The 54,780-nt window shown below is 72.3% G+C and carries 51 protein-coding genes (2 of these 51 cut by a window edge); 27 read left to right on the top strand and 24 right to left on the bottom strand.

Features of this window, described 5'->3' with window-relative positions; all coding sequences use genetic code 11:
- Nucleotides 1–47: 47 nt before the first annotated feature.
- Nucleotides 48–320: a hypothetical protein gene (locus ACFV9D_RS29380; protein WP_385152659.1), complete on the bottom strand. Its 273-nt coding sequence runs from the start codon at nucleotides 318–320 to the stop codon at nucleotides 48–50.
- A 182-nt stretch (nucleotides 321–502) separates the two neighbouring features.
- Nucleotides 503–1,285: a hypothetical protein gene (locus ACFV9D_RS29375; RefSeq protein ID WP_385152656.1), complete on the bottom strand. Its 783-nt coding sequence runs from the start codon at nucleotides 1,283–1,285 to the stop codon at nucleotides 503–505.
- Nucleotides 1,286–1,479: 194 nt separating this feature from the next.
- On the opposite strand from ACFV9D_RS29375, the gene ACFV9D_RS29370 reads away from it, so the two are divergent.
- The gene (locus ACFV9D_RS29370) at nucleotides 1,480–2,067 is read left to right on the top strand and encodes a transglycosylase family protein (protein WP_385152653.1); all 588 of its coding nucleotides are present in this window, start codon (nucleotides 1,480–1,482) and stop codon (nucleotides 2,065–2,067) included.
- Here the strand turns inward: ACFV9D_RS29370 and ACFV9D_RS29365 are convergent.
- From ACFV9D_RS29365 to ACFV9D_RS29355, 3 genes are read right to left on the bottom strand one after another with little or no spacing between them, the layout of a single operon-like run.
- Nucleotides 2,051–2,710, bottom strand: coding sequence for an ATP-binding cassette domain-containing protein (locus ACFV9D_RS29365; protein WP_385152650.1), 660 nt, complete (start codon nucleotides 2,708–2,710; stop codon nucleotides 2,051–2,053). The genes ACFV9D_RS29370 and ACFV9D_RS29365 overlap by 17 nt on opposite strands.
- The gene (locus tag ACFV9D_RS29360; protein WP_385152647.1) at nucleotides 2,707–5,301 is read right to left on the bottom strand and encodes an ATP-binding cassette domain-containing protein; all 2,595 of its coding nucleotides are present in this window, start codon (nucleotides 5,299–5,301) and stop codon (nucleotides 2,707–2,709) included. Before ACFV9D_RS29360 ends, ACFV9D_RS29365 begins: the two co-directional genes overlap by 4 nt.
- Complete coding sequence (locus ACFV9D_RS29355) at nucleotides 5,289–5,687, bottom strand: hypothetical protein (protein ID WP_385152644.1); 399 nt, start codon at nucleotides 5,685–5,687, stop codon at nucleotides 5,289–5,291. The genes ACFV9D_RS29360 and ACFV9D_RS29355 overlap by 13 nt, the downstream gene beginning before the upstream one ends.
- A gap of 185 nt (nucleotides 5,688–5,872) precedes the next feature.
- On the opposite strand from ACFV9D_RS29355, the gene ACFV9D_RS29350 reads away from it, so the two are divergent.
- The 4 genes from ACFV9D_RS29350 (at nucleotide 5,873) to ACFV9D_RS29335 (ending at nucleotide 10,008) form a co-directional block, all read left to right on the top strand.
- Nucleotides 5,873–6,337, top strand: coding sequence for a hypothetical protein (locus ACFV9D_RS29350; RefSeq protein WP_385152641.1), 465 nt, complete (start codon nucleotides 5,873–5,875; stop codon nucleotides 6,335–6,337).
- Nucleotides 6,315–7,604: an ABC transporter substrate-binding protein gene (locus ACFV9D_RS29345; protein ID WP_385152638.1), complete on the top strand. Its 1,290-nt coding sequence runs from the start codon at nucleotides 6,315–6,317 to the stop codon at nucleotides 7,602–7,604. The genes ACFV9D_RS29350 and ACFV9D_RS29345 overlap by 23 nt, the downstream gene beginning before the upstream one ends.
- A gap of 67 nt (nucleotides 7,605–7,671) precedes the next feature.
- On the top strand, nucleotides 7,672–8,943 hold the full coding sequence (locus ACFV9D_RS29340; protein ID WP_385152636.1) for a glycosyltransferase family 4 protein: 1,272 nt from the start codon (nucleotides 7,672–7,674) through the stop codon (nucleotides 8,941–8,943).
- 96 nt (nucleotides 8,944–9,039) lie between these two features.
- Nucleotides 9,040–10,008: a helix-turn-helix transcriptional regulator gene (locus tag ACFV9D_RS29335; RefSeq protein ID WP_385152633.1), complete on the top strand. Its 969-nt coding sequence runs from the start codon at nucleotides 9,040–9,042 to the stop codon at nucleotides 10,006–10,008.
- On the opposite strand, the gene ctaD is transcribed toward ACFV9D_RS29335, so the two are convergent.
- Entirely contained in the window at nucleotides 9,965–11,668 is a 1,704-nt protein-coding gene (gene ctaD, locus ACFV9D_RS29330; protein ID WP_385152630.1) for a cytochrome c oxidase subunit I, read from the bottom strand. The genes ACFV9D_RS29335 and ctaD overlap by 44 nt on opposite strands.
- 332 nt (nucleotides 11,669–12,000) lie before the next feature.
- On the opposite strand from ctaD, the gene ACFV9D_RS29325 reads away from it, so the two are divergent.
- On the top strand, nucleotides 12,001–12,204 hold the full coding sequence (locus tag ACFV9D_RS29325; protein WP_385152627.1) for a proteinase inhibitor I78: 204 nt from the start codon (nucleotides 12,001–12,003) through the stop codon (nucleotides 12,202–12,204).
- 77 nt (nucleotides 12,205–12,281) lie between these two features.
- Here ACFV9D_RS29325 and ACFV9D_RS29320 read toward each other — a convergent pair whose 3' ends face one another.
- Nucleotides 12,282–13,298, bottom strand: coding sequence for a phosphatase PAP2 family protein (locus tag ACFV9D_RS29320; RefSeq protein WP_385152624.1), 1,017 nt, complete (start codon nucleotides 13,296–13,298; stop codon nucleotides 12,282–12,284).
- Between the two features lie 406 nt (nucleotides 13,299–13,704).
- On the opposite strand from ACFV9D_RS29320, the gene ACFV9D_RS29315 reads away from it, so the two are divergent.
- Nucleotides 13,705–15,360 (top strand): MFS transporter, encoded by a 1,656-nt coding sequence (locus ACFV9D_RS29315; RefSeq protein ID WP_385152621.1) that lies wholly within the window; start codon nucleotides 13,705–13,707, stop codon nucleotides 15,358–15,360.
- A 102-nt stretch (nucleotides 15,361–15,462) separates the two neighbouring features.
- Here ACFV9D_RS29315 and ACFV9D_RS29310 read toward each other — a convergent pair whose 3' ends face one another.
- Nucleotides 15,463–15,897, bottom strand: a complete 435-nt coding sequence (locus ACFV9D_RS29310) for a cell division protein SepF (protein ID WP_385152618.1) — start codon at nucleotides 15,895–15,897, stop codon at nucleotides 15,463–15,465.
- Nucleotides 15,898–16,218: 321 nt separating this feature from the next.
- On the opposite strand from ACFV9D_RS29310, the gene ACFV9D_RS29305 reads away from it, so the two are divergent.
- The 5 genes from ACFV9D_RS29305 (at nucleotide 16,219) to ACFV9D_RS29285 (ending at nucleotide 22,328) form a co-directional block, all read left to right on the top strand.
- Nucleotides 16,219–17,490 carry a DUF5685 family protein gene (locus tag ACFV9D_RS29305; protein WP_385152615.1) on the top strand — a complete coding sequence of 424 codons (1,272 nt, stop codon included), beginning with the start codon at nucleotides 16,219–16,221 and terminating at the stop codon, nucleotides 17,488–17,490.
- Nucleotides 17,491–17,559: 69 nt separating this feature from the next.
- On the top strand, nucleotides 17,560–19,359 hold the full coding sequence (locus tag ACFV9D_RS29300; RefSeq protein ID WP_385152613.1) for an FAD/NAD(P)-binding protein: 1,800 nt from the start codon (nucleotides 17,560–17,562) through the stop codon (nucleotides 19,357–19,359).
- A gap of 51 nt (nucleotides 19,360–19,410) precedes the next feature.
- Nucleotides 19,411–20,199 carry a DUF1684 domain-containing protein gene (locus ACFV9D_RS29295; RefSeq protein WP_385152610.1) on the top strand — a complete coding sequence of 263 codons (789 nt, stop codon included), beginning with the start codon at nucleotides 19,411–19,413 and terminating at the stop codon, nucleotides 20,197–20,199.
- A 209-nt stretch (nucleotides 20,200–20,408) separates the two neighbouring features.
- The gene (locus ACFV9D_RS29290) at nucleotides 20,409–21,263 is read left to right on the top strand and encodes a S1 family peptidase (RefSeq protein WP_385152674.1); all 855 of its coding nucleotides are present in this window, start codon (nucleotides 20,409–20,411) and stop codon (nucleotides 21,261–21,263) included.
- Between the two features lie 174 nt (nucleotides 21,264–21,437).
- Entirely contained in the window at nucleotides 21,438–22,328 is an 891-nt protein-coding gene (locus ACFV9D_RS29285) for a S1 family peptidase (RefSeq protein ID WP_385152607.1), read from the top strand.
- A 91-nt stretch (nucleotides 22,329–22,419) separates the two neighbouring features.
- On the opposite strand, the gene ACFV9D_RS29280 is transcribed toward ACFV9D_RS29285, so the two are convergent.
- Nucleotides 22,420–23,451: a DUF3533 domain-containing protein gene (locus ACFV9D_RS29280; RefSeq protein ID WP_385152605.1), complete on the bottom strand. Its 1,032-nt coding sequence runs from the start codon at nucleotides 23,449–23,451 to the stop codon at nucleotides 22,420–22,422.
- Between the two features lie 148 nt (nucleotides 23,452–23,599).
- Here ACFV9D_RS29280 and ACFV9D_RS29275 point away from each other — a divergent pair, with 148 nt between their 5' ends.
- The 3 genes from ACFV9D_RS29275 to ACFV9D_RS29265 all read left to right on the top strand — a co-directional run bounded on the left by ACFV9D_RS29275 (nucleotide 23,600) and on the right by ACFV9D_RS29265 (nucleotide 29,305).
- Nucleotides 23,600–27,295, top strand: a complete 3,696-nt coding sequence (locus tag ACFV9D_RS29275) for a DNA polymerase III subunit alpha (RefSeq protein ID WP_385152602.1) — start codon at nucleotides 23,600–23,602, stop codon at nucleotides 27,293–27,295.
- Nucleotides 27,292–28,251 carry a hypothetical protein gene (locus tag ACFV9D_RS29270; protein WP_385152599.1) on the top strand — a complete coding sequence of 320 codons (960 nt, stop codon included), beginning with the start codon at nucleotides 27,292–27,294 and terminating at the stop codon, nucleotides 28,249–28,251. The genes ACFV9D_RS29275 and ACFV9D_RS29270 overlap by 4 nt, the downstream gene beginning before the upstream one ends.
- Before the next feature lie 193 nt (nucleotides 28,252–28,444).
- Entirely contained in the window at nucleotides 28,445–29,305 is an 861-nt protein-coding gene (locus ACFV9D_RS29265) for an esterase/lipase family protein (RefSeq protein ID WP_385152597.1), read from the top strand.
- 18 nt (nucleotides 29,306–29,323) lie between these two features.
- Here the strand turns inward: ACFV9D_RS29265 and ACFV9D_RS29260 are convergent, their stop codons facing one another.
- Nucleotides 29,324–30,331 carry a lytic polysaccharide monooxygenase gene (locus tag ACFV9D_RS29260; RefSeq protein WP_385152595.1) on the bottom strand — a complete coding sequence of 336 codons (1,008 nt, stop codon included), beginning with the start codon at nucleotides 30,329–30,331 and terminating at the stop codon, nucleotides 29,324–29,326.
- A gap of 173 nt (nucleotides 30,332–30,504) precedes the next feature.
- Between ACFV9D_RS29260 and ACFV9D_RS29255 the strand changes: the two genes are divergently transcribed.
- Nucleotides 30,505–31,155 carry a hypothetical protein gene (locus tag ACFV9D_RS29255; RefSeq protein ID WP_385152592.1) on the top strand — a complete coding sequence of 217 codons (651 nt, stop codon included), beginning with the start codon at nucleotides 30,505–30,507 and terminating at the stop codon, nucleotides 31,153–31,155.
- A 22-nt stretch (nucleotides 31,156–31,177) separates the two neighbouring features.
- Here the strand turns inward: ACFV9D_RS29255 and ACFV9D_RS29250 are convergent, their stop codons facing one another.
- Entirely contained in the window at nucleotides 31,178–31,846 is a 669-nt protein-coding gene (locus ACFV9D_RS29250; RefSeq protein ID WP_385152589.1) for a response regulator, read from the bottom strand.
- 121 nt (nucleotides 31,847–31,967) lie between these two features.
- On the opposite strand from ACFV9D_RS29250, the gene ACFV9D_RS29245 reads away from it, so the two are divergent.
- The 5 genes from ACFV9D_RS29245 to ACFV9D_RS29225 all read left to right on the top strand — a co-directional run bounded on the left by ACFV9D_RS29245 (nucleotide 31,968) and on the right by ACFV9D_RS29225 (nucleotide 35,933).
- Nucleotides 31,968–32,951 carry a Bug family tripartite tricarboxylate transporter substrate binding protein gene (locus ACFV9D_RS29245; protein ID WP_385152586.1) on the top strand — a complete coding sequence of 328 codons (984 nt, stop codon included), beginning with the start codon at nucleotides 31,968–31,970 and terminating at the stop codon, nucleotides 32,949–32,951.
- The gene (locus tag ACFV9D_RS29240; protein WP_385152583.1) at nucleotides 32,948–33,487 is read left to right on the top strand and encodes a tripartite tricarboxylate transporter TctB family protein; all 540 of its coding nucleotides are present in this window, start codon (nucleotides 32,948–32,950) and stop codon (nucleotides 33,485–33,487) included. The genes ACFV9D_RS29245 and ACFV9D_RS29240 overlap by 4 nt, the downstream gene beginning before the upstream one ends.
- Before the next feature lie 3 nt (nucleotides 33,488–33,490).
- Nucleotides 33,491–34,987, top strand: coding sequence for a tripartite tricarboxylate transporter permease (locus ACFV9D_RS29235; protein WP_385152579.1), 1,497 nt, complete (start codon nucleotides 33,491–33,493; stop codon nucleotides 34,985–34,987).
- A complete protein-coding gene (locus ACFV9D_RS29230; RefSeq protein ID WP_385152576.1) occupies nucleotides 34,984–35,445 on the top strand; it encodes a GNAT family N-acetyltransferase in 462 nt (153 codons plus the stop codon). The genes ACFV9D_RS29235 and ACFV9D_RS29230 overlap by 4 nt, the downstream gene beginning before the upstream one ends.
- A 74-nt stretch (nucleotides 35,446–35,519) precedes the next feature.
- On the top strand, nucleotides 35,520–35,933 hold the full coding sequence (locus ACFV9D_RS29225) for a DUF6299 family protein (protein ID WP_385152573.1): 414 nt from the start codon (nucleotides 35,520–35,522) through the stop codon (nucleotides 35,931–35,933).
- On the opposite strand, the gene ACFV9D_RS29220 is transcribed toward ACFV9D_RS29225, so the two are convergent.
- On the bottom strand, nucleotides 35,920–36,411 hold the full coding sequence (locus tag ACFV9D_RS29220) for a DUF402 domain-containing protein (protein WP_385152570.1): 492 nt from the start codon (nucleotides 36,409–36,411) through the stop codon (nucleotides 35,920–35,922). The genes ACFV9D_RS29225 and ACFV9D_RS29220 overlap by 14 nt on opposite strands.
- Entirely contained in the window at nucleotides 36,392–37,312 is a 921-nt protein-coding gene (locus ACFV9D_RS29215; protein ID WP_385152567.1) for a GNAT family N-acetyltransferase, read from the bottom strand. Before ACFV9D_RS29215 ends, ACFV9D_RS29220 begins: the two co-directional genes overlap by 20 nt.
- A 74-nt stretch (nucleotides 37,313–37,386) precedes the next feature.
- Here ACFV9D_RS29215 and ACFV9D_RS29210 point away from each other — a divergent pair, with 74 nt between their 5' ends.
- Complete coding sequence (locus ACFV9D_RS29210) at nucleotides 37,387–37,761, top strand: GntR family transcriptional regulator (protein ID WP_385152563.1); 375 nt, start codon at nucleotides 37,387–37,389, stop codon at nucleotides 37,759–37,761.
- Nucleotides 37,762–37,766: 5 nt separating this feature from the next.
- On the opposite strand, the gene ACFV9D_RS29205 is transcribed toward ACFV9D_RS29210, so the two are convergent.
- The 4 genes from ACFV9D_RS29205 to ACFV9D_RS29190 are packed head-to-tail and all read right to left on the bottom strand — an operon-like array spanning nucleotide 37,767 to nucleotide 41,612.
- Nucleotides 37,767–38,912 (bottom strand): DUF5925 domain-containing protein, encoded by a 1,146-nt coding sequence (locus tag ACFV9D_RS29205; protein WP_385152560.1) that lies wholly within the window; start codon nucleotides 38,910–38,912, stop codon nucleotides 37,767–37,769.
- Nucleotides 38,913–38,968: 56 nt separating this feature from the next.
- Complete coding sequence (locus ACFV9D_RS29200; protein ID WP_385152671.1) at nucleotides 38,969–39,742, bottom strand: polysaccharide deacetylase family protein; 774 nt, start codon at nucleotides 39,740–39,742, stop codon at nucleotides 38,969–38,971.
- 20 nt (nucleotides 39,743–39,762) lie between these two features.
- Nucleotides 39,763–40,785, bottom strand: a complete 1,023-nt coding sequence (locus ACFV9D_RS29195) for a glycosyltransferase family 2 protein (RefSeq protein WP_385152557.1) — start codon at nucleotides 40,783–40,785, stop codon at nucleotides 39,763–39,765.
- Nucleotides 40,782–41,612 carry a glycosyltransferase family 2 protein gene (locus ACFV9D_RS29190; protein WP_385152554.1) on the bottom strand — a complete coding sequence of 277 codons (831 nt, stop codon included), beginning with the start codon at nucleotides 41,610–41,612 and terminating at the stop codon, nucleotides 40,782–40,784. The genes ACFV9D_RS29195 and ACFV9D_RS29190 overlap by 4 nt, the downstream gene beginning before the upstream one ends.
- 656 nt (nucleotides 41,613–42,268) lie before the next feature.
- On the opposite strand from ACFV9D_RS29190, the gene ACFV9D_RS29185 reads away from it, so the two are divergent.
- Nucleotides 42,269–43,075, top strand: a complete 807-nt coding sequence (locus ACFV9D_RS29185; RefSeq protein WP_385152551.1) for an SGNH/GDSL hydrolase family protein — start codon at nucleotides 42,269–42,271, stop codon at nucleotides 43,073–43,075.
- Here the strand turns inward: ACFV9D_RS29185 and ACFV9D_RS29180 are convergent.
- Nucleotides 43,059–44,654 carry a serine/threonine-protein kinase gene (locus ACFV9D_RS29180; protein WP_385152548.1) on the bottom strand — a complete coding sequence of 532 codons (1,596 nt, stop codon included), beginning with the start codon at nucleotides 44,652–44,654 and terminating at the stop codon, nucleotides 43,059–43,061. The two genes, ACFV9D_RS29185 and ACFV9D_RS29180, sit on opposite strands and share 17 nt — an antisense overlap.
- Nucleotides 44,655–44,988: 334 nt before the next feature.
- Between ACFV9D_RS29180 and ACFV9D_RS29175 the strand changes: the two genes are divergently transcribed.
- Complete coding sequence (locus tag ACFV9D_RS29175) at nucleotides 44,989–45,252, top strand: hypothetical protein (protein ID WP_361846960.1); 264 nt, start codon at nucleotides 44,989–44,991, stop codon at nucleotides 45,250–45,252.
- Nucleotides 45,253–45,350: 98 nt separating this feature from the next.
- Here ACFV9D_RS29175 and ACFV9D_RS29170 read toward each other — a convergent pair whose 3' ends face one another.
- The 3 genes from ACFV9D_RS29170 to ACFV9D_RS29160 all read right to left on the bottom strand — a co-directional run bounded on the left by ACFV9D_RS29170 (nucleotide 45,351) and on the right by ACFV9D_RS29160 (nucleotide 48,350).
- The gene (locus tag ACFV9D_RS29170; protein ID WP_385152545.1) at nucleotides 45,351–46,547 is read right to left on the bottom strand and encodes a CaiB/BaiF CoA transferase family protein; all 1,197 of its coding nucleotides are present in this window, start codon (nucleotides 46,545–46,547) and stop codon (nucleotides 45,351–45,353) included.
- 91 nt (nucleotides 46,548–46,638) lie between these two features.
- Nucleotides 46,639–47,415 (bottom strand): ABC transporter permease, encoded by a 777-nt coding sequence (locus tag ACFV9D_RS29165; protein WP_385152542.1) that lies wholly within the window; start codon nucleotides 47,413–47,415, stop codon nucleotides 46,639–46,641.
- A complete protein-coding gene (locus ACFV9D_RS29160) occupies nucleotides 47,412–48,350 on the bottom strand; it encodes an ATP-binding cassette domain-containing protein (protein WP_385152539.1) in 939 nt (312 codons plus the stop codon). Before ACFV9D_RS29160 ends, ACFV9D_RS29165 begins: the two co-directional genes overlap by 4 nt.
- Before the next feature lie 62 nt (nucleotides 48,351–48,412).
- Here ACFV9D_RS29160 and ACFV9D_RS29155 point away from each other — a divergent pair, with 62 nt between their 5' ends.
- Nucleotides 48,413–49,126, top strand: a complete 714-nt coding sequence (locus ACFV9D_RS29155; RefSeq protein WP_385152536.1) for a TetR/AcrR family transcriptional regulator — start codon at nucleotides 48,413–48,415, stop codon at nucleotides 49,124–49,126.
- A 6-nt stretch (nucleotides 49,127–49,132) separates the two neighbouring features.
- Here the strand turns inward: ACFV9D_RS29155 and ACFV9D_RS29150 are convergent, their stop codons facing one another.
- The 3 genes from ACFV9D_RS29150 to hmgA all read right to left on the bottom strand — a co-directional run bounded on the left by ACFV9D_RS29150 (nucleotide 49,133) and on the right by hmgA (nucleotide 52,505).
- Nucleotides 49,133–50,344: a type ISP restriction/modification enzyme gene (locus ACFV9D_RS29150; RefSeq protein WP_385152534.1), complete on the bottom strand. Its 1,212-nt coding sequence runs from the start codon at nucleotides 50,342–50,344 to the stop codon at nucleotides 49,133–49,135.
- A gap of 13 nt (nucleotides 50,345–50,357) precedes the next feature.
- Nucleotides 50,358–51,107 carry a GntR family transcriptional regulator gene (locus ACFV9D_RS29145; protein WP_385152531.1) on the bottom strand — a complete coding sequence of 250 codons (750 nt, stop codon included), beginning with the start codon at nucleotides 51,105–51,107 and terminating at the stop codon, nucleotides 50,358–50,360.
- A 78-nt stretch (nucleotides 51,108–51,185) separates the two neighbouring features.
- A complete protein-coding gene (gene hmgA, locus ACFV9D_RS29140) occupies nucleotides 51,186–52,505 on the bottom strand; it encodes a homogentisate 1,2-dioxygenase (RefSeq protein WP_385152668.1) in 1,320 nt (439 codons plus the stop codon).
- Between the two features lie 172 nt (nucleotides 52,506–52,677).
- On the opposite strand from hmgA, the gene ACFV9D_RS29135 reads away from it, so the two are divergent.
- Nucleotides 52,678–54,780, top strand: the 5' portion of a protein-coding gene (locus ACFV9D_RS29135; RefSeq protein WP_385152528.1) for a right-handed parallel beta-helix repeat-containing protein. It continues 3 nt past the right edge of the window; the window shows 2,103 of its 2,106 coding nt (coding positions 1–2,103); it begins with the start codon at nucleotides 52,678–52,680; its stop codon lies beyond the right edge, outside the window.
- A protein-coding gene (locus ACFV9D_RS29130; RefSeq protein ID WP_385152525.1) for a hypothetical protein crosses the window boundary here: on the top strand, nucleotide 54,780 shows a 1-nt sliver of it. Its footprint extends 1,076 nt past the window's final position; just 1 of its 1,077 coding nucleotides falls inside the window; its start codon straddles the right edge of the window (only 1 of its three bases is visible, at nucleotide 54,780); its stop codon lies off the right edge, out of view. The genes ACFV9D_RS29135 and ACFV9D_RS29130 overlap by 4 nt, the downstream gene beginning before the upstream one ends.

Below are 54,780 nucleotides of genomic sequence, written 5' to 3'. Positions count from 1 at the left end.
GGGCCGGGGCATGTGCCCCGGCCCTCCGCCGTACCGTGCTCACGTTCCTACAGCCCCCTGCGGGGCGCCGGTGGCAGCGCCGCGGGCGTGTGGTGCTGCGCCGACCACGCCGTCGGATACGTGCCGTACCGGCTCGCGTGCCCCGACCCGTGCCCGTGGAGCCCCGCGCTCACCGGCGAGCCGAAGGCACGGAAGCCCAGATCGTCCTCGCCGCTGCGGTCGCCCGGGAGAGCCCGGAACGACCGCCGGTACTCCGAGTACAGGGCGTCGTAGATCGGTGTGGCCGACTGGCCCGCCGTGACGTCCTGCGCGGGGCGCATGGAGGGGATCTGACTCGGATACGGCTGGCGGAGTGGGTCGTATGTGTGCATGTATGTGCCAACGACCTCGTGGTCCGTGGGATGCGGGCGGCTCTCGGAAACAGGCGGCCGCCGGGGGCGGGGAACGGTCGGAACCCAGGGGCCGGACCCGAGTGGCCCTATGCCCGCGCGCCCGTGCTCCCTCACGTGCCGGCCAGCGGCATCGCGGCGGCCACCAGCCGACCGTTGGCCGCCGCCTTCTCCAGGGCGTCGCGGAGCAGGTCCTCACGCGGCTGCTGACCGATCGAGCCGACCGGCGCGGCGAAGACCAGGACCGTGTGCGACTTGTTGGCTGCCGCACGCCAGCCCTCGGTGACCTGGAGCGGCTGGTGCGCCTGCCACCAGGCGACCTGGCCGCTGCCGCCCGTACCGGGCTGGAGCACGGAGTGCAGCTGGCCCATGGCGACGAGCACGGACCAGCCGGGCAGGACGCCCGGCTTCTGGTTCACATCGGAGATCGGCTGGAAGCCCTGCTCGATCAGCAGCGGCAGGAACTCGTCGCTCAGTCCGTCCGAGCCCGGGCGGGCCACCGGCGCGGTCGGTTCGACGACCAGCGCCGGGTGCAGCTCGCCCTCGATCAGCACGAGACCGCTGGTCACCCCGAGAACGGCCTGCTCGGGATGGGCCGCGCCGAGCGCGTCCGCCGCGTCGGTCGCGGCGATGGAGCGGACGGCGCCCTGGAGCTGCTCCTCCGCGACCTGGACCACCTGGGACGGAATGCAGCTGGCGTGGGCGAACGCCAGAACGGCCGTCTCCTCGCCGACGAACAGCACCGTGCTCGTGCGCTCCTGCTCGGAGTCGCCCGGCGTGCGGCAGGAGGTGCAGTCGTAGCTGCCCGGGGCATTGTCGCCGGCGAGCAGCCGGTCCGCTTCTTCGTCGCCGATCTCGGCGCGTACGTCCTCGCTGACGTCGAGCATGCGCGGCACGGGGGCTCCCTGGACTCGGTACGTGCGACGCCGGGCGGTTCCCGGCTCGTCTCATGCCGAGTTCAACGGGGAAGGCTCGGCCGGGGTCACGCGTACCGGTCCGGCAAACTTGTGTGACTCCGACCGGGTGGGGGATCGGGGCCGCCCCGCGCGGCACGGCCCCGGACCGCGGGTGCGCTGCCTAGCCTGCCGCGATGTCGAAGATCAGATTGTGGGCAACCGGTGCGTCCGCCGCGGCGCTGATGGCCCTCGTCCCGGCGCCGGCCCAGGCGCAGGACCGGGCCCAGGCGCCGCACCTGTCCTCCGCACGCCTCCACGCCCCCGCCCGCGCGCTCGGCCACCCGCCCGCCTGCGCCAAGGACCAGTGGCCGTGGGGCTGCGTTGCCGAGTGCGAGAGCAGCGGCCGCTGGCACATCAACACCGGCAACGGCTTCTACGGCGGACTCCAGTTCTGGCAGCCGACCTGGGAGGAGCACGGCGGACTGCGCTACGCCAGGCGCGCCGACCTGGCGACCCGTCAGCAGCAGATCACCATCGCGGAGGAGGTCCTGCGCACCCAGGGGTGGGAGGCCTGGCCGGTCTGCTCGAAGCGGTACGGGCTGAGCGGGCGGGCGCATGTGGTGCAGCCGGGCGACACGCTCAGCTCGGTCGCCCGCCGGTTCGGGATCGCGGGCGGCTGGCAGGCGCTGTACGCGGCGAACCGGAGCTTGGTCGGGCCCGACCCGAACCGCCTCCTCGTCGGAACGATGCTGCGGATCTCACCGCTCACCGACCTGCGGTGAACTCGGCGGCCTCCCCGCTGAACGCGAGGGAGCCGCGCCGCAGTTCGTGCAGCAGCGTGCCGGGCGGCAGCCCGGGCGGGGGCCGCTGCTCGGCGAGGACCACCGCGGCGCCGCCCGGCCGGGCGAGGGCGGCGAGCAGCCCGTACGTACGGGAGGCGGCCGCCGGGGACAGGCCGAGGGACGGCTCGTCGACCAGGACCACGCGCGCGGGGGTCAGCAGGGCCCGGGAGAGCGCGAGCATCCGGCGCTCGCCGCCGGAGAGGGTGCCGGCGGTGCGGGGGAGGAGGGGGGCGAGTTCGGGGTACGCCTCCAGAGCCCGATCGGGGTCACCGGGGGCCAGGTCCAGGTTCTCTGCGACGGTGAGCGTCGCGTACACCGCCCGTAGATCCGGTACGAAGCACAGGCCGCGCCGGGCCCGGTCGTGGGCGTGGAGGCGGGTCACGTCCGAGCCGCGCCAGAGGACCGTGCCGGAGGCCAGCGGCACGGTCCCGGCGAGCGCGCGCAGGGCGGTCGTACGGCCGGAGCCGTTGCGGCCGACGAGAACGGTGACCGCGGCGGCCGGGACGGGCAGGTCGAGGCCGTGCAGGGCCTCCAGGGGGCCGTAGCGGACGCGGGCGGCACGCAGGGCGATCTCGACGCTCATGACACGATCCGGCCTCCCTCCATGGTGTGCACGGTGTGGGCGATGCCGGCCACGAGGTCCGGGTCGTGCTCGACGACGAGGACGGTGAGCCCGTCGGCGGCGAGGGCGGCGAGGACACGGGCGAGGGCGTCGGTCTCCGCGGCGTCCAGGCCGGCGGCGGGCTCGTCCAGGAGGAGCGTGTGCGGGCCCCCGGCGAGCGCACGGGCCAGCTCGACCCGGCGCAGGGTCCCGGTGGGGAGATCGGCGGCGGGGCGGTGGCGGACGGCTCCGGAGAGGCCGAGGAGGCGGAGGGCCTGTTCGGTGGCGGCGGAGGAGGAGCGGTGGTGCCCCTGCTCGGCGCCGAGGCGGACGTTGTCCTCGACGGTGAGGGAGGGGAAGACGGCGAGCTGCTGGAACGAGCGGGCGACACCGAGCCGGGTGCGGGCGTGGGCGGCGCGGGTGGTGATGTCGGCGCCGTCGAGGGTGACGCGGCCGTGGGAGGGGCGGAGGGTGCCGGCGAGGCAGTCGAAGAGGGTGCTCTTGCCGGCGCCGTTGGGGCCGACCAGGGCGGTGACGCGGCCGGGGGTGAGGTCGATGCTGACGTCGGAGAGGGCGGTGAGGCCGCCGGGGTAGGTGAGGGTGAGGTGGCGGGCGCGGAGCCGTGCGGGTGCGGGGGCCGGTGCGGGGCGGTGGGGGTGCGCCCGGCCTCCGGCCGGGCTGAGTTTCCCACCCTCCCCGAGAGCTTCGCCTGGAGGTACCCCCACCTCGCTTCGCTCGCCCGTACTGCTGAGTGGCAGACGTGCGGGTCCACCTGTGGGTGGTGACCCGCCGTCGGCGGCTGCGGCGCCGATGCCCCTTGTCGGCAGCCAGGACATCAGGGGTGGTACCCGGCCCACCAGGGTTGCCAGGATGCCCACCGCGGCGGCTGCCACGCCGCCCCTCGTGCCGGCGTCCAGGCCGACCAGGAGGGCCGCGGCGGCCAGGGGGGAGAGGAGGCTGTCGGCGCCCAGGACGATGATCGCGGCGAACCAGAGGAGGCCGCGGACCGGGTCGTAGGCCTCCGGGTCGAAGGCGCGCAGGCCCATGCCCAGCAGGCCGCCGCCCAGGGCCGCCAGGGCCGCGCCCAGGACGAAGGCCAGGAGCTTGAGGAGGCTCACCCGTACCCCCGCCGCCTCCGCGCCCGCCTCGTGGTCGCGCAGTGCGGCGAGCGCCCGGCCCGTGCGGCCCCTGCGCAGCGCCGCGACAAGGAGCAGACAGCCCGCCAGAATCAGCAGCTCCAGGGCGTAGTAGAGGCGGTCGTCCGAGAAGCCCGCCGGGCGCCCGAGCTCCAGACCGGCCGTCGCGTACGGCTGCGCGAAGACGAAGCGGCTCACCGCCACCCCGACCGCCAGCGTGGCGAGCGCCAGCGCGAGCCCGTGCCGGCGGATCGCCGGCCACCCCGTGACCAGGCCCAGCGGGGCCACCACCAGCACCGCCACCCCCAGCGCCACCAGCTCCGGCAGCCCCCCGGCCGCGAGGAGCGCGGTGAACAGGGCACCCAGCCCCGCGTACGCCGCCTGTCCCAGCGCGATCTGCCCGCCCCGGCCCGTCACCACCACCAGCGACAGCAGCACGATCGCGAGGGCCGGCACCTGGACCGCGGTGTGCAGGTCCGTCCCCGCGAAGCCCAGCGGGAGCAGGAAGAGCACACCGGCCGTGAGCCACGCACCGGCCGGGACCCGCTGCCGCGCCGCCGGCGGCGGCAGGGCGTCCTGCCCCCGGCCACCGACCCCCGGCAGGACCAGCGCCGCCACCAGCAACGCCACCACGAACAGGTTCGCCCCCACCGCCTGCATCAAGGGCCCTGCGAAGCCCTCCGGATGGAAGCGGGTCAGCTGCGCCTGGGCGACCCCGATCGCCAGCGCCGTCACGATCGCGACCGGCAGGCTCCGCATCCGGGCCACCACCGCGACCGCGATCACCTCGACGACGAGCAGGGGCATCCCGTACGGATCGAGCCGTACATGAGGCGCGAGCAACACCCCCGTCAGACCCGCGGTGAACGCGCCGAACGCCCAGCCCACCGCCGAGACCCGGTCCGCGTCGATCCCGCCGAGCATCGCCAGCGGCCGGTTGTCGACCACGGCGCGCAGCTCCCGCCCGAACCGGGTCCACCGCGTCACGGCCCCCACCGCGGCGGCCAGCAGCACGACCGCCGCGAGCTGGGTCCACGGATCGTCGCCGAGCAGCACCGGCGCGTCCGCCCGCGCCCCGCCGCCCCACACCAGCGCCGCCCCGCCCACGAGCAGCACGAAGACCCCGATGGAGGCCACCAGGGTCTGTGCCGGGTTGGAGCCGAGGAGCGCCAGCGGTCGGAAGACGGCCCGGTCGAGCACCAGACCGATCCCGGGAGCGACCACCAGCAGGGTGAGGAGCGCGCCGAGCGGCAGCGGCCAGCCCCACTCCACCACCAGCTGTCGCAGCACATACGCGCAGACCATGGCGATCGCGCCGTGCGCCAGGTTGAGCACACCGGTCGCGCGGTACGTGACGATCAGACCGATGCCGGTGAGTGCGGCGGCGCTGCCGACGGCGAGACCGGCGAGGGTGAGGTCGTACGTCAGCGAGGCCACGGCTCACACACCGGGCAGGGGTCGAGCTCCGTGTCCCCCGCCGGTTCGGCGTCCGCCCTGCCCGCCACCAGCGGGCAGTCGGGCCGGTGCGCGAGCGTCCCGCCGGGCACCCGGACCGGTGGCTCGTCCGACGAGGGCGGAGCCGTGTCCTCCGGGGCTTCGGGGGCAGGCGCGGGCCTGCGCACCGGAACCCGGCCCGCCGCCCCGACCAGCACCGCCCCGGCCACGATCAGCGCGGCCCCCGGCACCGTGCAGGAGGCGAGATACGGCAGCTGCTGCTCCGCGAAGCGCTCGCCGGAGATCCCGTACCACCCGAGGACGCAGAGCACTGCGCCCCCGGCGGCGGCCGCGAGGCCGCCCCACAGCAGAACTCGGGATGTCGGCACGGGACCTCCCTCGCCTCGGCCCCCCCGATGCCCTCTTCCTTGCACTATGCCCGGAACCGGCACACCCTGGAATCATCAGGCCGTCCGGCCTCGACGGACATCCGGTGGTGAGCCAGATGGTTCTCAAGCGACGCGGTGGAGTCTCTCGCCCCCGCTCTCGTATCGCGGCCCTGACGGCCGCGTCGGTGTTGGTACTCGGGCCTGTCCTCGCGGGCTGCGGCGACGACAACGGCGGCTCCTCGCCCCAGACGACCGCGCCGCCCTACGGGACCACGCAGCCCGCGGGCGACCAGCCCGCCGACCCCGCCGCCGCCAAGGCGGAGATCACCAAGAACTGGACCGCCTTCTTCGACCCGAAGACACCCACGGCCGAGAAAGTGAAGCTGCTCGAGAACGGCGAGGAGATGCAGCCCGTCCTCGGCGCCTTCGCAGGCGACGAGAACGCGGCCATGACCTCCGCGAAGGTCAAGGGGATCGAGTTCACCTCGCCGAACGACGCGAACGTCACCTGGGACCTGTTGGTCGGCGGGGCGCCCGCCTTGCCCGACTCCAAGGGCACGGCCGTCCTGCAGGACGACACCTGGAAGGTGTCCGTGAAGACCCTCTGCGGCCTGGTGCAGCTCAGCGGTGCGACCGTTCCGGGTTGCTGAGGCCGTTACGGCGCTGCTCCTCGCCGCGCTGCTCGCCCTGACCACGGCGTGCGGCAGCCGGCTCCCGGAGCGCGCGTTCGAGACGCGGCCCACCGCTCCTTTCCCCTCCGGCGGTGAGCCGCTCCGGATCGGCATCATCACCAGCGCCACCAGCCCCGTCGGCGGCGACACGTTCACCGGGCCGCGCGACGGAGCCCGCGCCTGGTTCGACGCCCTCAACGCGCGCGGGGGGCTGAACGGACGCCAGGTCGAGGTCGTCACCTGCGACGACGGCGGCAGCGGCGTCGGCAACAACGAGTGCGTGCACCGACTGATCGACGAGCGGAAGGTGTTCGCCCTGGTCGCCACCACCGCACTCGACTACGCCGGCGCCCCGCTCGTCGCGAAGGCAGGCGTCCCCGACATCGGGGGCCAGCCGCTCACCCCGGCGTACGACACCTATCCGCATCTGTACGGGATCTACGGCAGTCTCGCCCCGCGCACCGGCAAGGCACCCGGCTGGGACGGGGTGCTGTACGGCGGGACCGAGGTCTACCGCTGGTTCAAGCGCGAGCACGGCGCCCGTACCGCCGGGGTCGTCGCCTACAACCAGGCCGCGTCGACGGCGTACGCCCGGCTGATCTCCGAGGGCCTGCGCGCCGAGGGGTACCGGGTCGTCGACGAGCAGGTCGACTTCGCCCTGCCCAACTTCCGCGCCGTCGCCGCCGACCTGAAGGCCCAGGGCGCCGACCTCGTCTTCGACGCCATGGACACGCACGGCAACGCGCAGCTCTGCGAGGCGATGGACGCGCTGGACGTCCGGGTCACCGCCAAGGTGACCAACGTGCAGAACTGGTCCTCGACCGTCCCCCGTGACTACGCCAAGTCCCCCGCCTGCCGCGAGGCGCTCTTCGTGACCGGCTCCAGCCGCAACTACGAGGACACCGGGCATCCGGCGGTACGGGAGTTCAGGACGGCGATGGGGAACCGGCCGCTCTCCCAGTGGCAGTTGGAGGGCTGGGCCGCCGCCATGTGGTTCACGGACGCGGCGCTGTCCTGCGGGGACCGGCTCACGCGCGCGTGCGTCGAGGAGTTCGTCAACCGGCCGGAACCGTACACCGCCCGCGGGCTGCTGCTCCCCGTCGGCTTCGAGAAGCTCGCCGAGCCGCCGAAGACCCGTCACACCTGCCTGTCCGTGGCCCGTTGGCAGGACGGGCGGGGGTGGGTCACCCAAGGAGACATGACCACGAACTGCGCCACCGTCCCCCAGCTCGGCTACCGACCGTGAACCGGATGCCGGGCGGGCAGTACAGTCGCCACCACCGACCACTTGACCGGGGGGAACCGGCAGCCCGATGCGCATCTCCTTTCTGCTCCACAACGCCTACCACATCGGCGGAACCATCCGGACGACGTTCACCCTGGCCCAGGTCCTCGCCGAGCGGCACGAAGTGGAGATCGTCTCGGTCTTCCGCCACCGAGACGAGCCGATCCTCGGGCTTCCCGCCGGTGTGACCCTGCGTCACCTCGTGGACCTGCGGAAGGACAGCCCCGGCTACGACGGCGTGCACCCCGATTTCTCCCGGCCCGCGAAGGTCTTCCCGCGCGGCGACGGCCGGTGGAAGCAGTACAGCGCGCTCACCGACGCCCGTATCGGCGAGCACCTGGCGGGCGTCGAGGCCGACGTGCTGGTCTCCACCCGCCCCGGACTGAACGTCCACCTCGCCAAGCAGGCGCGGCGCGGCCCGGTCCTGGTCGGCCAGGAGCATCTGGTCCTGGCCGGTCACACCTTCCGGCTCCGCCGCGAGATCCGTCACCAGTACGCGCTCCTGGACGCCGTCACGACGGTCACCGAGGCCGACGCCCGTTCCTACGAGGCGTTCGCCCTGCCGGGCGTACGGATCGACGCGGTGCCCAACAGCGTGCCCGCGCCGAGCGTGCCGCCCGCCGACCCCGCGGCGAAGATCGTCGTCGCGGCGGGCAGGCTCACCCGGGTCAAGCGGTACGACGTGCTGATCGACGCCTTCGCCGAGGTGGCCGCGGCCCGGTCGGACTGGAAGCTGCGGATCTACGGCACCGGGGACGCGGTCGACGACATGAAGGCGGCGCTCGCCCGGCGCATCAAGGACCGCGGCCTCGAGGAGAACGTCTTCCTCATGGGCTGGGCCAACCCGATGGAGCCGGAGTGGGCGAAGGGCTCGATCGCCGCCGTCACCTCGCTGCGCGAGTCCTTCGGCATGACCGTCGTCGAGGCGATGCGGTGCGGCCTCCCGGTCGTCTCCACCGACTGCCACGGCCCCCGCGAGATCATCGAGGACGGGGTCGACGGCCGCCTGGTGCCGGTCGACGACGTGGCCGCGATCGCCCGGGCCCTGCTCGACCTCATCGAGGACGACGAACTGCGCGCCAAGACCGCGCGCGCCGCGCTGGAGTCGTCCGAGCGCTTCGACCCTGCGCGCATCGCCGCCCGCCACGAGGAGATCTGGACCTCCCTCGTCGCCCACGGCGCGAGCCGCCGCACCCACGGCGGCGTCGGCGAGGTCGTCCACCGCGCCGTCGGCGCCGCGATCGACACCGTCTACGACCTGAAGCGCCGCGTCGGCATCCTCGTCCGCCGCTTCCGCTGAGCGGAGCGCGGGGGCGCCGGTTCGTCAGCGCCGCGGTGCCGGGGGTCCGGCAGTTGAGGACCGTGGTTGTCCTCGACTGCTGGCAGACTCGGGAGCATGTTGGAGACCTCCGCACGACTGCTGCGTCTGCTCTCGCTGCTGCAGGCCCACCGGGAGTGGTCCGGGGCCGATCTTGCCGAGCGGCTCGGGGTCACTCCGCGGACCGTGCGCCGGGACGTCGATCGGCTGCGTGAGCTCGGTTATCCGGTCAACGGCAGTCCCGGTACCGGTGGTGGGTACCAGCTCGGCGCCGGGGCCGAGTTGCCGCCGCTGCTGCTCGACGACGAGGAGGCCGTCGCCGTCGCCGTCGGGCTGCGCACGGCCGCCGGCCAGGGCATCGAGGGCATCGGCGAGACCTCCGTACGCGCCCTGGCCAAGCTGGAGCAGGTGCTCCCGAGCCGACTGCGGCGCCGGGTGAGCACGCTCAACGCGTACACCGTGCCGATGTTCCGGGCCCCGCAGGCGCAGATCGACCCCGCCGTCCTGACCGAGCTCGCGAACGCCTGCCGGGACAGCGAGCGGCTCCGCTTCGAGTACCGCGACCACGAGGGCACCGCCACCCGCCGCTCGGTCGAGCCGCACCGCCTCGTGTGCACCGAACGCCGCTGGTACCTGGTCGCCTGGGACCTCGACCGCGCCGACTGGCGGACGTTCCGGGTCGACCGGATCGACCCGAAGCCGCCGCACGGCCCCCGCTTCCCGCCCCGCGAGCCGCCCGCCGAGGACCTGGCCGCCTATGTATCGGAGGGCGTCTCGACGGCGGCCTACGCCGCGGAGGCGACGATCCGGCTGCATGTCCCGCTCGCCGAGGCCGCCCAAATCATCGGGCCCATGGGCGGAGTCCTGGAGCCGGACGGGGACGACTCCTGTCTGCTGCGCGCGGGCGCGGGGAGCCTCGAGTACCTCGTGGTCCACGTGATGATGCTGGGCCTCGAGTTCGAGGTCGTCGCGCCGCGCGAACTGGACGACTGGATCCGTACGGTCAGGGACCGGCTTTCTCGCGCCCTGGATCGCTCGGCGCGCTGAGCTGCTCGAGCCGGTCCCGCTCGAAGGTCGCGAACTCCGGGTGGTGCAGATCGAACGCCGGCGACTCGGAGCGGATCCGCGGCACGGCGTCGAAGTTGTGCCGGGGCGGCGGGCACGACGTCGCCCACTCCAGCGAGCGCCCGAACCCCCACGGGTCGTCCACCTCGACCTTCGCCCCGTAACGGGCCGTCAGCCAGACGTTGTACAGGAACGGCAGTGTGGACGCGCCGAGCAGGAACGCGCCGATCGAGGAGACCGTGTTCAGCGCCGTGAAGCCGTCCGCGGCCAGATAGTCGGAGTACCGCCGTGGCATGCCCTCGGCGCCGAGCCAGTGCTGAACCAGGAACGTCATGTGGAAGCCGACGAAGAGCGTCCAGAAGTGGACCTTTCCCAGGCGCTCGTCGAGCAGCTTGCCGGTGAACTTGGGCCACCAGAAGTAGAAGCCCGCGAACATCGCGAACACGACCGTGCCGAACACCGTGTAGTGGAAGTGGGCCACGACGAAGTACGAGTCCGTGACGTGGAAGTCCATCGGCGGCGAGGCGAGGATGATGCCGGTCAGCCCGCCGAACAGGAACGACACCAGGAAGCCGACCGACCACAGCATCGGGGTCTCGAAGGACAGCGAGCCCTTGAGCATCGTGCCCGCCCAGTTGAAGAACTTCACGCCGGTTGGTACGGCGATGAGGAAGGACAGCAGGGAGAAGAAGGGCAGCAGCACCGCACCCGTGGCGAACATGTGGTGCGCCCACACCACCATCGAGAGCCCGGTGATCGCCATGGTGGCGGCGATCAGGGTCACGTAACCGAAGATCGGCTTGCGGGCGAAGACCGGGATGATCTCGCTGATGATGCCGAAGAACGGCAGGGCGATGATGTAGACCTCGGGGTGCCCGAAGAACCAGAAGAGGTGCTGCCACAGCAGCGCCCCGCCGTTCTCGGGCTGGAAGACCACGGATCCGAAGCGCCGGTCCGCCTCCAGGACGAGCAGCGCCGCGGCGAGTACGGGGAAGGCCATCAGCACCAGGATCGTGGTGAAGAGGATGTTCCAGGTGAAGATCGGCATCCGGAACATGGTCATGCCCGGCGCCCGCATCCCGATGATCGTCGCCAGGAAGTTCACCGAGGTCAGGATCGTGCCGAAGCCGGAGAGCGCGAGCCCCATGATCCACAGGTCGGCGCCGATGCCGGGCATGCGCTCCAGGCTGTTCAGCGGGGCGTAGGCGGTCCAGCCGAAGGCGGGCGGCCCGCTCGGCACGGCGAGGGACGCGAGCACCATCAGACCGCCGAAGAGGAACAGCCAGTACGAGAACATGTTCAGCCGCGGGAAGGCGACGTCAGGGGCGCCGATCTGGAGCGGCACCAGCTCGTTGGCGAAGCCGGCGAAGGTCGGCGTCGCGAAGAGCAGCAGCATGATCGTGCCGTGCAGGGTGAACGCCTGGTTGAACTGCTGGTTGTCGATCAGCTGGAGCCCGGGACGGGCCAGCTCGGCCCGCATCAGCATCGCCATGAGACCGGCGGCCAGGAAGAAGACGAACGAAGTGACCAGGTAGAGGTGCCCGATCTTCTTGTGGTCGGTGGTGGTGAGCCAGTCGATCAGGACCCGCCCATGCCGTTCCCGAGGTGATTCGACGGCCGCGTCCGCGGTGTCGGTGCCCATCGATGCCTCCGGTGCTCCGATCGTCCGGACATGATGCGCGCCCTTGGTGCGGGACCCCGGGAGGCGTGCCGATGGCGCTGCTCCGCTCGTCCGAACGTGTGCGCATCGTGCGGGGAAATCGTGAATACCGGGCGGCCGTCCCGCACCCTCTCAATTCCCTTGGGAGGCGGGTGGGAAGGAATTCCGAAGGGCCTTGTACGAACGATGCGAGGGGGCCTGCAATTGCCGGAGATTCGGCCGGAAAGCGCCCTGTCGGGTGACGGTGGTCGTGTCAAACATATGTCGAGAAGCTGTGACACAAGCGTGACCGGTAAGGGACTAACGTGAGTTGCATGACATCGAAGCAGACCTCTCCCGTACCGCCGGACGACTATGTGGGGTTGGCCCGGGAGCGGGCCGAAGAGCTCGCCCGGGACCACGGCTGGAGCGTGGTGCGGTCCCTGCCGCCGGGCTCGATCATCACCATGGAGTACCTGGAGGGGCGCATCAACTTCGAGGTGACGGAGGGCACCGTCACCCGCTGCTGGCTGGGCTAGGGCCTGTCCGGCGGCGCCCGTACGAGGAAGGGCCCCGGCGTGGAGCCGGGGCCCTTCCTCATGCGGTCGTGACGGGGTCAGCCGCCGGTGAGCGGCCGTGAGTGCGGCGGGCGGCGGCTGCCGGTCGGCGTGACCGGAGTCCGCTCGGAGCGCACGACGTGGGCGGAGTGGCCGGCGTGCGCCCGGGGGGCGGTGAGCGGCGGGGCCAGCCGGCCGTCGCCGCGCACCGCGGTCCGCCCGCTCCTGGCGCCGACGGTCTCCCGGACCGGCTCCTCGGTCCCCGCCGGACGCGGCGGGAACATCGCGGGACGTGGGCCACCGGTCGCGACGGGCAGCGAGGGAACCAGCCGACGGCGGGCCCGCAGCTGCTCGCGCAGACGGTCGCGCAGGCTCAGGAGCAGCGCCTCCGCCCGGGCGATCGGCCGCTCGCACCACGGCAGGGCCAGCAGGATGAGGAGACCCGCCGCCCAGCCGAGCAGTACGTCGCTCAGCCAGTGCGTACCGATGTAGACGGTGGTGAGACCGACGCCGAGCGCGACCACGGCCGAGAGGGCCGACAGATAGCGCCGGGCCCGCGGGGTGGTCGCCAGATAGGCCAGGATGCCCCAGGTCACGACCGCGTTGGCGGTGTGTCCGGACGGAAATATATCGCCGCCCGCGAAGAGCTCGGCGGAGCCGATCTGCGTCGCGTAGTGGGGACCGAGACGACCGAGTCCGAGCTTGACCGCGCCGACCGTCACGTTCAGCAGGAGCAGTGCGGCGCCGAGCGACAGCAGCGGCCGCAGCGTGTGCTGGCGCCAGGAGCGCCAGCCCAGCCAGGCCGCCACCATCACGGCGGTGGGACCGCGCTGGCCGAGGACGACGTAGTAGTCGAGGAAGCCGTGGATCTCCGGCCACTGCTGGTACGGCCGGAAGAGCATGATCTTCCAGTCGAGGGTCACCAGCCAGGTCGACAGGAGCACGGCCACGACGATGGCGAGATAGAACGCCAGCGTCCCGCCGAAGAGGGCGAGACGCGTGCGGGTCATCCCCGGGACCTCTATCTTCGGCGGTTCCGGCTCCCGGTCCAGCCGGGCAAAGATGTCGGTTCGCACCCAATCGACGTTACAGGGAGTGAGTAGCGACCTTGGTCGATCCGGTGTCTTCGTGATGACGATGTGATGTGGAGTAGGTCTCAAACCGGTGTTTATTCCTGGCGTACGTCTGAGAATCCGATGACCTTCTGCCCTATTGCCGCCGGGTGAGTTTCCGGAAGTCTGTTTGTACGCCACGGAAATACTTCAAACGCTTGTGCGTGTGGAATTCCATGCGACGCGCGGCGCGGGTGGAGTGGCGTACGCCACACCGCGCGGCCCGGCAGGGTGAGAGCTGCACCACGCGCTCGGGCCCTGAACTCGCGTACGCTGACGGCTCACTCGCCCGTCGATGCCGGGCCGCCCCGAGGCCCCGCGCCCCGGCCGGTGCCCACCGAGCGCGAGGGATCCATTGGGAGGTACGTACATGCAGCGGACGATCACGGCCGGAGCACGGCTCCGCGCCGCCGGCGGCGGTGCCAACCGCTGGGTCGTCCTCGTCGTCCTCTGCGTCAGCCTGCTGCTGGTCGCGCTGGACGCGACCGTGCTCCATGTCGCCGTCCCCTCTCTCACCGAGGATCTGCGCCCCAGCTCCACCGCGCTGCTGTGGATCGTCGACGCCTATCCGCTGATCTGCGCCTCGCTGCTGATCCTCTTCGGCACGCTCGGTGACCGGGTCGGGCGGCGGCGGGTGCTGCTGCTCGGTTACGGGCTGTTCGGCATCGCCTCCGCGGTCGCCGCCCTCGCCACCGCCCCCGAGGTCCTGATCGCGGCCCGCGCCCTGCTCGGCGTCGGCGGCGCGATGATCATGCCGGCCACCCTCTCGATCCTCCGGGCGGTCTTCCCCGACCGGCGCGAGCGGGCCACCGCCATCGGCATCTGGACCGCGGTCGCCGCTGTCGGCGCGGCCACCGGACCCGTGCTCGGCGGCTTCCTCGTCGAGCACTACTGGTGGGGCTCGGTCTTCCTGATCAACATCCCGCTGATGGCGCTGATCCTGCCGATCGGCCGCTGGCTGCTCCCCGAGTCCAAGGGGCGGACCGACGGCCCCTGGGACGTGCTCGGCGCGCTGATGGCCGCGGCCGGTGTGCTCGGCATGGTCCTCGGGGTGAAGCGGATCGGCGCGGGGGAGAACCTCCTCGCGTACCCGACCGCCGGACCCCTGCTCATCGGGGCCGCGCTGCTGATCCTCTTCGTACGCAGGCAGAAGCGGCGGGCCCACCCGCTGATCGACATGCGGCTCTTCTCCCGGGCCGCGTTCACCACGTCCGTCGGCTGCATCGTGCTCGCCATGCTGGCCCTGGTCGGCCTGGAGCTCATCGCCGTCCAGTACCTTCAGCTGGTCCTCGGGCTCAGCCCGCTGGAGACCGGGCTCCGACTGCTCCCGCTCACCTTCGCCGCCATGGCTGCCGGCGCCACCGGCTCGTACACGCTGCGCCGGATCGGCCCGCGCCGGATGGTCGGCTGGGGCTTCGTGCTCACCGCCGCCGCCGTGCTGCTCCTGGTCCTCATGGGCCAGCACGACCGGCCGCTGCTGCTCACCTGCGGCTTCGTCCTGCTCGGCTTCGGACTGCAGACGACGCTCTTCTCCGCCTACGAGTCGATGCTCAGCGAGGCCCCGCCGGAGAGCGCCGGCGGCGCGGCGGCCATCGGCGAGACCTCGTACCAGCTCGGCGCGGGCATGGGCATCGCGCTGCTCGGCAGCGTGATGAACGCGGCGTACGCCCCCGGTCTCGCCGCCGTGCCGGGCGTCCCGGACGTCGCGAGCCGGGCCGCCGCGAACTCGCTGGGGGAGGCGTACCAGGTGGCCGACCAGCTCGGCGGCGCGGCCGGTACGGCGCTGTACCACGCGGCCCGGCACGCCTTCGTGGCCGGACTGCACGTGACGCTGTTCGTCAGCGCGGGGCTGCTGCTCCTCGGCGCGCTGATGGCGCTGCGGCTGCCGCGGGTGATGGAGTGCCCGGTGGATCCGGAGGACCTGGTGGATCCCAAGAGCCTGGTGACCCCGGCTCACGAGGAGGTGCGGGTGCCTGCCACCCGCGAGCCGGTCGAACCCGCCCGCTCCGGACGCACGGCGCGCTGAGGAGCCCCGTCGGCGTCCGTTCCGGTGAACGGCGAGCTTTCCCCCAGCGCTGCCGCTGGGAGGCGCCCCCACCCAGCGCTGCCGCCGGGAGGTGCTCGCGGCTCAGCTCTGGTTGAAGAAACCGTCCTGCGCGCGACCCGCGGACTCCCCGGTGATGATCTGCGTGTCGGCGGGGGTCAGCAGGAAGACCCGCGTCGCCACCCGCTCGATCGAGCCACGCAGACCGAAGGCGAGACCGGCGGCGAAGTCCACCACGCGCTTGGCGTCGGAGGGTTCCATGGCCGTGAGGTTCACGATGACCGGGACGCCGTCCCGGAAGAGCTCGCCGATGCCCCGGGCGTCGCGGAAGCCGTCCGGGGAGACGGTCGCGATCCGGCGGCCCTGCTCCTGCGCCGTGTCGGACGCCACCCGGACCCGAGGGTCCGTCACCCAGGCGTCGCCGCTCTCGGCACCCTCGGCGTACTCGTCGTCGTAGTAACGCTCGTCGTTGTCCTCGACGAGTCCCAGCCAGGCACTGGCCTTGCGCACCGATCCCATGGACGCCTCCTTTCAGCGCGGTCACTTGTGGTTCCGCAATCCCTATCGTCGTCCATGATGCGGATTGCGCGCCAAGTGGATAGTCGGCGCGCGAGGGTTTCGTGACGGTACTGGTGCAGAACGTGAGGGCCATTTTCTGGCGATTCGTCAGGAATCTTGCGGTATGCGGGGCCTGACGGAGGTTCCGCAGGGGGTGTGCAACTTAAAATATGAAAGTCGGGCCAGAAGGGTGACGGCCGGGGCGTACGGGTGAACGGGCGGGCTCGATACGATGCGAGTCGCGGCGCTGCCGCACACGCGCGCGACGCACGGGGGAGTCTCTTGTTCGGAATCGTCAGGCCCTGCACGCACCGGCTCACGGACGGGCTCAAGACCGAGTGGATGGCCCATCTCTGCGGCCTCTGCCTGGCACTTCGGGCCGACCACGGGCAGTTCGCCCGGGTGGTGACCAACTACGACGGCCTCATAGTCTCCGTTCTGACGGAGGCTCAGACAGGGACGGTCGCCGGCGGACGGCGTACCGCGGGCCCCTGCCCGCTGCGCCAGATGAAGACCGCGCCGGTCGCCCAGGGCGAGGGTGCGCGGCTGGCCGCGGCGGTCTCGCTCGTCCTCGCCTCGGCGAAGGTACGGGACCACGTCGCCGACCGGGACGGGCTGTTGGCCCGCAGGCCGGTCGCCGCGGCGGCCCGCCGGGTCGCCAGATCCTGGGACCGGGCGGGCGCGCGGACCGGGCGCGAGCTCGGCTTCGACACGGCGGTCCTGGTGGACGCCGTCGACCGGCAGACCGGGATCGAGGCGCTCGCCGGCCCCGGCACGTCGCTCCTCGCGGTGACCGAGCCGACCGAGACGGCGACGGCGGCGGCCTTCGCCCACACCGCGCTCCTGGCGGGCCGGCCCGGGAACGTGGAGCCGCTGGCCGAGGCGGGCAGGCTCTTCGGGCGGCTCGCGCATCTGCTGGACGCCGTGGAGGACCGCGAGGCCGACGCCGCGGCGGGCGCCTGGAACCCGCTCACGGCGACCGGCACGTCGATGGCGGAGGCCCGCCGGCTCGCGGACGACGCGCTCCACGGGATCCGGCTGGCGCTGCGGGACGCGGAGTTCGTGAACGGTCGACTGGCACACGTGCTGCTGGCGCACGAGCTCCGCACGTCGGTGGACCGCGCGTTCGGCACGACGACCTGTGCGCACGGTTCACCGGGCCCGGCCCAGGGCGGCCCGTACGGGAGCGGGGCCCCCGGGCCGTACGGCTCGAACAATCCGTACGGCGGCGGCAACCCGTACGGAGGCGGGAACGCCTACGGGGGAGGGAACCCCTACGGGGGCGGGGCCGGCGGTCCGGGTGGCCCCGGCGGGCCCGGGGGGCTGCCGCCGCAGTTCGGCGGCGGCGAGCCGCCGAAGCCCAAGCCGCGCTCCTTCCTGGGCGGATGCGCCGCGTTCACCTGGCTGTTCTGCACCTGCCAGATCTGTTGCGCGAAGGAGTACGAGGGCCCGTGGTCCCGGAAGAAGCGCGAGGGCTGCTGCCGGAACTGCGACTGCAACTGCAACTGTGACGGCAATGCCTGTGACTGCTGCTGCCCCTGCGATGGCTGCTGACGATCCGTCGGCACCCGGGACGGCCGGGGGTTCTGCCCCCGCACCCCCGCGGCGCGGCGCCGGTGTGCGATGACGCGGAACGCGTCCGTCGTGATCGTGGGCGCCGGGCCGCGGGGGACCGGCTTCCTCGAGCGGTTCGCCGCCAACCTGCCGGAGCTGTACGGGGACCGGCCCCTGGACGTCCACCTCGTCGACCCGCATCCGGTCGGTGGCGGACGCGTCTGGCGCACCGCGCAGTCGCCGCTGCTCCAGATGAACTCGCGGGCCGGGGACGTCACCATGTTCACCGACGAGACCGTGGACATGGACGGCCCGGTACGGCCGGGGCCCACGCTGGCCGAGTGGGCCGGACTCGACGGCCGTGTCTTTCCCAGCCGTGCCCAGCAGGGCGCCTATCTGCGCTGGGTGTACGAGCGGGCCCGCGCCGAGCTGCCCGCCGCCGTCACCGTCCGCGAGCACCGCACCCGCGCGGTCCGGGTGAGCGGCCCGCGCCACGGCCTCCAGTGGGTCTGGCTGGAAGGCGGCTCCGTGCCGCTCCTCGCCGACCTCGTGGTCCTCACCCTCGGCCATCTCGACGCCGAACCCGACGCCGAACAGCGGGAGTCGACCGACTTCGCGAAGCGCCATGGACTGCTCCACCTCCCGCCCGACTTCACCGAGGACACCGACCTGTCCGTACTGCCCGCCGGTGAACCGCTGCTCGTGCGCGGCTTCGGCCTCGGCTTCGTCGACCTGATGGTGCTGCTCACCGAGGGCCGCGGCGGGCGGTACGAGGAGCGGGGCGACCGGCTGGAGTACGTACCCTCCGGGCGTGAACCGGTGCTGTACGTCGGATCCCGGCGCGGGGTGCCGTACCACGCGAAGATCGGCTACGCGCTGGACGGCGAACGGCCCCCGCTGCCCCGCTTCTTCGGCCCGGAGCAGGCCGACGAGGTGCGGAGGCGACCCGGGCCGCCCGACTTCCGCCGCGACATATGGCCCCTTGTCGACAAAGAGCTCGGCTGGGCCCACTACCACCGGCTCTTCGCCGCCCACCCCGAGCGGACCACGGCCACCTGGAGCGAGTTCGGGGAGGCGTACGCGGCCGCCGCCCCGGGTGGGGCCGCGCTGCGCGCCCTCGTCGTCGCCGCCGTGCCCGACCCCGCCGACCGGTTCGACCTGGACGCCCTCGACCGCCCCCTGGACGGGATGCGCTTCGATTCGTCCGACGCCCTCCAGGCCGCGCTGCGCCGCCACATCGCCGACGACCTGCACCGGCGCCGCGACCCGGCGCACAGCCCGGACCTGGCCGTCCTCGCCGCGCTGCCCTCGGTCTACGAGCAGCTCGACCGGCTCGGCGACACCGGCGACCCGGGCAACCGGTGGCACGGTTTCGTCAGCTTCCTCTCCTCCGGACCGCCCGACACCAGGCTCCGCCAGATGCTCGCGCTCTCCCGCGCGGGCATCGTCCGCTTCCTCGGCGCCGGCACGACGGTGGAGGCCGACGAGGAACGCGGGGTCTTCCGCGCCCACTCCGTCAGCGTGCCGGGGGAGTGGACCGGGGCCCGCGCCCTGGTCGAGGCCCGGCTCCCCGACCCCACCGTGGAGCGCACCGGCAGCCCGCTGCTCCGCGCCCTGTACGAGGACGGTGCCCTGGCCACCGCGGCGGGGCTGCTCGCCGTCGACCCCGCCGACGGGCGGATCCTGGAGCGCGGGGGCCTCCCGCACCCGCGCCGCTTCGCGCTCGGCCCGCACACCACCGCCCGGGTCGACAGCGCCTTCACCCGCCCGCGCAGCGGCGGCGCCGTCTTCCGCCGGAACGACGCGACCGCGCGGGCCGCGCTGGCGCTCCTGCGCGAGCTGCCCCGCCCCGCCCCGCCGACCTCCTGACCGAGCGTCGCGTCCGGGGCTTCCCGAACCCGTATGGAACAGTTGAACACCATGAGCACGGATCCACAGCAGGACTGGCAGCACTGGCACGAGCAGCGCACGGCGGCGGTCTCCTCGTCGTACGGCCCGCTCTCCCTCACTGGCACGTACTGGCTCTCCGACTACCCGGAGGGTCGAATTCCGGCCGTTCCCGGGCGGTGGCTGGACGACGGCGACGAGGTGGTCCTGACAGCGGGCGCCGAGGACGCGATCACCGTCGACGGCGAGCCCCTGATCGGCAGCGTCCGGCTCACGGCGGACCACGCGCCGATCCACGAGTCCCGGGCCGAGTCGGCCGGGCGACGGCTCGTGGTGCTGCGCCGCGAGGGACTGTGGGCGGTACGGGACTTCGACCCGGAGTCGCGGGCGCGCCGCGCTTTCAAGGGCATCGAGGCGACGCCGTACGAGGAGCGCTGGGTGGTGCCCGGCACCTTCCGGGCCTACGAGCGGTCCCGCAGCGTCCGGGTGGAGAACGCGGACGGGAAGGAGCGCGGACTCGGTCTCGCCGGTGAGCTCTCCTTCGAACTGCACGGCGCGGAGCACACCCTCCAGGTCGCGGTCGAGGACGACGGCACCCTGTGGGCGGTCTTCGCGGACGCCACCAGCGGCCGGGACAGCTACCGGTTCCGCTTCCTGCGCCCCGCCGCCCCGGCGGAGGACGGCTCGGTGACGGTCGACCTCAACCGCGCGCTGCTGCCGCCGTGCGCCTTCGTGGACCACTTCATCTGTCCGTTCCCACCGCCGGGGAACACCCTCGACACCGCGGTCCCGGCCGGGGAGCGGCGGCTCGTCGAGGGCTGACCGGGTCTTCCTGCCGCAGGACGGGGTGCGAGGGGCGTCGGTGGCCGCGCGGCCGCGGACGCCTCTTCGGTATGCGCTCTTGTGCGTGCGGCCGGGTGGGGCCACTATCTCAGCCGGTGCATGTCAGGGACACGCCATCCTGACGGCGCCTCACGGGCCCGCATCCACGGGCCCCTCCGCTTTTCCCATGAGGAGAGTCAGTGAGACCAGTGAGGATCAAGCGCACCCGACTGTTCGCCGTCGCCGCGGGCCTGGCGGCCGCCACCGCCCTCGCCCTGCCCGGCGCCCACGCGGCCCCCGTCCCCGGGCCCGCCGGCGCCGCCCAGCTCGCCCGCGCCGACGCCGCCGTCCTCAAGGCCGACATCGGCGGCACCGCCTGGTACGTCGACCGGGCCTCCGGCCGGGTCGTCGTCACCGCGGACTCCACCGTCTCCGACGCCGAGATCGCCACGATCCGCCGGACGGCGGGCGCCGACGCGGCGGCCCTCGAGGTCGAGCGCACCCCCGGCGTGTTCACGCCGCTGCTCGGAGCCGGAGACGCCATCTACGGCAGCGGCTACCGCTGTTCGCTCGGCTTCAACGTGCGCAGTGGCAGCACGTACTACTTCCTCACCGCCGGCCACTGCGGCAACGTGGTCAAGACCTGGTACGCCAACTCGGCCCAGTCCACGCTGATCGGCGCCACCACCGGGTCCAGCTTCCCCGGCAACGACTACGCGCTGGTCCGCTACGACAACGCCTCGCTCGCCCACCCCGGCGGCTTCACCGCCGCCGACGCCTACGTCGGCGAGGCCGTCAAGCGCTCCGGCTCCACCACCGGCACCCGCAGCGGCACCGTCACCGGCCTGAACGCCACGGTCCACTACTCCGGCGGCGGCACCGTGCGCGGCATGATCCAGACCAACGTCTGCGCCGAGCCCGGCGACTCCGGTGGTGCGCTCTACGACGGCACCAAGGCCCTCGGTCTCACCTCCGGCGGCAGCGGCAACTGCTCCACCGGCGGCACGACCTTCTACCAGCCGGTGCCCGAGGCCCTCGCCAAGTACCGCGTCAGCCTCTATTGAGCCCTCCGCAAACCCCTTGTGCCGCCCGGTAGTTGAGCGTCGTACGGCCGAAAGGCGCTCTTGCGGCGCCGGGCCGGGCGGCCCGAGACTCCCCCACAGCGCCGGCCTCGGGCCGCGCCTCACGGGTCCGGCACCCCACTGCGGACCCCCGATTCCCCTCTGGAGGAACGAAAAGTGAGGATCAAGCGCACCACCCCCACGAGAACCGTCCGTCTGCTCGCCGTCGCCACCGGCCTCGCCGCCGCGGCGGCGGTCGCGGTCCCCGCCGCGAGCGCCGACACGGCGCAGACCTTCGGCGCGACGCAGCTCGCCGCCGCGGGCGACGCCGTGCTGGCCGCCGATGTGGCCGGAACCGCCTGGCACGTCGACCAGGCCACCAACACCCTGGTCGTGACCGCCGACTCCACCGTGTCGCAGGCGGAGATAGCCAAGATCAAGCGCCAGGCGGGAGCCAACGCCGGCGCGATACGCGTCGAGCGCACCCCCGGGAAGTTCAACAAGCTGATCTCCGGCGGCGACGCGATCTACGCCACCAGCTGGCGCTGCTCCCTCGGCTTCAACGTCCGTGACAGCGCGGGCAACTACTACTTCCTGACCGCCGGGCACTGCACCGACGGCGCGGGCACCTGGTACTCCAACTCCGGCCGGACCACCGTGCTCGGCTCCACCTCGGGATCCAGCTTCCCGACCAACGACTACGGCATCGTCCGGTACACCAACAGCTCCGTCACCAAGTCCGGCACGGTCGGCAGCGTCGACATCACCAGCGCCGCCAACGCCACCGTCGGCATGTCGGTGACGCGTCGCGGCTCCACCACCGGCACCCACAGCGGCTCCGTGACCGGCCTCAACGCCACGGTCAACTACGGCGGCGGCGACATCGTGTACGGCATGATCCGCACCAACGTCTGCGCCGAGCCCGGCGACTCCGGCGGCCCGCTCTACTCGGGCAGCCGCGCGATCGGCCTCACCTCCGGCGGCAGCGGCAACTGCTCCTCGGGCGGTACGACCTTCTTCCAGCCGGTCACCGAGGCGCTGAGCGCGTACGGGGTCAGCGTGTACTAGGCGGGTACGGGCCGGAGGCGGCGCCTCCGTAGCACCCATGACGCCATGTGAACGTCGGGTCCCCCGGCCGCGCGACGGCCGGGGGACCCACTCAGGTCTCGCCGACTTCCTCGGCGATCGGCTCCGGCTCCGGGTTGCGCTTCAGCGAGGACATCACCAGCGTGATCACGCTGCCGACGACCGCCCAGGCGGAGAGCACCAGCAGCGAGCCGGTGACGTCGTTCCCCTTGAAGTACGCGATCGAGCGCGCCACCCAGGTGCCCGCGCCCGGGGGCAGGGCGGGGCCGATCGCGTTCCAGAACGGTGGCAGCATCGGCAGCGGGAAGGCGCCGCCGGCGCTCGGGTTGCCCGCGACCACGATCAGCAGGATCGCCAGGCCGATGCCGACGATGCCGAAGAGCGACTGCAGGGCCAGTGTCGCCGCGCCGACCGCGAAGACGACGAGGGCGCCCAGGCCCCACAGGGCCGCGACGCTGCCCGGCAGGGCGCCGAGGATCGGGCCGACGATGATCGCGCCGCCGAGGCCGCCGAGGATCGCGTAGAGGGCGAGCACCCCGAGCCGGATGATCGCGCGCTCGCGGTTGGCGGGCCGCGCGCCGGAGCTGATGGCGAGGATCGCGGCGCAGATGTAGCCGCCGACGCACCAGCCGACGACGAGGTAGAACGCCGAGAGGCCGTCGAAGTCCTGGGGCGAGGCCGGCGCCACGTCGACGGTCCTGATGGTGCGCTGGTTGGCGCCCTCGATCCTGGTGAAGAGCGTGTCCAGGGCGGAGGAGAGGACGGTCCCGCCGCCGGAGGCGACGAGCAGGGTGTCGGTGGTCCCGGCCGGGTTCACCACCAGAGCGCCGTCGATGTCCCGGTTCATGATCTGCTGCCTGGCCTCGGCCTGGTCCGTGACCGCCCGTGGGTCGAGCGGTTCGCCGGGGAGTCTCTCCAGTTGCCCGACGAGCTGGGCGGAGACCTGCGGCGGAGCGACCACCCCGAAGGGCACGTCCCTCGGCTTCGGGTTGTGCAGCGCCCCGACGTACGAGGTGATGAACAGCAGCTGGAGGGCGAACACGCCGATGACGAGCAGGGCGGCTCGCGGGGTGACGGCACTCTTCAGTTCGGCGGCGAGACTCATGCCCCCACGCTCCGGGGCGGGGGGTGTTTGCGCAGGTGGGATGGGGCCGAACGGATGATGCGCGCGGCGTATCGTACGCACGTTCGAAATGAGCTAGGGTGGGTGGGAGGGGGTGGGAACGTACGTACGAATCTATGCGGAGGTGCACATGCCGGGGTTCGCGCATCTGCACACCGCATCGGGCTTCTCCCTGCGCTACGGCGCCTCGCACCCCGAGCGGCTGGCACACCGCGCCGCCGAGCGGGGCATGGACGCCCTCGCCCTCACGGACCGGGACACGGTCGCGGGCGTGGTCCGCTTCGCGAAGGCCTGCACCGAGGCGGGGGTACGCCCCCTGTTCGGTGTGGACCTCGCGATCGCGGCTCCACCGCCGGCGGAGCGCGGGCGGGCCGGCGGTGTGCGCGTGCACGCCGTGAACGGGTTCGGCGCGGGGGCCGACGGCGACGGGTCCACCTCCGGGGCGGGGTCCGTTTCCGGAGCGGGGTCCTTTTCCGGACCGGGTGCCGGGCCGGCCGTGCCCGGCGGTGGCGGCGGGTCCGCGCGAGGCTCCGGCCCGGCCGGGTGGCCTGCGCGGGAGGTCGGGACCTCCGCGCGGCGCGTGCCCGTCCGGGGCGGGGCCTTCGTCGACGAGTCCGCACCCCGCGTCGTCTTCCTCGCCCGCTCCGCGACCGGCTGGGCCGCGCTCTGCCGGATGATCAGCGCTGCCCACGCGGAGGGCGGGACCGCCGGGCCCGTGCTGCCCTGGGACGCCAACCACGGCGACGACCTGACCGTGCTCCTCGGCCCCGCGTCCGACATCGGCCAGGCCCTCGCCGCCGGCCGTCCCGACCGGGCCGCCCGTCTCCTCGTCCCCTGGCGCGAGCGGTACGGCGACGCCCTGCGCCTGGAGGCCGTCCACCACGGACGCTCCGGCCCCGGCCCCGGCTCGCTCCGGCTCGCCGCCCGTACCGTCGGCTTCGCCGCCGAGCAGGGCGTCCGCCCGGTCCTCAGCAACGCCGTCCGCTACGCGGACCCCGGCCAGGGCCCGGTCGCCGACGTCCTCGACTCCGCCCGCCGTCTCGTCCCCATCGACCCCCGCAAGGAGCTCGACAGCGGCGAGGCCTGGCTCAAGGACGCCGGCGACATGCTGGCCACCGCCGAGCGGATCGTCGAGGCGGCCGGCTTCCGCCGGGACACCGCGCACCGGCTGCTCGACCGGACCCTGGCGGCCGCCGCCGACTGTGTGGTCGACCCCCAGGACGACCTCGGCATGGGCTCCGCCCACTTCCCCGAGCCGTACCTCGTCGGCGCCGGACACCGCACCGCCCAGCGCGTGCTGGCCTCCCGGGCCGCCGCCGGCATGGTGCTGCGCGGGTACGACCGCCGTCCCGACCGCCGCACGTACTGGGACCGGATGCACCGCGAGCTCGACATCATCGCCCACCACGGCTTCGCCACCTACTTCCTGACGGTCGCTCAGGTCGTCGACGACGTGAAGGACATGGGGATCAGGGTCGCCGCACGCGGCTCCGGCGCAGGCTCCCTCGTCAACCACCTCCTCGGCATCGCGCACGCCGACCCGGTCGAGCACGGGCTGCTCATGGAGCGCTTCCTCTCCAAGAACCGCACCGCGCTCCCCGACATCGACATCGACGTGGAGTCCGCCCGCCGTCTGGAGGTCTACCGCGCGATCATGGACCGCTTCGGCACCGAGCGGGTCGCCACCGTCGCCATGCCCGAGACCTACCGGGTCCGCCACGCGGTACGCGACGTGGGCGCCGCCCTGTCCATGGACCCGGCCGAGATCGACCGGATCGCCAAGGCGTTCCCGCACATCCGGGCCCGGGACGCGCTCGCCGCCCTCGACGAACTGCCCGAGCTGCGGGAGCTCGCGGGCGAGCGGGGGAGGTACGGCAGGCTCTGGGAGCTGGTCGAAGCCCTCGACGCGCTGCCGCGCGGGATCGCCATGCATCCGTGCGGGGTGCTGCTCTCGGACGCCTCGCTGCTCACCCGTACCCCCGTCATGCCCACCAGCGGCGAGGGGTTCCCCATGGCCCAGTTCGACAAGGAGGACGTGGAGGACCTCGGGCTGCTCAAGCTCGACGTCCTCGGAGTGCGGATGCAGTCCGCGATGGCCCATGCCGTCGCGGAGGTGGAGCGGGTCACCGGCGCGCGGCCGGACATCGACGCGCTCCCGTCCAACGATCCCGCGACGTACCGGCTCATCCAGTCCACCGAGACCCTCGGCTGCTTCCAGATCGAGTCGCCGGGCCAGCGCGACCTGGTCGGCCGGCTCCAGCCCAGCACCTTCCACGACCTCGTCGTCGACATCTCGCTCTTCCGGCCGGGACCGGTCGCCGCCGACATGGTCCGCCCGTTCATCGAGGCCCGCCACGGCCGGGCCCCCGTCCGCTATCCGCACCCGGACCTGGAGGGGGCGCTGAAGGAGACGTACGGAGTCGTCGTCTTCCACGAGCAGATCATCGAGATCGTGCGGATCATGACCGGCTGCGGCCGGGGCGAGGCCGACCAGGTCCGACGCGGGCTCTCGCACCCCGAGTCGCAGGGCCGGATCAAGGTCTGGTTCGCCCAGCGGGCGGAGCGGCGCGGGTACGACTACGAGGTCATCGCCCGCACCTGGGAGATCGTGGAGGCCTTCGGCTCGTACGGCTTCTGCAAGGCGCACGCGGTCGCCTTCGCCGTCCCCACCTACCAGTCGGCCTGGCTCAAGGCGCACCACCCGGCGGCCTTCTACGCCGGGCTGCTCACCCACGACCCGGGGATGTACCCGAAGCGGCTGCTGCTCGCGGACGCGCGGCGGCGCGGGGTGCCGGTGCTGCCGCTGGACGTGAACCGGTCCGCGGCCGCTCATCGAATCGAACTGGTGTCCGGTCCGCCGGAGCGGTGGGGGCTGCGGCTCGCCCTCGCCGACGTCCACGGCATCAGCGAGGCGGAGAGTGCGCGGATCGAGGCCGGCCAGCCGTACGCCTCGCTGCTCGACTTCTGGGAGCGGGCCCGCCCGCGCAAGCCGGTCGCCGAACGGCTGGCACAGGTCGGCGCGTTGGACGCCTTCGGCGCCAACCGCCGTGACCTGCTCCTGCACGTGACCGAGCTCCACCGCACCCAGCGCGGAGCCGCCTCCTACGGTGGTCAACTCCCGCTCGCCCAGGGCCGGAAGACCGCCCCCATCGGTCTGCCCGACCTCGACGAGTCGGAGCGGCTCAGCGCCGAGCTGGGTGTTCTCGGCATGGACGCCTCGCGCCACCTCATGGGCGACCACCACGCCTTCCTGCGCGAACTCGGCGTGGTCTCCGCCAAGCGGCTGCGCGAGGCCCCGCACGGGCAGACCGTGCTGGTCGCGGGAGCCAAGGCGGCCACCCAGACCCCGCCGATCCGCTCCGGCAAGCGGGTCATCTTCACCACGCTCGACGACGGTACGGGCCTGGTCGACCTCGCCTTCTTCGACGACTCCCACGAGGCCTGCGCCCACACCGTCTTCCACTCCTGGCTGCTGCTCGTCCGGGGTGTGGTGCAGAGGCGCGGACCGCGCAGCCTCAGCGTGGTCGGGGCCGCCGCCTGGAACCTCGCCGAGCTGGTCGAACTGCGCGCCACCGGCGGCCTGGAAGCGGTGGGGGAGCGCCTCGCGGAGCCGGTGGGGGTGCCGGCGGAGGAGCGGGCCGGGGAGTCGGTCGGGGAGCGGGGCGCGGAGCCGGTCGCGGCCTCCGGGAACGGCGACAGCGGCCGCCGGATCACGATGGAGACCGGATACGAGATGCACCCCTGGGCGGACCTGAAGCCGGCCGGCGAGGGCGCGGCGACGCCGTCCAGGAAGCTGTGGCACCAGAGTCCGGGGAGCGCGGGATGATCCTCTGTGTACGGTTCCGACTGGAACCCATGCGGGAGGCGCTCCTCCCGCAACTGGTCGCCCTGCTCGGCGAGTTCACCCCGGTCGTCGAGGCCTCCCCGCCCGACACCCTGCTCGCCGACGTGCGCGGCGCGCTGCGCTACTTCGGCTGGAGCCCGGTCGAACTGGCCTCGGTGGTACGGGTCAGGGCGCTCGCCCTGTACGGCGTCGACTGCGTCATCGGGGCGGGCCCGAACCCGATGCTGGCCCGGATGGCGGCCCGCGACGCCCGCCCCGGTGCCACCCTGGCCGTCGAGGACCCGGCCGGCTTCCTGCGGGACCGTCCGGTCGGCGCGCTCGACGGGGTCGGCCGCGCCACCGCCCGTACCCTCTGCTCGTACGGACTCGACTCCATCGGCCGGGTCGCGGACGCGCCGCTCGCCGTGCTCCAGCGGCTCGTCGGCGCGAAGGTCGGCCGCGAACTGGCGGAGCGGGCCCGGGGGATCGACCGCACCGCCGTCGTTCCGAACGCGCTCTCCCGCTCGATGGCAGCCGAACGGGCCTTCGCCCAGGACGAGTTGAACCACTCGACGCATCGCAGGGCGCTGCTCGCGCTCGCCGAGGAGCTGGGCGCCCGGATGCGTACGGAGAAGCAGGTGTGCCGTTCCCTGACGGTGACCGTGCGGTACGCGGACCGGTCCACCACCACCCGTACCCGTACGCTGCCCGAGCCGACCGCCCACTCGGCGGCGCTCACCGCTCTCGCGTACACCATCCATGGCTCGTTCGGGTTGCAGCGGGCCCGGGTGCGGGGGATCGCGCTGCGCGCGGAGGGGCTCGCGCCCGCGGAGGGGGCCGCGCATCAGCTGACCTTCGATCCGGCGGACGAGAAGGCCCGGCGGATCGAGGCGGTGGCGGACCGGGCGCGGGCGAAGTTCGGTCCGAGGGCGATCGTGCCGGGCTCGCTGGCGGCCTGACCCTCGTCCCGTACTCCGTGCGGCGTACTCCTTATTGACGAGAAGTCACTTTTTACCGACGCGTAACTTCCCAGTCGAGGCTACCCGTGCGTAGCTTGGCCTGAAGCAGAGCATCCCCACTTGTGGTCCGGGCCGCAGGGCTTACTGCCGTCGTTCGTCCCAGATTTCCCTTGAGCCGCAAGGAGATCGCACGATGCTGCCCTGGAAGCACGCGCTCAGAGCCCTCTCGGTCCTGTTGCTGACCGCCGCCGCCACCCTCGCGCCCACCGCATCCGCACAGGCCACCGCCGCCCCGAGCCGGGGCTGGAACGACTTCTCCTGCAAGCCCTCCACCGCCCACCCGCGCCCGGTCGTCCTCGTCCACGGCACCTTCGGCAACTCCGTGGACAACTGGCTGGCCCTCGCGCCGTACCTCGTCAACCGTGGCTACTGCGTCTTCTCGCTCGACTACGGCCAGCTGCCGAACGTGCCCTTCTTCCACGGCCTCGGCCCCGTCGACAAGTCCGCCGAGCAGCTCGACGCGTACGTGGACAAGGTGCTCGCCGCCACCGGTGCCGCCGAGGCCGACCTCGTCGGCCACTCGCAGGGCGGCATGATGCCGCGCTACTACCTGAAGTTCCTCGGCGGGGCCGAGAAGGTCAACGCGCTCGTCGGGATCGCCCCCGACAACCACGGCACGACCCTCCTCGGCCTCACCAAGCTGCTGCCGTACTTCCCCGGCGTCGAGAAGTTCGTCACCGAGAACACCCCGGGCCTCGCCGACCAGGTGGCCGGATCCCCGTTCATCACCAAGCTGAACGAGGGCGGGGACACGGTCCCTGGCGTCACGTACACGGTCATCACGACCAAGTACGACGAGGTCGTCACCCCCTACCGCTCGGGCTTCCTCGACGGTCCGAACGTCACCAACATCGTCATCCAGGACAAGTGCGCACTGGACCTCTCGGAGCACGTGGCGATCGGGACGGTGGACCGGGTGACGTTCCACGAGGTGGTCAACGCCCTCGACCCGGCCCACGCGTCCCCGACCACCTGCGTGTCCGTGATCGGCTGACGGTACGGGGGTACGGGGTCAGCGGCTGTGCCGGCCCGCCGGGACCGCCCGGCGGCGGACGGCCGCGAACAGCACCGACGCACCGAGCGCCAGGACGGCGGCGCCGCCGACCGCGATGTACGGGGTCGCGGCGTCGCCCCCGGTCTCGGCGAGGTTCTCGCCGGCACCGGCGGCCGCGGGCTCGTTGGGCGCGGCGGGCTCCGAGGAGGCGGGAGCCGACGTGGCGGCCGGGGTCTCGACGGGCGCCGCCGCCGTCTCCTTCGCCCCGGTCTCGGCGTGGTCGTCACCGTGCCCGCCGTGCTCCACGGAGGACTTGTCCTCGCCGTCCTCGATCTCCTGGTCGGTCGGCGCGGACGCGGTCGGCGCGGGGGCACCGCCCGCGGTGCCGTTGTCCTTCCCGAACACGACGTCGGAGCAGGTGTAGAACGCCTCGGGGGAGTCGGAGCGCTGCCAGATCGAGTAGATCAGGTGGCGGCCGGACTTGTTCGGCACGGTCCCGTCGAAGACGTAGTCGCCGTTCTCCATCCGCGGGTCGGTTACCGTCGCGAACGGCTTCTCCTCCAGGTCCGACCACTTCAGCGGCTTCGACGGGTCGTAGCCGTCCTTGGTGACGTACAGCTCGAAGGACCCCCGGTGCGGGGCCGTCCCCTTGTAGCGGAAGGTGTGCTTCCCGGAGGCGAGCGTGCTGGCGGGCCAGTCGCCGCGGGCCAGGTCGAGCCCCCGGTACTTGTCGTTGCCGGCGCTGCACAGCTTGCCGTCCGGGATCAGGTCGCGGTGCTTCCCGGCGGCGTTGGCGATGTTCACCGCGTTCCAGTCGTAGAACGCCTGCGCCCCGCTCGCCGCGACCGCCGCCTTGCACGCCGCCGACGTGGGGCTCTCCGGCCCCTCCGCGTAACAGGCCGACACACGGCTCACCGGATCCGTCATCGACCCGTGCGCGACGGCCGGCGCGGTGGCCAGCCCGGCGAGCGCGAGCGGCGCGATGCCGAGAGTGAGAACGGTGGCGGCCGTGCGGCGAACAGTCATGGTGGGCAACTCCTTCGAGAGGGGGGAATGCGTGGGGTTGCCTTGCAAGCTAGCCGCCGGAAGCCGCGAAAAAGCCGGTGGAGAGGGGGAGATGGCGATCCTTAGGATGCCTTTAAGGCGGAGGTAAGAGGTGCCTGAGGAACAGGCTCCGGAGCCGCCGACGAGGAGGCCGGATGACCGACGACACCCCGATCTTCCCGGAGGGGCTGCGAGCCCTCCCGAGCAGCTGGGGCCACTGGCCCGACGAGGAGACCGAGGAACGGTGGGCCCTGGTCCGCAAGGTTCTGGAGGCCGGGCTTCCGCCCGCCCGGCTGGACGGACCGGAGCCGCGCTACTACCAGAAGCACAAGTGCTTCGACGACGACGAAGATCCGCCGGACGACTGGTTCTGCCACGAGATCCTGCGCGAGAAGGTGAAGGACCTGCCCCGCCTCACCGTCGGACAGCTGGCCGAGGTCGAGGCCGCCTGTGCCGCCGACGGCCTGGACACCACCGACTTCCGGCAGGGCCGCTGGACATGGCGGATCGCCGGATTCATCGTCGAACCGGCCCTGTACTGGTGCGGTATCGCCGACGACCTCGACGCCCTCGATCCCTGGTTCCCGGAGCTGGCCGCGCTCTACATCCGGCGGGGGATGGCCGTGGAGCAGGCGAGCCTGGCCCTGCTCAACGTCCGCACGCTGTCCTCGGCCCGTGCCGCCCTGAACGCCCTCGCCGTGGACGAGGAAGTGGACGAGGAGGCCCGGGAGAGGATCGCGGGCCGTCTCCGGGAGGACGAGACCCGGCCCCGGAGCCTTCGGTTCGGCCTGGCCTCCGAAGCGTGACGGACGGGGTCCGGCCCGACCGTCAGCCCAGTCGCCGGTAGCGCCGTTCCGGGCGCCCCGTCCCCCCGTACCGCAGCGTGATCTCCACCCGGCCCGTCTCCGCGAAGTACTCCAGATAGCGCCGGGCGCTGACGCGGGACAAGGAGCCGGCCTCCGCGCACTCCGTCGCCGACAGGCCCTCCGGATGCGCCTTCAGGATGCCGTCCACCAGCTCCGCCGTGTGCGCGGCGAGGCCCTTCGGGAGCTCGCGCGAGCCCGGCGGGCGCGTGCCGAAGATCTGGTCCACGTCCTCCTGGCGGGCCTCGTCCAGTGCGTCCAGGCGCGTGCGCAGCGAGGCCACGTGCCGCAGCTGCTCCTGCAGGGCGGCCTGGTTGAAGGGCTTGATCAGATAGTGCAGCGCCCCTGCCCGGAGCGCCGAGCGGATCATGGCCGCGTCCCGGGCCGCCGTGATGAACAGGGCGTCGACGGCGAGACCCGACCCGCGCAGCTCGCGCAGCACGCTGATCCCGTCCATGTCGGGCAGGAAGATGTCGAGCAGGACGAGATCCGGGCGCAGCCGGTCCGCCAGCCGCAGCGCATCCGCGCCGCTGTGCGCCACTCCGACGACGGAGAAACCGTCCACAGTCGACACATAACGGCTGTGCAGCTTCGCGACCATGAAGTCGTCGTCCACCACCAGCACCTTCGTCACGCCGACACGCTAGGTCGCGACCACAAGGACCACAACGTCCGTTGATTGCGGAAGAGAGACAGCTTCTTAACGCGCAGGCAACATGTGGGCCACTTCACATCCCTATCGAGAGGCGGCACACGTGCGTCTGCGCACCCCCCTCGCCCTGCTCGGGGCCGCGCTGCTGGTGTTGGTGGGGCCGCCCCTGCTCTCCACCGGCGGCGGCTCCGACACCGGCACACAGATACCCGGCCTGCGGTTCATGGTCCCCAACACGCCCGGCGGCGGATACGACATCACCGCCCGCACCGCGGCCAAGAACGCCGAGGACGCCGGTCTCACCACCGACATCGAGGTCTTCAACCTGCCCGGAGCCGGCGGCACCGTCGGCCTGACCCGACTCGTCGGCGAGCACGGCAACGGTCGGCTCGCGATGTCCATGGGCCTCGGCGTCGTCGGCGCCGTCCACACCAACAAGACCCCGAGCACCCTCGCCGACACCACCCCGATCGCCCGGCTCACCATGGAGCAGGACATCGTCGTGGTCGGCAAGAACTCCCCGTACAAGACCATCCAGGACCTGCTCGCCGCCTGGAAGAAGGACCCCGGCAAGCTGCCCGTCGGCGGCGGCTCCTCGCCCGGCGGACCCGACCACCTCGCCCCCATGCTCATGGCCCAGGCTGCCGGCATCGCACCGAAGAGCGTCAACTACATCCCCTTCGACGGCGGTGGCGAGCTCCTCGCCTCCATCCTCGGCAACAAGGTCGCCTTCGGCGTCTCGGGCGTCGGCGAGTACCTCGACCAGATCGAATCCGGCGAGCTCCGGCTCCTCGCGGTCACCGGCGCCGAGCGGATCCCCGGCCTGGACGCCCCCACCCTGCGCGAGGCCGGACTCGACACCGAGTTCATCAACTGGCGCGGGATCGTCGCCCCGCCGGGCCTCTCCGACGCCGAGCGCGAGAAGCTCGTCGGCCTGGTGATGAGGCTGCACGACTCCCCGGAGTGGCGCGAGTCGCTGAAGAAGAACAACTGGAACGACGCCTTCCTGCCCGGTGAGGAGTTCGGCACCTTCCTCACGGAGCAGGACAAGCGTGTCGCCTCGGTTCTGAAGGAGCTGGGACTGTGACGACCACGACCACGAAAACGACCGCGGCCACCGGTCCGGCGAAGAAATCCTGGCTGCGCGAGCACTCCGAGCTCGGCGTCAGCCTCCTCCTCTTCCTCATCGGCCTCCTCGTCCTCACCGACGCCCTCACCATGACCGTCGACATCGCGCAGCGCGGCCCTGTCGGCCCCAAGACCGTCCCGGTCGTCGTCGGCGCCGGTCTGCTCGTCGTCGCCGTCCTCCTCGCGATCGACGTCCTGCGCGGCGGCCGCGGCGAGTCCGAGGGCGGCGAGGACGTCGACCTCTCCGAGCCCAGCGACTGGCGCACGGTCCTGCTCCTCGCCGGCGTCTTCCTCGCCTTCGCCGTCCTCATCGGACCGGTCGGCTTCCCCGTCTCCGGAGCCCTGCTCTTCTGGGGCGCGGCCTACGCCCTCGGCAGCCGCCACCTCCACCGCGACCCACTGATCGCCGCCGGACTCTCCCTCCTCACCTACGTCGTCTTCAACAACCTGCTCGGAGTACCGCTGCCCGGCGGCCCGCTGATGGGAGTGCTCTGACCCATGGACTCACTGAACTCCCTGATCGACGGATTCGGCACCGCCCTGACCCCGATGAACCTGCTCTGGGCCGCCATCGGCGTGCTCCTCGGCACCGCCATCGGCGTCCTGCCCGGCATCGGCCCCGCCATGGCGGTCGCGCTGCTGCTGCCGGTGACGTACGGACTCGAACCGACCGGCGCCTTCATCATGTTCGCCGGCATCTACTACGGAGCCATGTTCGGCGGCTCCACCACCTCGATCCTGCTCAACACCCCCGGCGAGAGCGCGGCCGTCGTCGCCGCCATGGAGGGCAACCCCATGGCCAAGGCCGGCCGCGGCGCACAGGCGCTCGCGGCTGCCGCGATCGGCCACTTCACCGGCGGCATGATCGGCACGCTCCTCCTCGTCGCGCTCGCCCCGACCGTCGCCGCGCTCGCCGTCGACATCGGCGCGCCCGACTACTTCGCCATCATGGTCCTCGCGTTCATCGCGGTGACCTCCGTCCTCGGTTCCTCCCGGATCCGCGGGCTCGCCTCGCTCCTCATCGGCCTCACCCTCGGCCTGGTCGGCCTCGACCAGATGACCGGCCAGCAGCGCCTCACCTTCGGCTCGCTCCAGCTCGCCGACGGCATCGACGTCGTGATCGTCGCGGTCGGCCTCTTCGCCATCGGCGAGGCCCTGTGGGTCGCCGCCCATCTGCGCCGCACGGCCGGCGAGGCCATCCCGGTCGGACGCCCGTGGCTCGGCAAGGACGACGTGCGGCGCACCTGGAAGTCCTGGCTGCGCGGCCCCGTCATCGGCTTCCCGTTCGGAGCGATCCCGGCCGGCGGCGCGGAGATCCCGACCTTCCTGTCGTACGTCACCGAGAAGCGGCTCTCCAAGCACAAGGACCAGTTCGGCAAGGGCGCCATCGAGGGCGTCGCGGGCCCCGAGTCCGCCGCCTCCGCCTCCGCCGCAGGCACCCTCGTCTCCATGCTGACCCTGGGCCTGCCGACGACCGCCGTCGCCGCCGTCATGCTCGCCGCCTTCCAGCAGTACGGCATCCAGCCGGGACCGCTGCTCTTCGAGCGCGAACCCGACCTGGTCTGGGGCCTGATCGCCTCGCTCTTCGTCGGCATGGTCCTGCTGCTCGCGCTCAACCTGCCGCTCGCACCCGTCTGGGCCAAGCTCCTGCGCATCCCGCGCCCGTACCTCTACGCCGGCATCCTCTTCTTCGCCGCCGTCGGCGCGTACGCGGTGGGCGGCGAGGCGCTCGACCTGGTCATCCTGCTGATCATCGGCCTGATCGGCTTCGGTATGCGGCGCTACGGACTCCCGGTCCTGCCCGCCGTGATCGGTGTCATCCTCGGCCCGGCCGCCGAACAGCAGCTGCGCCGCGCGCTCCAGATCAGCGACGGCTCGCTCACCGGGCTTGTCGACACGCCCTTCTCGGTGACCGTGTACGCCGTCATCGCGATCCTCCTGGCCTGGCCCCTCCTGAAGAAGGTGATCATCCGCCGCCGTAACGTGGCGGCATGATCCAGGACATCCGCCTCGCAGTGACCCCCGACGTTCCGCGGGTGAAGGCCGTGACCGACGCGGCCTATCACCACTACATCGAACGGATCGGCCTCGTGCCGGCCCCGATGGAGGCGGATCACGCGGCGGACGCCGCCGCGGGGAGGGTGTTCGTCGTCGGCGACCCGGTGGTCGGCCTCGTGGTCCTCAGGACCGAGGCCGACCACCTGTATCTCGACAACATCGCCGTCCACCCCGACGCCCAGGGCACGGGCCTCGGCCGCAGCCTGCTGGCCTTCGTGGAATCCCGCGCACGCGAACTCGGCCTGCCCGAGGTGCGGCTGCTCACCAACGCGATGATGTGGGAGAACCAGAAGCTGTACGAGCGGTACGGCTACGAGGTCGTCGAGCGGCGGCTGGACGGACCGTACGACCGTATTCACTACCGCAAGCGCCTCAACTCGCCCCCGATAGGGTGAGTTTCGGTCAGTCGGCGGCTTGATCCGATATCCCTGGCGGGCGACACCCCCCACATCCCGAAGGGACATCCCTGATGCGACTCCGTCTCGCCCTCGCCGCCGGCGCGCTCCTGGTCACCGCCGGCGCGAGCGCCGCCCACGCGGGCCCCGGCGACGCGCTCTCCGTCGACGGCCACGGAACCGTCGCCGCGGACGGCACGGTCACCGTCTCCGGCACCTACCGCTGCACGGACGACAGCGCCGGCCCGGTCTTCGTGAGCAGCACGCTCGTCCAGGAGGAGCACTCCGCCGGGATCGGCGGCACCCGGGCCGTCTGCGACGGCCTGGAGCGCACCTGGACCAACTCGGGCGTCGTGAAGGAGCCCGCCTATCGCGCGGGCGCCGCCCAGGTGAAGGCCACCCTGATGCAGCTCACGGCCACCGGCCCGATGGGGCTGCCGCTGCCCGGCCTCCTCGCGGTGGAGGAGTCGGACGTCACGCTGCGCTGAGCAGCGTGACCAGGCCCTCCCTGCCGTACCCCTCGAGTTCGTCGAGGGCCGCGACCGCACGGGCCGCCGCCTCCGGGTCGGAGGCGGCGAGGCCGCTCGCCTCGAACTCGTCCTCGTCGAGCCGCAGCACCTCGCTGCCGTCCGCCGACACCCACAGATCCAGGTCCAGGTCCTCGACCACGACCTCAGAACCGCCGATCGCGGCCGGCCGGGTGACATCGCAGTACCAGCCCTTGAGCGTCCCGTCGGCGGAACGGACCTCCTTCACGGCGTACCACCGGTCGCGCCAGTAGTGCTCCACGAAGACGTCACCCGGCTCGAACCGTACGAAGCCGAAGTCCCGCACCCCTTCGGCCGCCCAGGGGGCGTGGACCGAGAGCCGGGTGCCGTCGTCGGCGAGGACCTCGGCGGGATAGCGGATCTTCGTGCGCCCCGCCTTCATCAGGACCACGTCGACCTCAGCCGAGCGTGCGGGCATGACGTACCTCCGTCGCGCAGATCTCGTAACCGAACCACTTGTTGATCGCCAGCATCGGCTCGTTGCCGGCGTCGTTCCCGGTGAACGCCTCCGTGCAGCCGGCCGCGCGGGCCCGGTGCAGGGAGTGGTTCTTGGCGAGCTTGGCAAGCCCGCGCCCACGGTGCGCGGGGGAGGTGCCGGTCATCCCGGTGCTGTAGCGACCCCGGCCGTCGGTCTGGGCGGCGCTGAAGGCGGCGGGGCGGCCGTCGACGACCGCGACGACGGTCAGCTCGGGGTCGAACAGCGGGTGGTTCCAGGTGGTCGCCAGCCAGTGCTCGTAGTCCGTCAGCTCGGCGCCGACGTCGCCGGGCTCGTCGGCCGTGGTCAGCGCGTCCAGCACGAACAGCGGACGGGGGTCGGCGGCGAACTCGGCGGCGGTACAGAGCTCGACACCGGCCGGCGGCTCCTGGAGCGGCGGCAGCTCGGCGGACGTGAGGTCGAGGCGGAGGAAGTGCGCGGAGCGGCGGGCGGCGTAGCCGTGCCGCTCGGCGAAGGAGCGGAACGCGGGCTCGTCGAGCACCCAGCTGTAGAGCGTGGTCGCCCCGTGCTGCGCGAGGTGCTCCTCGGAGGCCCGCACCAGCAGGGTGCCGGCTCCGAGACCCCGCTTGTCCGGGTGGACGTAGACATTGACCGAGCCGACTCCGGGCTCGGGCGCGTCGTGCGCGATACGGAGCTGGGAGGTGCCGACGATCTCCCCGTCGATCTCGGCGACGAGGGGGCGCTCGCGCGCGTCGGGGTGGGCGTGGGCCCAGTCGAAGGTCACCTGGGCGGCGTTCGCCAACATGTACGGGAGCGCGGCCCGCCGGACACGGGCGTAGCCCTCGGCGTCCTCCGGTCGGACATCACGGACGATCACAGTCATGGTGTCGCACGCTACGTGCCGGTGTGGCGCGGCCGCCTCCCATTTTCCCCGGGGGCGGGGGCAGAATCGGGGCCGTGACATTGCGAATCACCGTGGACACGGACTCGTCGACCGCCCCGTACGAACAACTGCGCGCCCAGATCTCGGAGCGTGCCCGCTCCGGCGCCCTGCCGGTCGGCTACAAACTGCCGACGGTACGCGGCCTGGCGGAGGAGCTGGGCCTCGCGGCGAACACGGTCGCCAAGGCGTACAAGTCGCTGGAGGCGGACGGGGTGATCGAGACGCGGGGCCGCCACGGCACGTTCGTCGCGGCGGCGGGCGACGCGGCGGAACGCCTGGCGGCCACCGCTGCGGCGACGTACGCGGGTGAGGCGCGGCGGCTGGGCCTGAGCCGCGAAGCGGCGTCGGCGGCGGTGGCGGACGCCTTGCGGGCGGCGTACGGGAGCTGACCCCCTTACAGGTACATCCCCGCGTCCGGGGTCCTGGGCTCCGGGAGCCCCGGGGTGGGCGTGCCGCGGCGTAGGGCGTACAGCTCTGCCAGCGTCGCGCCCTCGCGGCCCACACCCTCCTCGGTGCCCAGCCACCCCACCGCTTCCGCCCGCGTCAGCCCGCCCACCTCGATCCGGGCCAGGCATCGGCCCGGGCGGACCACCGCCGGGTGCAGGCGCTCCAGGTCCTCGTTGGTCGTGACGCCGACGAGGACGTTGCGGCCCTGGCCGAGCAGCCCGTCCGTCAGGTTCAGGAGCCGGGACAGCGCCTGCCCCGCCGTGTGCTTCGCCTCGCCGCGGATCAGCTCGTCGCAGTCCTCCAGGAGCAGCAGCCGCCACCGCCCCTTCGCCGTGCCCTCGTCCTCGCCGATCGCGATGTCCATCAGATAACCGACGTCGTTGAACAGCCGCTCCGGGTCCAGCACGCAGTCCACCTGGCACCAGTCCCGCCACGACCTCGCCAGCGTGCGCAGCGCCGAGGTCTTCCCGGTGCCCGGCGGCCCGTGGAGCAGCAGCAGCCGCCCCGCGATGTCGTCCGGGGTGACCTTCATCAGCCGGTCCATCGCGTCGGCGACGGGCGCCGTGTAGTTGGGCCGGATCTCCTCCCACGTCCCCGCGCTGATCTGACGTGTCGTCCGGTGCGGGCCCCGCCGCGGGGACACGTACCAGAAGCCCATCGTCACGTTCTCGGGCTGCGGCTCGGGCTCGTCCTTCGCCCCGTCCGTCGCCTCCTTGAGGATCCTCTCCGCCAGCTCCGCCCCGGTCGCCGTGACCGTGACGTCCGCGCCCCGGTTCCAGCGGGAGATCAGCAGCGTCCAGCCCTCGCCCTCGGCGAGCACGGCGCTGCGGTCGTCGTCCTTGGCCGCGCGCAGCACCTTCGCGCCGGCCGGAAGGAGCGTCGCCGCGGGCTTCACCCGGTCCAGGGTGGTGCTGTGCGAGTGCGGCTGCTCGCCGGTCGCGAAGCGGCCGAGGAACAGCGCGTCGACGACGTCGGCGGGCGAGTCGCTGTCGTCGACGGTGAGCCGCATCGGCAGCGCTCGCTGTGGCTCGGACGGCTCGACGGGCCCGGATGGGGTGGCAGACATGGCGACCATGATCCGGCAATCGGGCATTCCGTGCACGGTGTTTTGAACGGGACGATCCGGGGGCCCGTCACGCCCCCGGATCATCAGCCCCCGTACCGACCGGCCGCCCGCAGGGCGCCCCGCGCCCGGCGCACCACCGCGTACCCCTTGGTCAGCACGCGGTCCGCGGCGAAGGTGCGCCCGATCGCCCGGCCCTCCACCAGCCGTTCGAACTCCTCGATGCCCGTGGACCGCCGCACGGTCACCCGCTCCAGGGCGTACGGCCCCTGGCCGCGCCGGGCGGTCGCGTTGCCGACGGCGAGCGCCTGGGCGTATCCGGCCGCCCGGACCGTCCGCCGGACGCGACGGTTGGAGTACCCGTACGGGTAGGCGAAGGACACCGGCGCTGTGCCCAGCTCCTCACGGACGATCTCCCTGCAGCGCAGGGTCTCGTACCAGAGCCGTCGGTCGTCGACCTGGTCGAGCTGTGGATGGGTGTGGGTGTGCCCGCCGATCTCCGCACCGGCGGCGGCCAGTTCGCGCACCTGGTCCCAGTCGAGCATGGTGTCCAGGGCCCCGCCCTCGTCGTACGGGCCGCGCAGCCAGCCCGTGGAGACGAAGAGCGTGGAGGGGAAGCCGTGCTTGGCCAGCACCGGCAGCGCGTGCCGGTGCACCCCCTCGTAACCGTCGTCGAAGGTGATCAGGACCGGGCGCGCGGGCAGGGGTCCGCCCGTGCGCCAGGCCGCGGCCAGCTCGGCGGTCGTGAGCGGGGTGAGACCGCGGTCGGTCACCACCGCCATCTGTTCGGCGAACGCCTCGGGCGAGACGGACAGCCGGTGGGTCGCCGGGGCGGGCCGGTGGTCGACCGCGTGGTACATCAGGATCGGTACGGGTTCGGTCACGCGGTCACCTCCGGAGCCGACGCCGAGTCGGACCACGTCGGGATCGGGCCCGAAGAGAACGTCGCCCCGCCCCCGCGCGCCCGCAGCGCGCCCCGTACGAATCCGCCGGCTGCCGCCGCCACGCCGGCCACGATCGCGCCGGCCCGGCCCGCGCCACCGGGGCGGCCGAGTACGGCGTCGCGCAGTCCGCGCACGACGCCCGCCGGCAACACCCGGGTGGTGTAGCGCCGTTCGGCCTCCAGGCCCTCGTTCGCGCCGACGCTCCTGGACACCAGCGCCTTGGAGAGGCCTTCGGCGTACGTCCGGCTGCGGAAGTAGCCGAACCGCTCGCGGGCGGCCGGGACCTTGTGGTGGATGACGGACCGGTCGTCGATCAGGAGCACCGCCTCGGGGAGCGCCTGGGAGAGCCGGATGCACAGCTCCGTCTCCTCGCAGCCGAGCGGCCGCTTGTCGCCGTCCCGCCCGATGCCGGTGGCGAAGCCGCCCGCCACGTCGAAGGCGGTACGCCGGAAGGAGGCGTTGCCCCCCAGCACATTGCGTACCCGGACCCGCCCCGGCGGCAGTCCGCGGTACGTGCAGCCGACGACCCAGTCGAACTCCTCGGGGAACCAGTCCGGCCGCCGGCCCGAAGCCCAGGAGGGCAGGGTCCGGCCGCCGACGGCCAGCACGCGCGGGTCGTCGTAGCCCTCGGCGAAGTACCGCAGCCAGTCCCGCTCGGCCACGGCGTCGTCGTCGAGGAAGGCCACGAACTCGCCGCGCGACGCGGCGATTCCGGTGTTGCGGCCCGAGGAGAGGCCGCGGGGGCCCGCGTTGGCGAGCACCCGCACCTCCTCACGTACCGCCTCGTCCTGGAACTCCTCGGCCAGCCGGGCCAGGAGCCGCTCGTTGTGGTCGACCACGAGCAGGATCTCCAGCGCCGGATGCGCCTGCGTCCGTACGGAGTCGACCGCCGCGAGGATGTCCTCCCAGCGCTCCTCCGTGTAGACGCAGATCACGACCGAGAACCGGCGGTCGCTCAAGACGCCTCTCCTCGGGGGACGTTGACGGAGAAGGCGGTGGGCCGGCGGCGCGCCGCACGTCTCACGCCCTTCTCCTGCAGGATGACCTTCAGCACCCGGATGCCGTCGCGCACGGCGTTGAGGTTGCTGACGCCGTGGATGCGCAGGTACTCGTGGCTCGGGACCTCCTGGACCTTCAGGCCGGCCTTGACGACCCTGATGTTGATCAGGGTCTCGATCTCGAAGCCGGTGCAGTCCAGGGTGATCTCGTCGAGGCAGCGGCGCCAGAAGGCGTTGTAGCCGTAGCAGAGATCGGTGTAGCGGGCGCCGAACTTCCGGTTGACCAGGGCGCACAGCGCCCAGTTGCCGAGCCGGCGGATCGGCGTCATGTCGTCCGTGCCCCCGCCGTTGGCGAAGCGGGATCCCTTGGCGAAGTCGGCGCCGCCGACCAGCGCGGAGACGTAGGAGACGATCTCCTGGCCGTCGGCCGAGCCGTCCGCGTCCACCATGACGATGATGTCGCCGGTGCAGGCGGCGAATCCGCTGATGAGGGCGTCGCCCTTGCCCTTGCCGACCTGCTTGACGACCTTGACGTCGGGCCACAGTTCGCGGGCGACCCGAACGGTGTCGTCGGTGGAGTTTCCGTCGACGAGAACGACTTCGTGGATCCAGTCCGGAAGCGTCTTGAAGACGTAAGGGAGATTTTCCGCTTCGTTCATCGCGGGGATGACCACACTCACCGGCGGCGTGATCGCCAAATGCGAGGTGATCGCCTTGTATTGAGCTGCTATCAGGCTCTGGTCCGCGGTTTCTCGTCCGGTGTCGGCCGGGCGCAGGAATGAGCTCATGACGGTGTTTCCCTCTCGTCCGGTGGACCGCCCGCCCCCGGGCTGTCCGGTGGTCTGTCCGGTTCGAAAGGGGGGTCCTCACCCCTGTCCACACGGCAGCAACTGCCGCAGGGCATGGGTGAGTTGGCATCTCAAGCCGCGCGGCATCGCGACTCGGCGCACGCATGCGAACGCCGAGCACAGCACCCCCCTACCGCGCCCCGCTCCGGGACCATCGCGACGCTAGAGCCCTCCCCTGAGCCGCCTTGCATGATGGACCGATGCGGGTGAGATGTACGACGGTATTGATGAATGCGACTGTATGGCAAGTCCTGGATCGAGGGCTCCCCTTTCTGTTAATTGGCGAGCCTTCGACGGTCAGATACGGAACCGTCCCGATCGGATTTTCACAATCCGTTTGCCCAATGGTGCCATTGGGGTCCGATGAAACTTCTGGGAATTGCTGTGCGAATTCAATTCCGGTCTCTCGTTCGACCGGTCGTCGCCGCCGGCGCCCGGTGTTGCGGGGTGCATGATCCATCAGCTGGCCTGATTTCGACGGTCGCTGACAGGGCGTCGGGAAGATCTCGCCACTTCTTCTTGGCATGGACACTTCCAGCAGGGCCGATGCGCTGCTACTACCTGGTAATGCAGAGATCCTGCTACAGGGAGGTTCCATGAAACTGTCCCGATTCGCGGCATTCTCATCCTCACTCCTGCTCGGCGCCGTCCTCGCCCTCACCGGGGCGGGAGCCGCCCAGGCCGCCGAAACCGCAGCGCTCGACTACGTGGCGCTCGGTGACTCGTACTCCTCCGGCGTGGGGGCCGGGAGCTACGACAGCGCCAGCGGCGACTGCAAGCGCTCCACCAAGGCCTTCCCCGTCCTCTGGAAGAACGCGAACTCACCCTCGTCGTTCGCGTTCACGGCTTGCTCGGGCGCCCGAACGGGTGATGTCACGAGCGGTCAGCTCGGACCCCTCTCCACCGCCACCGACCTGGTCTCCATCACCATCGGCGGCAACGACGCCGGCTTCGCCGACGTCATGACGACCTGTGTCCTCCAGTCGGAGTCCACCTGCATCAACCGCGTGAATCAAGCCAAGGGCTATGTCGACACCACTCTGCCCGGCAAGCTCGACGCGGTGTATTCGGCCATCAGCGCCAAGGCACCCAACGCCCGGGTCGTCGTCCTCGGCTACCCGCGCTTCTACAAGCTCGGCGGCAGCTGCGTCGCCGGGCTGAGCGAGAACGAACGCGCCGCCATCAACGGCGCGGCCGACTACCTCAACGCGGCCACCGCCAAGCGTGCCGCCGACCACGGCTACACCTTCGCCAGCGTCGTGCCCTCCTTCACCGGGCACGAGATCTGCTCCGGCTCCGCCTGGCTGCACAGCGTCAACTGGCTCAACATCGGCGAGTCGTACCACCCCACGGCCGCCGGACAGTCCGGCGGCTACCTGCCCAGCTTCAGAGCTGTGGCGTAGCCGACCCTGTCGGGGAGGTGGCCCCGTCCGTCGGGGTCGCCTGCTCGCAGGTCACCGAGAACGACACCCAGTTCGAGCGGACCTCGACCGGCGCGCGCACCTCCAAGCGGATCCGGTCGCGACGCGTGTCGTCCGCCCGGTACGTCAGTTCGGTGTGCTCGATCCGCTTCTCCCGCGGGCCGTCCGCGGGGAACTCCAGCGTCCGCCAGTCCGCCGCCGAGCTCTCACCGCTCTCCGTCACCCAGCGGTACTCCACCGAGACGGGCGTACGCCCCACGGTGACCGCCGCGGCGAACGCCGGAGCCGAGGACTCCGGCGGCGGACAGGCGCCGCTGTAACTGCCCCGCAGGGCCCGTACATGCACCAGGACCGTCGGCGCCGGCGGTGGAGTGGTGTGCGTCGTGGGCGGGCTGGTCGTGGCGGTCGTGGTGGGGGAGCCCGTCGACGGGGTGCTCGTCGCGGGCGGACTCGTCGCCGGGGCACTGCTCGTGGGCCCGCCGCCCGGGTCCCTGCCCCCGTCCTGGTTCCGCAGCAGCGCGTACGTCAGTCCGCCCACGGCCAGCAGCAGGAGGGCGACCCCGGCGGCGAGCACGGTGCCAGCCCGGCTCGGGCGGTCCTGGGGCGACTGGCCCGGGCCCCGAGGGGGCGGGGGAGACGGAAGGGGCATGGGTGGAGTCGCCCCGGCTCCGGACCCGTCGCCGTCGACCGGACTGCCCGGCCGGTACGGCTCCGAGCGCACGGGCTCGGACCGTACCGGTCCTGAGCTCGTAGCCCCACCCGCGCCCACCAGCCTCAACTGCCGCTCCGCATCGGCCGCTTGGAGTCGATCCTGCGGCTCCTTGCGCAACAGCCCCTCGATCACGGGCGTCAGCGGACCCGCTCTGCGGGGCGGCGGAAGCTCCTCGTCCACCACGGCCCGCAGGGTGCTCAGCGGAGTGTCCTGACGGAAGGGCGAGTTGCCCTCCACCGCCGCATAGAGGAGCACGCCGAGCGACCACAGATCCGATGCCGGTCCCGGTGTACGGCCCAACGCCCGTTCCGGGGCGAGGAATTCGGGCGAGCCGACCAGCTCGCCCGTCATCGTGAGGTTGGAGGTCCCTTCCACCGCCGCGATGCCGAAGTCGGTCAGGACGACCCGTCCGTCGTTGGCGAGCAGCACGTTGCCCGGTTTCACGTCCCGGTGCAGCACCCCCGCCTCGTGCGCGGCGCGCAGCGCGGCCAGCACCTCGGCGCCGACGAGCGCGGCACGCTGGGGCGACATCGGGCCCTCCGCGTCCAGGACGTCGGAGAGAGTGAGACCGCGGATCAGCTCCATCACGATCCAGGGCCGGCCGTCCTCGGTGGCCACGTCGTACACCGTCACCACGTTGCGGTGCGCGATCCGGGCGGCCGCCCATGCCTCCCGCTCCAGGCGCGCGTAGAGCCGGTGCTCGTCGGCGCCGGCGAGGCCGGCCGGTGCGCGGACCTCCTTGACGGCGACGTCGCGGCCCAGGACCTCGTCCCTGGCCCGCCAGACGGTGCCCATGCCCCCTTGGCCCAGGACGTCGAGGAGTCGGTACCGCCCCGCGATCACGGTCATGGCGCGTCCCCATCCGTCGTCCACCGGTGGAGCATTTCTGCCCCCGCCCCGGGCACTTCGAACACCGCCCCGCGAGCCTGTGGTGATCTTGGTGTTGGAGATCACACTCCGTCAGGTGATCGCAGTCGACGCCCTTGCGTGCAGGATGGTTCGTGACGGTTCGGCAGGCGTTCAAGCGCTGTCCAACTCGCCCTGGAATCAGATGGATTCGGACAGTAACCGTCAACCCCCGTACGAGTGCGGTGAATCCTGCCGTCGGGATACACGAGTGTCACAGCGGGGCGATAGGGTTAACCTGCCCGGGCCGGGTGCCCTCGTTAGGGTGGGGAGTGACATGGAACAGATAGCAATGCGCAGCAGGCCGCGAGTGCCTGCCATCACATGCGGGAGCAGCGCGACCAGTTCGCGGCTCGACCGTCATCTGGCGGTGCTCGGCGGCCCCGTCGTGCCACAGCGCGAGGCGGCCGAGGCGACGCTTCTGATGCGGGAGCTGACGTCGCGCGACGTCGCGCACAGCCGCCGCAGCAAGAGCGCCCGCGTCTCGCTCTTCGCCCCCCTGCGGCGCCTGCGCCGCAGCCTCTTCGGCAGCAGGGGCTGACCTCAGGGAAGGGTTGTGGGCATACGTTCCGCAGGACGGAACGGGTGGGCACAACCCGAACGACGGCGTGCGCCCACCCCGACCACCCCGGCGTCCTGTCACGTCACGACTCGGTCCGCCCGTAGCGCTTGCAGCTCCTCGTGGGTGACCCCGAGTTCCCCGAGCACCGCATCCGTGTCCTCCCCCAAAGCCGGGATGCGGCCCATCGGGGCATTCGGTCCGTCCGGGAAGCACACCGGCGGCAGCAGCGTCCGCAGCTGTCCCGCCGGTGAGTCCACGGACCGCCACCGCTCCCGCGCCGCCAGCTGCGGATGCTCCGCCAGATCCGCCACCGTGTTCAGCCGCGCGCACGCGATCCCCGCCGCGTCCAGCCGCGCCAGCGCCTCCGCCGCCGTCAGCGGCGCCAGCGCGTCGGCCACCACCGCGTCCGTCTTCGCGCGGCCCGCCACCCGGGCCGTGTTCGTGGCGAAAGCCGGGTCGTACGCCAGGTCCGGCCGGTCCAGGACCTGTTCGGCGAGCCGACGCCACTCGCGGTCGTTCTGGACCGACAGCAGCACCAGGCTCCCGTCGGCCGTCGGATAGGCGTCGTACGGCGCGATGACGGCGTGCGCCAGACCCGTGCGCGCCGGGGCCGTGCCCCCGTGCATCCCGTGGTGCAGCGGATGCCCCATCCACTCGGCCAGCGAGTCGAGCAGCGACACCTCCACCGGCCCGCCCCGCCCGGTCGTCCCGCGCCGCACGAGCGCGGCGAGGACGCCCGCGTACGCGTACATGCCCGCCGCGATGTCGGCCGCCGGAATCCCCGACTTCACCGGCTGCTCCTCGGTCCCGGTCACCGACACCAGGCCCGCCTCGCACTGCACGAGCATGTCGTAGGCCCGTTTGTGGGCGTAGGGCCCACCCGGCCCGTACCCCGAGATGTCGACCGCGATCAGTCGCGGATACGCGGCGCAGAGCGTGGCCGCGTCCAGGCCGAGCCGGGCCGCCGCGCCCTGCGCCAGGTTCTGTACGAAGACGTCGGCGCCGGCCACCAGCCGGCGGACCAGGTCGAGCCCCCGCCCGTCCTTGAGGTCGACGGCCACCGACTCCTTGCCGCGGTTGCACCACACGAAGTGCGAGGCGAGCCCCCGTGCCGCCGTGTCGTACCCGCGGGCGAAGTCGCCGCCGTCGGGGCGCTCGATCTTGATGACACGGGCGCCCAGATCGGCGAGCTGACGGGTGGCGAAGGGGGCGGCGACGGCCTGTTCGACCGCGACGACCGTGATCCCCTCCAGGGGGAGTGGCTGAGTGCTCATGACAGCCCTGCCTACCCTGCGGACGGCGCCTTGTCACCGTCGCCCTCGTCACCGTCACCTCGTCACCGTCCCTCGCCCCGCGCAGGCGACGTCACCTGCGGGCGTAGCGCCGCACCGCCAGCGGGGCGAAGACCGCGACGAGTCCGAGCGACCAGAGCAGCGCCCCGGCCACCGGATGCGCCACCGGCCAGGCCGCGTCCGTCGGTACGGTCCCGTTGCCGAAGAGTTCCCGTACCGCCGTCGTGACCGCCGAGATCGGGTTCCACTCGGCGACCGTCCGAAGCCAGGGGGCCATGTTCTCGGTCGGGATGTACGCGTTGGAGAGCAGCGGCAGCATGAACGTGGCGCTGCCCAGCTGGCCGGCGGCCTCCTCGCTCTGCGAGGCGAGGCCGAGCAGGATGCCCACCCAGGTCGTCGCGAAGCGGAAGAGCAGCAGCAGGCCGAAGGCGCCCAGCGCCTCCAGGGCCGTGCCTTCGATGCGCCAGCCCATGGCGAGCCCGACGAGGATCATCGGGATCATGCCGACCGCGCTGGTCACCAGATCGGCGAGCGCCTGCCCCAGCGGCACGGCGGCCCGGCTGATCGGCATCGTCCGGAAGCGGTCCATCACACCCCGGTGCGAGTCCTGGGCGGCCTGGAACATCCCCGTCATGATCCCGCCCGCCGCCGTCGCCACGAGCAGACCGGGTACCAGATACGCCCGGTACTCGGCGCCCGGCATGGCGAGCGCGCTGCCGAAGACGTACCCGAAGAAGAGCAGGAAGACGATCGGCATCGTCTGCGTCATCACGACGATCGCCGGGGCGTGCCGGATCTTCTGCAGATGCCGGCCGAGGACGGCGGCTCCGTCGTGGACCAACGCGCTCATGCCACGAGCTCCTTCCGGTCGGTGAGGCGCAGGAACACCTCGTCGAGAGTGGGCGGACGCAGCGAGGCGTCGACGATGTGGACCCCGGCGGCGTCGATCTCGCGGACGATCCGGGGGAGGGTGAGGGTGCTGTCCGTGGTCACGGCACCGACCGTGCGCCGCTCGGCGTCCAGCGCGGGCGCGGAACCGGTCAGCTGGTCCAGTACGGCCGCCGCGGCGTCCAGGAGCGCCGGGTCGGCGACCACCACCTCCGCCCAACTGCCGATCATCGCCTTGAGTTCGGCGGGCGTGCCGCGGTGTGCGGCCCGGCCCTCGTCGATCAGCACGATGTCGTCGGCGAGCTGATCGGCCTCCTCCAGGTACTGCGTGGTCAGCAGCACGGTCGTGCCCTGGGACGCCAACCCCCGTACGGCGTCCCAGATCCCGTTCCGGCTGTGCGGGTCGAGCCCGGTCGTCGGCTCGTCGAGGAAGAGGACGCGCGGCGGTACGAGCAGGCTCGCCGCGAGGTCGAGCCGGCGCCGCATCCCGCCCGAGTACGTCCGGGCGGGCCGCCCGGCCGCCTCCGTGAGGCCGAACTGCTCCAGGAGTTCGGCCGCGCGGGCGCGCGGGGCGCGCAGCAGCTTCGCGAAGAGCCGCAGGTTCTCGGCTCCGGTGAGATCCCCGTCGACCGAGGCGGACTGCCCGGTGACCGCGATCCGCTTCCGTACCCCCGCCGGGTCGCGCGCCACGTCGCATCCCGCGACCCGCGCGCTGCCCGCGTCCGGGGCGACCAGGGTGGTGAGGACGCGGACGGCGGTCGTCTTGCCCGCGCCGTTGGGGCCGAGGACGCCGCAGACCGTGCCCTCCGGGACGGCCAGATCGAGCCCGCGCAGGGCATGGACGTCGCCGTATCGCTTCTGCAGACCCTCACTAAGTACAGCGTACGTAGTAGTCATGGCGTGACCATACCCCACTACGTACGCTGTACGTAACTACGATGGTGGGGAGGTGATGATCAATGGCGGGCCGAGCGGCCGAACCGGAAGTGATCTGGGCGCGCCCCGAGCGCACGGGCCGTGGCCCGAAACCGGCGTACAGCAGGGCCGACATCGTGGCGGCCGCGGTCCGCCTCGCCGACGCGGACGGGATCGACGCGCTCTCGATGCGCCGGATCGCGGCCGACATCGGCTGCGGCACGATGTCGCTCTACAACTACGTGCCGCGCAAGGAGGATCTGTACGAGCTGATGGTCGACGCCGTCAGCGGCGAGTACGACCTCCCCGACCCTCCGAGCGGGGACTGGCGCGCGGACATGTTCCACGTGGCCCGCGAGGCCCGGGGCATCCTGCGCCGCCACCCCTGGGTGATCAGGCTCATGACGACCGCGTACGCCTCAGGCCCCAACGCCCTGCGCTTCCTCGAAGGGTGTCTGGCCTGCCTGGACGGCCTCGACGTGCCAGGCGGCACGAAGATGGAGCTGATCGCGACGGTCAACGGCACCGTGATGACGATCGTCGCCAATGAACTCGCCCTCGCCGAGCGCGCCCGAGGACTGCCCTGGTCCGAGGAGCAGGAGCAGGCCGTGCGCGGGGCCTATCTGATGGGGCAGCTCGCGGGCGGCGCATACCCGAGGGTGGCCGCGGTGTTCGGCGCGGCCGGGGTCGAAAGCCTCGACCCCGAGGAGATCTTCGACCGGACGCTGGGGCGGGTACTCGACTCGTTCGTCGCCTGAGTCCGCTCAGAGCAGCGCGAACTGGCCCTCCGGGCCCTCCTCCTGATGGTCCAGTACCGAGGCGGGGCGGCGGGCCGCGTCCGGCACGGGCAGGACGCCCGCCTCCCGCAGCGCGGCCCGGGTCAGCCGCGGCCCGTCCGCGAGCGCCTCGCACTCCCGGTCCTGCCCGGCGAGCAGCGCGAGAACGGTGATGAGCTCCAAGAGCTCCGAGGTCCACTCCTGCGGCCAGGCCGCCGGGCCGATCGCCTCCAGACCGCCGTGTTCGGCGGGCGCGGTCCGGTGCGCGAACCACTGCTCCAGCATCCGTACGCCTCCGACGTGGAAGCCCCACGCCTCGGCCGGGACGGGCGAGATCCTGCCGTCGTCGAGGGTCAGGGTCTCCTCCCCGGGCTCGTACGCGAGGGTGGTCGGCCGCGCCGGGATCGGCGCCCGGACGTAGGGGCGCCGGCCGCCGGGCAGGCGGGGCCGCTCGCCGCCGCGGGCGCCCCGCAGCTGGACGTCCGTCAGCCGCCGGCCGAGCTCCACGCCCGCGACCCAGGCGTCCCCGTCCGCCGGAAGCGGGACGCGGCAGCCGGCGGATGAGGGGCGGGCGGCCGCCACGGCCCAGGCCAGTACCTCCTGGGCGGTGACCTCACGCCCGTACCGCTCGCTCAGCAGCGGAAGCAGACCGGGGGCGACGTTCGGCTCCTCGCCCCCGGGGCGGCGGAAGAGCGGACGGATCCGCCCGGGCCGGCCGGCAGGGGAGCGGCCGGCGGGCAGCGCCGCGGTCACCAGGAGCGCGGGACCGGCCGCTCCCGGCACGTACCCCTGCTCGACGGCGAAGAGCTGGTGGTCGTCGGCGACCCGCCACAGTTCCGGGCGGGCCGTGTCGATGAGGCGGTGATCGGGGAGCAGCCACTGCTCGTCGAAGGGGCCGTGGGCCAGCCGCACCGGCTCCGGGCACGGCCCGGACTCACGGGCGAACCGGACCGTGCCGGTCCGCTGCCCGGGCAGGGCGGCGACCGAACTCGACGGCGTGCGGGCCCGGCTGGGCCGGAAGAGCTCCTCGCGCTCGGCTCCCTCGGCCCCGATCAGGCGGGCCCAGCGCGCCCGCAGCGTACGGACATCGGGCGCCACGATCCAGGACCGGCCGAGCCGCAGCGGCGCGACGGACCACGGCATCAGCTCGTCCAGGAGGGGCGCGTCGTCCAGCGGTACGTCTTCGGTCACGCCCCGCATGCTAATGACGGGCTCATTGTGCTTCCACCGTGACCGTGAAGGAGAACCGGTCGCCGCGGTAGCGGATCCGGGCCACGTCCACCACCCGGCCGTCCTCGTCGTAGGTCACGCCCGTGTAGTGGAGGATCGGCGAGAGCAGCGGCACCTCGAGGAGCGCCGCCGTCTCCGGGTCGGCGAGGCGGGCCTCGACGGTGTCCGTGATCCGGCTGATGCGGACCCCCATCACGTCCCGCAGCACCTTGGTCATCGGCCAGCGCTCCAGATCGGCCGGATCGAGACCGGCCGCGACCTCGGGACGTACCGCGTTCTGCGCCCAGTTGGTCGGCTCGCCGCTCTCCCCGTCGCGCCGCAGCCGCCGGTATGCGACGACCTCCGTCACATCGGGGAAGTACTCGGCCAGCTCGCCCGGCACCGGCTCGGCGCCGTGACCGAGGACGGTGGTCCGCTCGCCGGACTGCTGGGCCACGATCGCGTCGATCGAGCCGAGCAGCCGGCGCGGGGTGGAGCGCCGGGCGCCCGGCTCGATGAACGTGCCGCGCCGTCGGTGTCTGCTGATCAGGCCCTCCTCCTCCAGCTCCTTGAGGGCCTGGCGCATGGTCAGCACGCTCACGCCGTAGTGAGCGGCGAGCTGCTCCTCGGTGGGCAGCCGCAGCGAGGCGTCGGGCGTGCGGCCCAGTATGGAGGCGCGCAACGACTGCGAGACCTGATACCAGAGCGGCAGCTTGCGGTTCAGGACCAGCGAGTCGGGAGCGAAGGCGGTCACGGCGTTCTCCGTACGACGACTACGAGACTCGACGGCTACGAGGCTCGGGCGGCCACGAGGCTCGACGGCTACGAGACTCTACGGCCGGAAGTGGCGCTCCAGACCCTGCCATACGTCGTCGTAGCCCTTCTGCAGATGGTCGGCGGCCGCGGCCTGGCCGGTGGCGGTGACGGGCCAGCGGGTCTCGAACATGAAGGCCAGACCGTCGTCGATCTTCTGCGGCTTCAGCTCGGCGGCGCTCGCCTTGTCGAAGGTCTCCCGGTCGGGTCCGTGCGCGGACATCATGTTGTGCAGCGAGCCGCCGCCCGGGACGAAGCCTTCCGCCTTGGCGTCGTAGGCGCCCTCGATCAGGCCCATGTACTCGCTCATCACGTTGCGGTGGAAGTACGGCGGGCGGAAGGTGTCCTCGCCGACCAGCCAGCGCGGCGCGAAGACCACGAAGTCGACGCCCGCGAGGCCGGGGGTGTCGGACGGCGAGGTGAGGACCGTGAAGATCGACGGGTCCGGGTGGTCGTACGTGATCGACCCGATGACGTTGAAGCGGTGCAGGTCGTAGACGTACGGGGTGTGATTGCCGTGCCAGGCGACGACATCGAGCGGGGAGTGGCCGTAGGTCGCCGACCAGAGGTTGCCGCAGTACTTGTTGACGACCTCGACCGGGCCCTCGGTGTCCTCGTAGGCGGCGACGGGCGCGCGGAAGTCGCGGGCGTTGGCGAGGCCGTTGGCGCCGATCGGGCCGAGGTCGGGGAGCTGGAACGGCGCCCCGTAGTTCTCGCAGACGTACCCGCGGGCGGTCTCGTCCAGGAGCTCGACACGGAAGCGGACACCGCGGGGGATCAGCGCGACCTCGCCGGGGCGGGCGGCGAGCAGGCCCAGCTCGGTGCGGAGCAGGAGGCCGCCGCGCTCGGGGACGATCAGCAGCTCGCCGTCGGCGTCGCTGAAGACCCGGTCCATGGAGGCGTTCGCGTGGTACAGGTGCACGGCCATGCCGGCGCGCTGGGTGGCGTTGCCGTTGCCGCCGAGCGTCCACAGGCCGGCGAGCCAGTCCGTGCCCGGCGCCGGGTCGGGCAGCGGGTTCCAGCGCAGCCGGTTGGGGTCGGGGACGGTCTCGGTGAAGGGCGCGGACCGCAACGAGCCGTTGTCGATCCGGGTGAACGACGGGTGCGCGGCCGAGGGGCGGATGCGGTAGAGCCACGAGCGGCGGTTGTGCGCGCGCGGCTCGGTGAAGGCGCTGCCGCTGAGCTGCTCGGCGTAGAGACCGAGGGGTGCGCGCTGCGGTGAGTTACGGCCGTGCGGCAGTGCGCCGGGCACGGCCTCCGAGCTGTGCTCGTTGCCGAAGCCGGTGCTGTACGTCAGCGCCTCGGCCGTCTTTCTGGCCTGCTCGGTGGCCTGTCCCATCGCCTGCCCCGTCGCCTGTTCCGTGGTCATCGCCCGCTCCTGTCTGAGCCCGCAAGGGAATCCTATGGATGACCGTAGGATTCCGCGACCGCTCGCGTCAACGGGGTCTCGGTTCGACGTGATCCGTGCAGAGGGGGTTCCAAAAGATGAACATTGCTCTACTCTCACGCGCATGTCGTGGACCCGCAGGCTCCTTGTCGCGCTCTCGGTCGTTCTCGCGGCGCTCGCCGCCGCCCTTGTCACCGCCCCCGGGGCCCAGGCCCACGAGGAACGGCCCGTCACGTTTCCCGACGGCTCCGGCAGCGTGCCGGCGCTGCGCACCGGGGAACCCGATCTCCTGGTCTGCAAGACCGACCGGGCCGACTTCACCCGCCGGGTGTCGGGGTTCCCGGCCGAGGTGAAGGCCCGGAACCTGGCCCTCTTCGACCGGTGCGCCCGCAGCGGCTACCGGCATCTGCAACAGGCCGTCGACGCCGTCGACCGGCCCGGCATGACCATCGCCGTCCTGCCCGGCCTCTACGAGGAGGAGCCCTCACAGCCCGCGCCGGTCGGGGCCTGCGCCGCGCTGAAGGCGCCCGAGTCCGCGCTCGGGTACCAGATCCTGTCGTACGAGCAGCAGAAGCAGTGCCCGCACAACCAGAACCTGGTCGCGATCCTCGGCAAGAAGAACCTCCAGATCGAGGGCACCGGTGCCTCGCGCCTCGACGTCGTCATCGACGCCAAGTACACCAAGCTCAACGCCATACGGGCCGACGAGTCCGACGGGATCTACTTCCGCAACTTCACCGCCCAGCGCACCACCTTCAACTCGCTGTACGTGCTCGCGGGCGACGGCTTCGTCATCGACAACGTGCTGACCCGGTGGAACGACGAGTACGGATTCCTGACCTTCGCCTCCGACCACGGCCTGTACAAGAACTGCGAGTCGTACGGAAACGGGGACTCCGGCATCTACCCCGGCTCGGCCTCCGACATCAACGACGACCGCGGCTACGACGTCCCGCGCTACTCCATCGAGATCACCGGCTGCCGCAGCCATCACAACATGGTCGGCTACTCCGGCACGGCGGGGGACTCGGTCTACGTCCACGACAACGAGTTCGACCACAACATGGGCGGCGCGTCGATGGACTCCGCCTTCCCCGGCCACCCCGGACTCCCGCAGAACCACGCCCGCTTCGAGCGCAACCTGATCCACGACAACAACCAGAACTACTACCGGTACGTCGCCGACGGGACCTGCGCCAAGCCGCCCGTGGAGCGCGGCTACGAGCAGGGCGTCGTCTGCCCGCAGATCTCCATGCCGCCCGGCACCGGCATCATCACGGCCGGCGGCAACTGGAACCTGTACGAGGACAACTGGGTGTACGGGCACCAGCGTGCCGCCTTCTTCCTGAGCGCCGTCCCCGCCTTCATCCGCGGCGAGTCGGCCTGGGGCAAGCAGACCGACACCTCCCACCACAACCGCTACGCCGGCAACCACCTGGGCATCGACAAGTCGGGCGCCTCTCGCCCCAACCGCACGGACGTGTGGTGGGACGGCCAGGGCGGCGGCAACTGCTGGCAGTCCGAGGGGAAGGCGTCCCGGGCGTCGACCCCCGGAGCGCTGCCCGAGTGCGGGGCGCGCCGGGGAGAGGTCTCCGGGAACACCGACCGGCTCGTGGGTGAACCGGCCAAGCTGGCCCACCTCCTCGTCTGCGCCGACTACAACGTCCAGGCGCGGCGGCTGCCGGCGGGCTGCGACTGGTACGGGGCGCGCGGGATACAGCGCGTCGAGACCCAGCTCGCCCTGGGGATCGCGGTCGTCCTCGCCCTGGTCGGCGGCGTCCTGTGGTGGCGCAGGCTCCGCGGCAACCGGCTCGCGGGCGCGGCGACCCTCGTGGGCCTCGCGGGCCTGGCCCTGGACGTGGTCGGCTCCACCCTCGGCCTGGCCTCCGGCCCCCTTCCCGCCCTGGCGCTGCTCCTGATCGGCGCCTGGTGGACGGCGCTCGGGCTGATGCTGCGGCCGGCGCGCCCCGCCTTCGCCTGGACCACCCTCGCGCTCGGCGCCCTCACCCTCCTCGACGCCTTCGACAAGGCCGTCCTGATGATCCCCTGGATCCCCCTGAGCCCGGCGTGGCTGCGCGGGCTGCTCGCGGTGGTGTGGGTCCTGTGGGCGGTGATCGCGGCGGGCCGCCGGACGCCCGGGGGAGCGGGCGACCCGGAGCCGACCCCGGATCCCGGCCCGGCACCGGTGGCCGCGTCCGCGCGCGAGGCGTCCGCCGGAGACGCATCG

It is taken from the genome of Streptomyces sp. NPDC059875, from assembly GCF_042731085.1.
GTDB lineage: Bacteria > Actinomycetota > Actinomycetes > Streptomycetales > Streptomycetaceae > Streptomyces.
Note: the sequence above shows the minus strand (reverse complement) of the source record. Positions and strands in the feature narration are given on the sequence as shown.

Bases quoted from the DNA above. Each gene is read 5' to 3' on its own strand.
- ACFV9D_RS29380 (WP_385152659.1), bottom strand. From the start codon at position 320: ATGCGCCCCGCGCAGGACGTCACGGCGGGCCAGTCGGCCACACCGATC.
- ACFV9D_RS29370 (WP_385152653.1), top strand. From the start codon at position 1,480: ATGTCGAAGATCAGATTGTGGGCAACCGGTGCGTCCGCCGCGGCGCTG.
- ACFV9D_RS29365 (WP_385152650.1), bottom strand. From the start codon at position 2,710: ATGAGCGTCGAGATCGCCCTGCGTGCCGCCCGCGTCCGCTACGGCCCC.
- ACFV9D_RS29340 (WP_385152636.1), top strand. From the start codon at position 7,672: ATGCGCATCTCCTTTCTGCTCCACAACGCCTACCACATCGGCGGAACC.
- ACFV9D_RS29335 (WP_385152633.1), top strand. From the start codon at position 9,040: ATGTTGGAGACCTCCGCACGACTGCTGCGTCTGCTCTCGCTGCTGCAG.
- ctaD (WP_385152630.1), bottom strand. From the start codon at position 11,668: ATGGGCACCGACACCGCGGACGCGGCCGTCGAATCACCTCGGGAACGG.
- ACFV9D_RS29325 (WP_385152627.1), top strand. From the start codon at position 12,001: ATGACATCGAAGCAGACCTCTCCCGTACCGCCGGACGACTATGTGGGG.
- ACFV9D_RS29315 (WP_385152621.1), top strand. From the start codon at position 13,705: ATGCAGCGGACGATCACGGCCGGAGCACGGCTCCGCGCCGCCGGCGGC.
- ACFV9D_RS29310 (WP_385152618.1), bottom strand. From the start codon at position 15,897: ATGGGATCGGTGCGCAAGGCCAGTGCCTGGCTGGGACTCGTCGAGGAC.
- ACFV9D_RS29300 (WP_385152613.1), top strand. From the start codon at position 17,560: ATGACGCGGAACGCGTCCGTCGTGATCGTGGGCGCCGGGCCGCGGGGG.
- ACFV9D_RS29295 (WP_385152610.1), top strand. From the start codon at position 19,411: ATGAGCACGGATCCACAGCAGGACTGGCAGCACTGGCACGAGCAGCGC.
- ACFV9D_RS29280 (WP_385152605.1), bottom strand. From the start codon at position 23,451: ATGAGTCTCGCCGCCGAACTGAAGAGTGCCGTCACCCCGCGAGCCGCC.
- ACFV9D_RS29275 (WP_385152602.1), top strand. From the start codon at position 23,600: ATGCCGGGGTTCGCGCATCTGCACACCGCATCGGGCTTCTCCCTGCGC.
- ACFV9D_RS29270 (WP_385152599.1), top strand. From the start codon at position 27,292: ATGATCCTCTGTGTACGGTTCCGACTGGAACCCATGCGGGAGGCGCTC.
- ACFV9D_RS29265 (WP_385152597.1), top strand. From the start codon at position 28,445: ATGCTGCCCTGGAAGCACGCGCTCAGAGCCCTCTCGGTCCTGTTGCTG.
- ACFV9D_RS29260 (WP_385152595.1), bottom strand. From the start codon at position 30,331: ATGACTGTTCGCCGCACGGCCGCCACCGTTCTCACTCTCGGCATCGCG.
- ACFV9D_RS29255 (WP_385152592.1), top strand. From the start codon at position 30,505: ATGACCGACGACACCCCGATCTTCCCGGAGGGGCTGCGAGCCCTCCCG.
- ACFV9D_RS29235 (WP_385152579.1), top strand. From the start codon at position 33,491: ATGGACTCACTGAACTCCCTGATCGACGGATTCGGCACCGCCCTGACC.
- ACFV9D_RS29230 (WP_385152576.1), top strand. From the start codon at position 34,984: ATGATCCAGGACATCCGCCTCGCAGTGACCCCCGACGTTCCGCGGGTG.
- ACFV9D_RS29225 (WP_385152573.1), top strand. From the start codon at position 35,520: ATGCGACTCCGTCTCGCCCTCGCCGCCGGCGCGCTCCTGGTCACCGCC.
- ACFV9D_RS29220 (WP_385152570.1), bottom strand. From the start codon at position 36,411: ATGCCCGCACGCTCGGCTGAGGTCGACGTGGTCCTGATGAAGGCGGGG.
- ACFV9D_RS29215 (WP_385152567.1), bottom strand. From the start codon at position 37,312: ATGACTGTGATCGTCCGTGATGTCCGACCGGAGGACGCCGAGGGCTAC.
- ACFV9D_RS29205 (WP_385152560.1), bottom strand. From the start codon at position 38,912: ATGCCCGATTGCCGGATCATGGTCGCCATGTCTGCCACCCCATCCGGG.
- ACFV9D_RS29200 (WP_385152671.1), bottom strand. From the start codon at position 39,742: ATGTACCACGCGGTCGACCACCGGCCCGCCCCGGCGACCCACCGGCTG.
- ACFV9D_RS29190 (WP_385152554.1), bottom strand. From the start codon at position 41,612: ATGAGCTCATTCCTGCGCCCGGCCGACACCGGACGAGAAACCGCGGAC.
- ACFV9D_RS29185 (WP_385152551.1), top strand. From the start codon at position 42,269: ATGAAACTGTCCCGATTCGCGGCATTCTCATCCTCACTCCTGCTCGGC.
- ACFV9D_RS29180 (WP_385152548.1), bottom strand. From the start codon at position 44,654: ATGACCGTGATCGCGGGGCGGTACCGACTCCTCGACGTCCTGGGCCAA.
- ACFV9D_RS29175 (WP_361846960.1), top strand. From the start codon at position 44,989: ATGGAACAGATAGCAATGCGCAGCAGGCCGCGAGTGCCTGCCATCACA.
- ACFV9D_RS29170 (WP_385152545.1), bottom strand. From the start codon at position 46,547: ATGAGCACTCAGCCACTCCCCCTGGAGGGGATCACGGTCGTCGCGGTC.
- ACFV9D_RS29165 (WP_385152542.1), bottom strand. From the start codon at position 47,415: ATGAGCGCGTTGGTCCACGACGGAGCCGCCGTCCTCGGCCGGCATCTG.
- ACFV9D_RS29160 (WP_385152539.1), bottom strand. From the start codon at position 48,350: ATGACTACTACGTACGCTGTACTTAGTGAGGGTCTGCAGAAGCGATAC.
- ACFV9D_RS29155 (WP_385152536.1), top strand. From the start codon at position 48,413: ATGGCGGGCCGAGCGGCCGAACCGGAAGTGATCTGGGCGCGCCCCGAG.
- ACFV9D_RS29150 (WP_385152534.1), bottom strand. From the start codon at position 50,344: ATGCGGGGCGTGACCGAAGACGTACCGCTGGACGACGCGCCCCTCCTG.
- hmgA (WP_385152668.1), bottom strand. From the start codon at position 52,505: ATGGGACAGGCCACCGAGCAGGCCAGAAAGACGGCCGAGGCGCTGACG.